Raw genomic sequence first — 55,245 nt, 5'->3', positions numbered from 1 at the left:
CGCTGTCCCAGCCGCCGTTCGGGGCCGCAACGTTGACCGCGTCGTCGGGCTGCGGCTCGGCGCTGAAGGTCTGGATCGCGAGCTTGGCCGCCGCGAGCGATTGCGGGTCGAGCCGCTTGGCGACGTCGTCGCGCTTGGTTGCAGCGTCCGCATCGCCTTGGGCGGCGGCGAGGGTGAACCATTTGTAGGACTCGGCGAGGTTCTGCTCCACGCCGATGCCGCGGGCATAGAGGATGCCGAGGTTGAACTGGCTGTCGGCGACGCCGCGATCGGCGGCCTTCCGGAACCACAGTGCCGCGCTCTTGTAGTTAGCGCCGCGTCCGCCGCCGTCGGCGTCGAGCACCGCGAGATTGTGCATCGCCTTGGCGTTGCCGCGCTCGGCTGCTTGCGTGTAGTAGCGGCGGGCGATATCGGCGTCCTTCTTCACGCCGAGACCCTTCTCGTAGAGTGTCCCGAGGCGGAAGGTCGCGGGCACCACACCGGCCTGCGCCGCGCGGTCGTACCATTTGGCGGCTTCGTCGTAATTCGCGGCCACGCCCTTGCCCTCGGCAAAGCGCACACCGATCTCGTAGGCCGCGGTCGCATCGCCCTTCATCGCGGCGGAGCGCAAGCCGGGGCCACCGATGCCGTCAGGCAGCTTTTCGCTCGGCGGCACCTGGATCGTCGCGAGTTTCGCGCGGCTAGTGCCCGACAGCGCGCCGGTGACGTCGCTGGAGGCCGCAGGCGGGGTTGGCGCCGCGGTTTGCGGGATTTCGACCGAAGCGGTGCCGCTCGGGCTCGTCACGGACCCCGGCGCGGCATTGTTCTGCGACTGCTTTCCGATCGGCGTCGGCGAGGTCATCGAGGGCGTGACCTGCTCTGGCGCGGCGGGCTTGTTCTCAACCGGCGGCGGGGCTCGCGGCGCGGGCTCGCTCGACGTATTCTCCATCGCCTGCGGCGCCGGCGGCGCGCTGCTGCCATCGAGCAGGTTCATCGCCATTTTGAAGGTGCCGAGCACGATCACGACCACGCTCGCGCCAACCAGCAGCGAGCGGATCTTCGAGGTGATGGTCGAGCCACCTTCCTGGCCCTTGTCCTTGGCGCGAGCGATTGCAGCCTTGGCACCACGGGCCGGCTTCTCAGGCGGCTGCGCGGCGGCGGCCTGGGCAGCGCGGCGAGCGGCAGCAATGAAGCTCGACGACGACACCGGCTCCTTGGGCGCTGCCGGGATCTCGCTGATTGCACTTTCGGACGCAGCAATGCGCTCGGACGGCGTGGCGATACGTGCACCCGGCCTTGTGCCCGGCTCGAGCGGATGATCCGGCGGCAGTTCGGGCGCAAGCGCGGCGCGCGTGGACGCCGTATGCGGCTCCAGGATTTCGCTGATCGCGCGTGGCGGAACCGGCGGTGCCATCGGCATCGGCATCGGCGGCGGCGCTGCGGGCGCGGCGGCATGGAATTCGCGCGGCGCGGCGGCGAAGGCGGCTTGCGCCGCCTGCGCGGCGGCCGGATTGGGCAGCTCGGGCTTCGGATCGTATTTCGGGTGCTGCTGTTGCTGCGGCCGCGGCTCGTGCGCCATCGGCGCGGGAGCCATGGGAGCGGCCATCGGCATCGGCATCGGCTGCGGCGCGGGGGCGGGCGGCGCGGTGCGCACATTGCGAAGATCGCCCTCGATCATCGAGAGACGATCGACGACGTGGCCAAGTGCGTTGTGGACGGCCTCCAGCGAATCCTGGGTGGTCCGGTTGGTCTCGGCCTGGCTGAAGCGGATGTCGGAGAGCTCGCGCTTGACGAGATCGACCATGCCGGACTCGGCGGGCGGCGTGGAGTTGCGGCTCTCGGCCAGCGCGGAATAGGTCGCCTGCTGCCGCTCCAGGTGCCGCAGAATGTCGTGCAACCCGTCCTCGACGCGGCTGAAATTGCCGTTGCGCGGATCGGAGGCGGCCTCGAGCCGCTCCAGCAGATACGAGACCCGCTGTTCAAGATGAGCAAAGGTCGAAGCCGAGTCGTTGCCGACCTGCATGCGATCGAAACGGTCGGACAGGGCGCGGATCGCGCTTTCGAGATGCTCGCTGCTTTCGGATGGCTGGGGGCGCTCGCGCGTCTCCAAAGCCGCGGTGAGCGCCGCGATGCGCTGCTCCAGCACCGCAAAACTGTCGCCTTGGCCGGACGCACGGGTAACCTGGTCGACCTTGGACGAGAGCAGCTGCACATCGTCCGAGAGCCGTGCCAGCGCTTCGTTGGAGGCGACGTTGGAGACGATGCCGCGTAGCGCCGAGATCGCGCCCTCGAGCTGGCGGACCGTCGAGGGATCGTCATTGGCGCGCAGGATCAGATCGAGCTTGGCGCCGAGATTGCGGATCGCCTCGTCATAGCCGGTGAGCTGCTCGGCCGGCGTCAGCGTGCGGAGCACCTGCTTGATTTCGGACAGCGCGTGCTCGATGCCGGACAGGACCTGACCGTCGGTGCCGTTGGAGCGGGTCTCGTCGATGCGCCGATGCAGCGAGCGGATCTCGTTCTCGATCGATTCGATCGCGCGGCGCGGCATCGCCTCGGTGATGGCGTTGCGGATCTCCGCAAGCTCGCTGCGGAAGGTGTTGATCGCCTGCTCGGTATTGTCAGGGCGCTGGAGCGATTCGATCTGACTCGTGATCTTGAGCAGATGGCGCTCGAGCGCAGAGAAATCCGGCCCCGGCTGCGGTGGCGGCGGAGCGTAGGCAGGCGCGGGCGGCGCCATCGGAGGCGCGTAAGGAGCTGCGGCAGGCGCGATCGGCGGCGCGGCGCGCGGCGGCATCTGCCTGGGCGTAAAGCCGTCGAGCTCGCTCTGCCGTGCCGTGATCTCGGCGACTGCGACGTCGAACGAAGCGGGGCTCAGGGGTGGTGAGCTGCGATAGACCTGTGCTGCCGCGCGCTCGACCGCATCGGCTTGGCGCTGGCGCGTTTCGACGGGGGCCTGTCGCGGTGCCGGAGCCTGCTGCGGCTTCGAAATTTGCGACAGCCTTGCATCGAGCCGCGAGATCGCGTCGTTGAGCTGGCGCGCAACGCCCTGCTCGCGCGAGACGTCTTGCCGCGGAGTATCTTGTCGCGAAGAATCTTGCCGTGGCGCGGGCTTTGAAATTCGTTCGATCTGCTGGGTGATGGCGTCGAGCCGCTGGTGGATGTCTGCGACTTCGCGGCTTTCCTGGCTCGGCACGTGACTCGGGACGTGACTCGGGACTTGGCTCGGAACGTGCTGGGCTTGGGGACGCTGGTCGTAAAGTCCGCGAAAGTTCGGCGGGGCGGTCTCGCCGAGCGTGGAGTTCAGCCAATCGTTGAGTGACATGCCGGCGCGACGCGCAGCAGCTTCGGCCCGCTCCCGGACGGATGGATCGATGCCGTCAACACTCCACGATACGCGCGAATTCATGACTCTGTCCGGTTCCGACTCCGGCGCCCCACCCGGCGCCTCCAGTCTTCCCTCGCGTGCCGGTTGCAAAGACAATCGGATTTGGCGCGGGTCGTCTGCCTCGAAAACCGACTTTTGTCTGTTACGGTAAATAACGGGTTAAGGAACCCGTTGACGGTGTCTTAAAGTTGGGCGGCGGGGGGAATGGGAGGCGATCGTTGTGGCGCACGTCCGCTCGCCAAAATAACGGTGTCATGCCCCGCGAAGGCGGGGCATCCAGTACTCCGAGGCAGCGCGGCTAGGAGCGAGGCGCCGCGGCGTACTGGATCGCCCGCGTGCGCGGGCGATGACGGCGGCGAGGGTGGCAGCAGCACGCATAACGGTCGGGCTCGTCCCCCTCAGCCCTTGCCCTCGCGCTTGCCTTCCTCAAGCGGCACCACGGTGCCGCTTGCGCTCATCGCCGACAGGGCCTCGAGTGCCTCTTCGCAGAAATCGGCCACCATCTGCTCGTGCCGGGCGCCGAGCTGAAGCAGCAGCAGGTTACCGAGGTCGAGAACGCCCGACGCCGCCCCTTCCGGAAAGCGCTTCTTCAGGATGCGCTCGTAGTTCTCGTGGCGGTCGCGGTGGTGCTCGAGCCGGGCCATCAGGTCGGTGCGCATCGGCTCGAGGCCGATGCTGTCCAGCGCATGCAGCCGCACCAGGAGGTCGTCCTTGATGGAGGGGGGCGTGCTCGGCCGCGCGGCCCAGTGCCGCAGCGCTGTTCGGCCCTCCGGAGTGAGCGTATAGATCAGCTTATTGGGTTTGCCTGACTGCACGACCTCGCGGCCCTGGATGTAGCCGCGGTCGCGCAGCTTGGACAGCTCGCGGTAGATCTGCTGGTGGTCGGCCTTCCAAAAGAAGCCGATCGAGGAATCGAATGTCTTGGCGAGCTCGTAGCCCGTCATCGGACGTTCCGTCAGGCATGCGAGGATTGCGTCGCCCAAGGCCATGACCGGTCCTCCTGTTCTCGACCTTAACCAATTGGCTTGACTTTATGCGCATCGGCGCATATGCGTCAATGTGCATATGAGGTGACTCAAGAACGAGGGCAAACACCGCCCCAAAAACACTAGTAGAATCAACCTTGTCGCTACTGTGCATGGGGTTGTTTTCGCGCTTTTTGTAGAAGCCTTTAGTTCCCCTGGCCTTTAGGGAGGCACCCGAGAATGACCGGCCTCGATTCCTGGTACGGCTACATGAAGTCGCATGACCGGGCAGCGCTCTGGGACCTGCTCCATCCCGACGCCATCTTCGAAAGCCCCGTCGTGCACTCGCCGCAGCGTGGACGCGACATCACCTTCAAATATCTGGCCAGCGCCGAGAAGGTGCTCGGCGGTCCCGGCTTCACCTACGTAGGCGAATGGAAGAGTGAGAGCGGCGCCGTGCTCGAATTCAAGACCATCATCGACGGCATCGAGATCAACGGCGTCGACATCATCAGTTTCGACGGCGACGGACGCATCACGCATTTCAAGGTGATGGTGCGGCCGCTCAAGGCGATCAACATGCTGCATCGCCTGATGGCGGAACAGCTTGCCGCCGCTCAATCCTAAACCAGCATCATCACTTCAAGGCCTGCCGGGAGACCACCATGCCGATCTACAAAGCCCCCGTCGAAGACGTGAACTTCCTGCTCAACGACGTCTTCCAGATCGACCGCTACGACAATCTGGCCGGCTTCTCCGATGCGTCGAGCGACGTGCGCGAAGCCATTCTCGGCGAAGCTGCCAAGCTTGCCGAAGAGGTGCTCCAGCCGCTCAATCGCGTCGGCGATCTCGAAGGCTGCAAGCGCGCCGATGACGGCAGCGTCACCACACCGAAGGGCTTCAAGGACGCGTTCAAGCAGGTCGCCGAAGGCGGCTGGCTCGGCCTGTCGGCACCGACCGAGTATGGCGGCCAAGGCCTGCCGGTGACGCTCTCGCAGGCCGTCAACGAATTCCAGATCTCCGCCAATATGGCGTTTTCGATGTATGGCGGCCTCACCATGGGCGCGACCGCGGCGCTGATCGTCCACGGCACTCCCGAGCAGAAGCAGACCTACGTGCCGAAGATGGTGGCGGGCGAGTGGACCGGCACCATGAACCTGACCGAGCCGCATTGCGGCACCGATCTCGGCATGCTCCGCACCAAGGCGGTGCGGCAGGCCGACGGCAGCTTCAAGATCACGGGCACCAAGATCTTCATCTCGGCCGGCGAGCATGACCTCGCGCCCAACATCATCCACCTCGTGCTGGCCCGCATCGAGGGCGCGCCCGCCGGCATCAAGGGCGTGTCGCTGTTCGTGGTGCCGAAATTCCTCGTCAATGCCGATGGTTCGGTCGGCGCACGCAACGGCGTGGTCTGCGGCTCGATCGAGCACAAGATGGGCATCCACGGCAATTCCACCTGCGTGATGAACTACGACAACGCCACCGGTTGGCTGATCGGCGAAGAGAACAAGGGCATGCAGGGCATGTTCGTGATGATGAACGAAGCCCGCCTCGGCGTCGCCGTGCAGGGTCTCGCGCAGTCGGAAGTGGCGTATCAGAACGCGGTCGCCTATGCCCGGGATCGCATCCAGGGCCGTTCGCTCACCGGCGCCAAGGCGCCGGATAAGCCGGCCGATCCGATCATCGTGCATCCCGACGTGCGCCGCACGCTGCTGTCGATCCGTGCCTTCAACGAGGCCGCCCGCGCCTTCGTGATGTGGACTGCGCTGAAGAGCGACGTCGCCCACCGCTCCGAGGATCCCAAGGATCGCCAGGCCGCCGACGATCACATGGGCCTCATGACGCCCGTGCTGAAAGGCTTTCTCACCGATTACGGCTTCGCCAACGCGGTGCAGGCCCAGCAGATGTATGGCGGCCACGGCTACATCGCCGAGCAGGGCATGGAGCAGTTCGTGCGCGATGCCCGCATCGCCATGATCTACGAAGGCGCCAACGGCATCCAGGCGCTCGACCTCGTCGGCCGCAAGCTGCCCCGCGACGGCGGCCGCGCCATCATGGCGTTCTTCGGCGAGGTCATGGCCTTTGCCAAGGACAACGGCGGCGACGAGGCGATGAAGCCCTACATTACCCCGCTCTCGGCTTCGCTCGGCCATCTCCAGCAGGCCACGACGTGGCTGATGCAGAACGCGATGGCGAAGCCCGACAATGCCGGTGCCGCCGCGACCGATTACCTGAATCTGTTCGGTTTCGTTGCGCTCGGCTACATGTGGGCGAAGATGGCGAAGGTGACGCAAGCCAAGATTGCCGAGAGCGGGACGACGCCTTATCTCTCGACCAAGCTCGTCACCGGCCGCTTCTTCATGGAGCGGATGCTGCCGGAGACCGCCGCCAATCTCGCGCGCATCCAGGCCGGCTGCGCCACCATCATGGAACTGCCGGCGGAAGCGTTCTGAAACCGCTTTCGCTGCGACCCGTCCAAACCAGATCACGACCAGAACATCATCACATCAGGAGGGCGTCATGCCTGAGGCATTCATCTACGACCACGTCCGCACCCCGCGCGGCCGCGGCAAGGCGGACGGCGCGCTGCACGAAGTCACCGCGCTCGCGCTCGCGACCGTGCCGCTCAAGGCGCTCAAGGACCGCAATAACCTGCCGGAAGATTCCGTCGATGACGTCATTCTCGGCGTGGTCGATCCCGTCGGCGAAGCCGGCTCCGACATCGCGCGCTTTGCCGCGCTGAAGGCGGGCCTCGGAGAAGCGGTTCCGGGCGTGCAGATCAGTCGCTTCTGCGCCTCCGGCCTCGATGCCGTGAATTTTGCCGCAGCCCAGGTGATGAGCGGCCAGCACGAGCTCGTGATCGGCGGCGGCGCCGAATCGATGAGCCGCGTCGGCATCGGTGCCTCCGGCGGCGCCTGGCCAATGGACCCGTCGATGGCCGTGCCGGCCTATTTCATGCCGCAAGGTGTCTCGGCCGATCTGATCGCGACCAAATACGGCTTCTCGCGTGACGACGTCGACGCCTATGCGGTGCAGAGCCAGCAGCGGGCGGCGAAGTCCTGGGATGAAGGCCGCTTCGACAAGTCGGTCGTCCCGGTGAAGGACATCAACGGCCTCACCATCCTTGCCAAGGACGAGCACATGCGTCCGTCGACGACGATGCAGTCGCTGGCACAGTTGCAGCCGGCGTTCACGATGATGGCGCAGATGGGCGGCTTCGATGGCGTCGCGGTACAGTCGCATCCGGAAATCGAACGCGTCAATTACGTGCACCACGCCGGCAATTCGTCGGGCATCGTCGACGGTGCCGGCGCGGTTCTGCTCGGCAGCAAGGAAGCCGGCGGCAAGCACGGGCTGAAGCCGCGCGCAAAGATCCGCGCCTTCGCCAATATCGGCTCTGAACCCGCGATGATGCTGACCGGCCCGGTCGACGTCACCGAAAAGCTGTTTGCGCGCTCCGGCATGAAGAAGTCGGACATCGACCTGTTCGAGCTCAACGAGGCCTTCGCCTCCGTCGTGCTGCGCTACATTCAGGCCTTCGACATCGACAATGCCAAGATCAACGTCAATGGCGGCGCGATTGCGCTCGGCCATCCTCTTGGCGCGACCGGTGCGATGATCCTCGGCACCGTGCTCGACGAGCTCGAGCGCACCAACAAATCGACCGCACTGGTGACGCTGTGCATCGGCGGCGGCATGGGCACCGCGACCATCATCGAACGTGTCTAAGGGTAGGGGAGCAACCAGCATGGCTTACAAGAACTTCAAGGTTGAGACCGATTCCGACGGCATCGCGCTGGTCACTTGGGACATCCCGGGCCGTTCGATGAACGTGCTCGACGAGACCTCGACCAGCGAGCTCGATGCGATCGTCAAGGCGACCACGGCCGACGCCGCGGTGAAGGGCGTCGTCATCACCTCTGCCAAGGAAGCGTTCTGCGCGGGTGCCGATCTTTCCATGCTCGAAGGCATGAACCAGGCCTACGCGAAGGTCTTCAAGGAACAGGGCGAGACCGCGGCGAACCAGATGCTGTTCGAGCAGAGCCGGCGCTTCTCGCAGGTGCTGCGCTCGATCGAGACCTCCGGCAAGCCGTGGGCGGCGGCGATCAACGGCCTCGCGCTCGGCGGCGGTTTCGAGATCACGCTATGCTGCCACTATCGCGTGGCGGCGGAAAATCCCAAGACCCGCCTTGGCCTGCCCGAGGTCAAGGTCGGCCTGTTCCCCGGCGCCGGCGGCACGCAGCGCGTGCCGCGCCTGGTGCCGCCGCAGGACGCGATGACGATCCTGCTCAAGGGCGATCCGGTCACGGTCGAGAAAGCCAAGGCGCTGAATCTGATCCACGCCGTCGTTCCCCCCACCGATCTCATCAAGGCGGCAAAGGACTGGATCAAGGGCGGCGGCAAGGCAGTCGCGCCCTGGGACGAGAAGGGCTTCAAGCTGCCCGGCGGCCCGGTGTTCTCCAAGGCCGGCATGATGATGTTCCCGGCCGGCAACGCGATCTATCGCCGCGAGACCTACGACAATTATCCGGCCGCACGCGCGATCATGAGCTGCGTCTATGAGGGCCTGCAGCTGCCGATCGACGCCGCGCTGCGCGTCGAGTCGCGCTATTTCACCTCGGTGCTGCGCTCGAAGGAAGCGGCCGCAATGATCCGCAGCCTGTTCCTGTCGATGCAGGAGCTCAACAAGGGCGCGCGCCGTCCAAAGGATGTGCCGCCGACCAAGGTGAAGAAGATCGCCGTGATCGGCGCCGGCTTCATGGGCGCGAGCGTCGGCTATGTCTCGGCCCGTGCCGGCCTCGACGTCGTCCTGATCGATCGCGACCAGGAGAGCGCCGACAAGGGCAAGGCGCATGCGCAAAAGGTGATCGAGGAGCAGATCAAGAAGGGCCGCGCCAAGCCCGGCGACGCAGAAGCCCTGCTCGCGCGCATCACGCCGACCGCGGACTATGCAGCGCTGAAGGACGTCGATCTCGTCATCGAGGCCGTGTTCGAGGACCGCAAGGTCAAGGCTGATACCTTTGCCAAGGCGCAGGAGCATATGAAGCCGGACGTGATCTTCGCGTCCAACACCTCGACGCTTCCGATCACCTCGCTGGCGGAATCCTTCAAGGACCAGGGCAGGTTCGTCGGCATCCACTTCTTCTCGCCGGTCGAGAAGATGATGCTGGTCGAGATCATTCAGGGCAAGAACACCGGCGATCTCGCGATCGCGACCGCGCTCGACTACGTCCGGCAGATCGGCAAGACGCCGATCGTCGTCAACGACAGCCGCGGCTTCTTCGCCAATCGCTGCGTCGGCCGCTACGTCGCCGAAGGCAACGAGATGTTCCTCGAAGGCGTGCCGCCCGCGATGATCGAGAATTGCGCCAAGATGGCCGGCATGCCGGTCGGCCCGCTCTCGCTATCGGACGAGGTCGCGCTCGACCTCGGGCTCAAGATCATGAAGGCGACGGAAGCCGACCTCGGCCCCAACGCCATCAATCCCGATCAGAAGAAGCTGATGGTGGAAATGGTCGAGAAGCAGGGCCGTCTGGGCCGCAAGAACAGCAAAGGCTTCTACGACTATCCCGAGAAGGGCAAGGGTCAGAAGAGCCTGTGGCCGGGCTTGTCCGCGCTGCAGCCCAAGCAGCTCGACCCTGATACGCTCGACGTCGAGGAGTTGAAGCAGCGCTTCCTTGTGGTGCAGGCGGTGGAAGCCGCGCGCACGGTGGAGGATCACGTCATCACCGATCCGCGCGAAGCAGACGTCGGCTCGATCCTCGGCTTCGGCTTTGCGCCGTTCACCGGTGGCACGCTGTCCTATATCGACTTCATGGGCCCCAAGAAGTTCGTCGAACTTTGCCACAAGCTGGAAGCGAAATACGGCTCGCGCTTCACCCCGCCGAAACTCCTCGAGGAGATGGCCGCGAAGGGAGAAACCTTCTACGGCCGCTTCGCTCCGAAGAAGGCGGCGGCGTGATTCTCTGAACCGTAGCCAGGATGAAAAATACGAAAGGCCGGATTCTCGATCCGGCCTTTCGCATGTGCGCCTCAGGCCGCCTGGATCAGTCCTTCCTTCTTCATCGCTTCCTGCACCTGCGGCCGCGCCGCGACGCGGGTTTTGTAGGCGGCAAGATTCGGCATCGCCGAGAGGTCGAACTTCATCCGGTCGCCCCAGGTCAGTATCGTGAAGAGATAGCCGTCAGCCACCGTGAACTGCTTGCCCATGAGGTAGTCGCGGCCGGCGAGCTGGCTGTCGATGTATTTCAGCTTGCCCATGACTCGGTCCTTGAAGAAGGCCTTGGCCTCGTCGTTCAGCGCCGGCGCGAACATCGGGCCGAAGCTCTTGTGGACCTCCGAGGTGAGGAAGTTCAGCCATTCGAGCAGCTGTAGCGCTCGGAGCTGCCATGGGCCGGCGCCAGCGCCTTGGCTGAGGCCTGATCGGCGATCATCTGGACAATCACCGGGCCTTCGGTCACGATCTCTACGCTATCGAGGCCCAGCGCAGGGACCTGGCCCTTGGGGTTCAGCTTCAGATAATCCTCACCGTTTTCGAGCTTCTTGGCCCGGATATCCACCTTGACCAGTTCATAGGGCAGGCCGGCTTCCAGGAGCGCGATATGGGGGGATAGCGAGCAGGCACCGGGCGAATAGTACAATTTCATGGAATTTCCTCCTCTTGTTGCTTGGTTCAGGCGAAAGAACGACTACATGCATCTGCTTGAAATAGTCAAGATTGATGCAGGTGCATCGAATAGGGTAAGAGACGGGCGACGAGCTTGAGCGGGACCATGAAACGCAAACCATCGACCGAGGCGACTTCCGCCTGGATCCGCTTGATGCGGGTGCAGAGCCGCGTGCTCAATTGTGTCGAGCAGGACCTGAAGAAGGCCGGCTTCCCGCCGCTTGCATGGTATGACGCGCTGCTCGAACTGTCACGGGCGCCTTCGGGCGAACTCCGGCCGGTCGAACTCGAACGGCAGATGCTGATCCCGCAATATTCGACATCGCGGCTGATCGACCGCCTGGTCGACGAAGGCCTTGCCTCGCGGCGTGAATGCAAGATCGACAAGCGCGGCCAGTTCGTGGAGATCACGGAAGCTGGCCGCGAATTGCAGAAGCGGATGTGGGGCGCCTATTCGGCCGCGATCGAGAAATATGTCGGCTCAAAGCTGTCCGATGCAGATGCCGTGAAGCTCAGCGGTCTGCTCGACCGTCTGGGCTGCTCGTGCGGCGAGATGAAACTGCCGCCCATCGTCCACGCCAACGAAACCACGCCGTCGCGATGAGCGCGCGGCACACCAGCTCGTCCGTGCACCCGATGGGTTCGCGGACCATCCCGTCACCCGCGCGCGTTCGGTCGAAGCGCCTTTTGATTAGAGTTTGATATGGCGCGAGACCAGATCGATATGACGCCGTTGCAATCGCGCGACGAGCTCGTCAAGTGGTTCGAGGAAGGCTGCAAGGACCCGTCCGAATTCCGCATGGGCACCGAGCATGAGAAGACGCCGTTCACGCTCGAAGGCCACCGCCCGGTGCCCTACGAAGGCCCGCGCGGTATCGGCGCGCTGCTCGAAGGCATGAAGCTCCTGCTCGGCTGGGAGCCGATCATGGAGAAGGGCAACATCATCGGCCTCTACGACGTCACCGGCGGCGGCGCGATCTCGCTCGAGCCCGGCGGGCAGTTCGAGCTTTCGGGCGCCCCCGTCGAGAACGTGCACCAGACCCAGAGCGAGCTGATGGCGCATCTGGCGCAGGTGCGCGAGATCGCAACGCCGCTCGGCATCGGCTTCCTCGGGCTCGGCATGACCCCGTCCTGGTCGCGCGCCGACATCCCGGTGATGCCCAAGGGCCGCTACAAGATCATGACCAATTACATGCCGAAGGTCGGCCAGTACGGCCTCGACATGATGTACCGGACCTGCACGGTACAGACCAATCTCGACTTCTCCTCCGAAGCCGACATGGTCAAGAAGCTGCGTGTCTCGCTCGCGCTCCAGCCGGTCGCAACCGCCTTGTTCGCCAATTCGCCGTTTACCGAGGGCAAGCCGAACGGCTTCCTCTCCTTCCGGTCCGAGATCTGGCGCGACACCGACAACGCGCGCGCCGGCATGATGCCGTGGGCATTCGAGGACGGCATGGGCTTCGAGCGCTATGTCGACTATGCGCTCGACGTGCCCATGTATTTCGTCAAACGCGACGAGGATTACATCGACGTCTCCGGCTCCTCGTTCCGCGCCTTCTTCGATGCCCGCAACAACAATTTGCCCGGCGAACGTCCGACGCTGTCGGACTGGGCCAACCATCTTTCGACGATTTTCCCGGAGGTGCGGCTCAAGCGCTATCTCGAGATGCGCGGCTCCGATGGTGGACCGTGGGGTCGATTGCCGGCGCTATCGGCGTTCTGGGCCGGGCTGCTCTACGACGATGTGTCGCTGGATGCCGCCTGGGACCTTGTGAAGCACTGGAGCGCGCATGAGCGTCAGGCCCTGCGCGACGACGTGCCGCGCTTCGGCTTCAAGTCGCGGATCAAGGACCGCTATCTGTTCGAGATCGCAAAGGAGTGCCTCGTTCTGGCACATGCCGGCTTGCGCCGGCGCGGCCGGATCGACCAGCTCGGCCGCGACGAGACCAGGCATCTTGAGCCGCTCGATCGCATCATCGATTCCGGCCGCACGCCGGCCGAGGAGATGCTCGACAAGTTCAACGGGCCCTGGAACGGCTCGGTGGAACCGGCCTACGCGGAATACGCGTTCTAGACCCAAGGCCTAACGATCGGGATCCGAGCCGTTCATCGCCCGTACAGGTTTGCGGCGATCAAATGGCCGGCTGAAAAACCCGAGCGTCGTCAATAACTCGAAAGCTGTTCCGATGGGGAAGGGCCGCCTGGCCGTCATGGCACGCGTCCTGGCAAGCATCGTGGCCTGCGCCGCGCTGCTTTCGCTCGCGTTTGCGAGCGGGCCTGCGCGCGCCCAGACGGCGTTCGACCGGCCTGGCGGAGACTATTTCAGCACCCCGGTCACGTCGGGCGATCCCGAGGATTGCGCGCTGCTGTGCGAGCGCGACCGCCGTTGCCGCTCGTGGAGCTTCAGCTATCCGGACGTCGAAGGCGGCTCGGCGGTGTGCTGGCTGAAGAACACGGTGCCTGCGCGCGTGCCGGGAAGCTGCTGCATCTCCGGTGTGCGCGGCGCTGGCGTGATCGAGCCGCGTGTCGAAGGCGTGGAGACCTCGATCGACCGCCCCGGCGGCGATTTGCGCAATTTCGAGATGAAGGACGGCGAAGGCGAAGAAGCCTGCAAGGCCGCCTGCACCGCCGACAACAAATGCCGCGCCTTCACCTATGCGCGCCCCGGCTACACCGGACGCGAAGCGCGCTGCTTCCTGAAAAAGGAAATCAAGCCGCCGCGGCGGAAGGCAGGGTTCACGTCGGGCGTCGTGAGATAGCGGTCTAGCTTGGTCGGGTGCGTTTGTTGAAGGCGTAACCAACCAGAGTTTGCCCGCCTCAGAAGCGAGAGAGCTCGATTAACTTCGCTAATCCGCCCGACTCACTCGCCCTCGCGCGCGTCGTGTCGAGCGCGCGCCGCCTTCGAAGCCAGCGTGCGCCAACGCCGCCGCAGCAGCGGCTCCACGATCGCGCGCTTTGCCTTGGACAGGCGGATCAGCACTATCGGATAATCGGCGTAGTGATCGCTGAAATAGAAGGTTTTCGGCTGGCTCTCGACCAGCATCGCGCGCTCGTCGATCGGGATGTCCGGCATCACCAGGCTGTCGCCATCTTCCTTCAGACGCGCCAGCATCTTCTTCCGCACCTTCAGTGCAGGCGTGCCGTAGGAGGTGCCGTCCTCGACCTCCGGCCACGTCAGTGCGAATTTTCTGACGTCGTCGAAGGTCATGAGATCGGTTCAATGCACGGCGGTGAAAAACCGCGCCATGCGAAATCCGGACAGCCAGGTCCACACCGGCTGGCCGCGGATGCCGAGATCCCAGGATCCGAGCACGGCATCCGCGCGGCCGACCAGATTGTCGATCGGCAACATGCCGACGCCGCCGGAGCGCAACGGCACGCGGCTGTCGGCGGAGTTGTCGCGGTTGTCGCCGAGCACGAAGAGATGGCCTGCAGGCACCGTTACTTCCTGCGTGTTGTCGAGCGGACCGTTGTCGCGCATCTTGAAGATCAGATGCGAGACGCCGTTCGGTAGCGTCTCGACATAGCGATAGGCGGGTTCGCTGCCGCCATTGTCGTCCTCGGCGGCGCCAACGCCGTCCGGCTTCAGCTCGGCGGGGCGGTCGTTGACGAAGAGCTGGCCCTGGCGCAGCTGGATGCGGTCGCCGGGCAGACCCACGACGCGTTTGACCCAGGCCTGCGAGCGGTCGCCGGGCCAGCGGAAGACCACGACGTCGCCCTGCTTCGGCGTCTCCGCGAAGACGCGGCCGCTCTCGGGCAGGTTGATCTGGATCGGCAGCGACGAGGTACCGTAGCCGTAGGGGAATTTCGAGGCGATCAATGCGTCGCCGATCAACAGCGTCGGCTCCATCGAGCCGGACGGCACGTAGAACGGCTCGGCCAGCGCGCCCTTGGCGATGAACACCGCCGCGACGATGCCGGCGAGCTGCATCAGCTGGCCAGCCCAGCCGCTGCTCTTCCGCTTGGTGGTGACAGTTATCTTCTCGACGCTCATCCGCCTGTTCCACCCACCGTAATGCGTTCCATCAACAGCGACGGCTGGCCGACGCCGACCGGCACGCCCTGGCCGTTCTTGCCGCAGGTACCGATGCCGGTATCGAGCGCGAGGTCGTTGCCGATCATGCGGATGCGATGCAGGTCGGTCGGCCCGTTGCCGATCAGCATGGCGCCCTTCAGAGGCGCACCGATCTTGCCGTTCTCGATCTTGTAGGCCTCGGTGCACTGAAACACGTATTTGCCCGAGGTGATGTCGACCTGGCCGCCGCCGAAGTTCGCGGCGAAGACGCCGTTCTTCACCGAGGCGAGGATCTCGGCCGGATCTCGGTCGCCCGCGAGCATGTAGGTGTTGGTCATGCGCGGCATCGGCACATGGGCGTAGCCCTGGCGGCGGCCGTTGCCGGTCGGCTTCATGTTCATCAGGCGCGCATTCTGACGGTCCTGCATGTAGCCGACCAGGACGCCGTCCTCGATCAGCACGGTGCGGTTGGTCGGCGTGCCCTCGTCGTCGATCGACAGCGAACCGCGGCGCGAGGCAATGGTGCCGTCGTCGACTACGGTCACGCCCTTTGCCGCGACCTGCTGGCCCATCAGACCGGCAAATGCCGACGTCTTCTTGCGGTTGAAGTCACCTTCGAGCCCATGGCCGACCGCCTCATGCAGCATTACGCCAGGCCAGCCGGCCCCGAGCACCACGTCCATCTCGCCGGCGGGGGCGGGAATCGATTCCAGATTGACGAGGGCCTCGCGCAGCGCGCCGTCGGCGGCGTCGCGCCAATTCTTGCTTTCGATGAATTCGGCGTAGCCGGCGCGGCCGCCATAGCCCTTGCTGCCGCTCTCCTGGCGGTCGCCCTGACCGGCGACGACGGAGACGTTGACGCGCACGAGCGGGCGGATGTCGCGATAGCTTTCGCCGTCGGGCCGCAGGATCTCGACCACCTGCCAGGTCGCGCCCAGACTGACGCTGACCTGCCGCACCCGCGGATCCTTGTCGCGCAGATAGGCGTCGATCTCGGCGAGCAGTTTGACCTTGGTCTCGAAGCCGGGGGCATCGAGCGGATTGTCGTCGGCGTAGAGCCGTACATTGGTATGCGGCGGAGGCGCCGCGAAGCTGCCGGAATAACCGCCGCGCACGGCCGCGACCGCGTCCGCGGCGCGAATCAGCGCCGGCAGCGACACGTCGGAGGAATGCGCGTAGCCGACCGCGTCGTCCTTGACGGCGCGCAGGCCAAAGCCCTGTGAGGTGTCGTAGGTCGCCTGCTTCAGCCGCCCATTGTCGAACATCAGCGCTTCGGTCTGGCTGTATTCCAGGAACAATTCGCCGTCGTCGGCACCGGCAAGCCCGCGCGCGAGTTCGTTGCGAACCCGGTCGCGATCGAGATTGGCGCGGTCGAGCAGGGAGGTTGTGGCAGGGTTGGTCATGCGTCCGTCCATTATCGGGGGATGTGAGGCAAGATAATGGTTTCCCGGCGGTTCCGCGAGGGGCTTGGCCGTCACATTACGGAAACGATAGGGAAGGGCTGGGAGCAAGGAGCCCTGACGCGGAAGCCGATCGATGCTATGCTAGCTCCATGAATTACCGAGACATCATCTCGATTGAACCTGGCAAGCGTGGCGGGCGGCCCTGCATCCGCCACATGCGGATCGCTGTGGCAGATGTGCTCGGCTGGCTGGCCGCTGGCCAGACCCACGCCCAAATCCTCGACGACTTCCCCGAACTGACCGAGGACGATATCCGCGCTTGCCTGGCCTATGCCGCCGACCGCGAGAGGCGATTGGTAACCGCACCGATATGAGGCTGCTGTTCGATCAGAACCTCAGTTTCATGCTTTGCCCGATGATCGCCGACCTGTTTCCAGACTCCAGTCACGTCAGGTCTCACGGACTATCCGAAGCTGCGGACCGTGCGCTTTGGGAATTTGCGAAGGCAAATGGCTTCGCGATTGTGACTCAGGACGTCGATTTTGCCGAGCTGGCGGCCCTGTTGGGCTCTCCACCCAAAGTGATTTGGCTTCGGGCTGGCAATCAAACGACCGCGACGATTGCGGCTCTGCTTCGCCGGCACGCGCGGACGATTGAATCTTTCGAGAGCGATGACAGCACTGCGTGCCTTGAGATTTATTAAACCGGGAATAGCCTACGGCAGCTTGTCATATCCCTCGCCGAGCCCGTTCAGGCTGAGCGGGAAGCCGATGCCTTGTTCCGGGGTCTCGAAGATGATGAAGGTCGCGGTCTTGGCGGTGCGGAGCTGGCCGAGCAGCTTGTCATCCATGACGACCTCGGCGACGCAGCCATTGGGCAGGCAGCGGACAAAGCCGGCACGGCCGACATCCTGGTTGTCGAGCTTGAGGCCGAGCCCGGAGGGCAGGAGAACGCCGAGGGGGGCGACGACCCGCATCAGGCGGCTCTTCTGGTCGGCCGTCTTGAGAACGATCACGGTCAGGCCGGCGTTGGAGCGGTCTTCGGCCACCACGCTCTGGATCAGGGCACATTGCTCGGACTGGGCGCCCGGCGGGGTGTCGCAGCGGATCTGCCAGTCGCCATGGACGGAGCGCACCGCGCCCTGCGCATGGGCGAGGCCCGGAAGCGCTAGGACGACGAGGGCCGCCAGCAGGGCAGCCAGCATCGTGAGGCCGCCAGCCTGGCTTCTAGCCCGCCTTGCCATGGATCTCGAAAACCCCATCGGGTCGGTCCCTCTGCTCGCCTGGGTCGCTCGCACCCGGCGGACTGATACGGGAATGACGGCGTCTTGAAGGCGATTCGCAAGCAAATTCCACGCCGCCACGGTCGCCGTCGCCCGCACGAATCAGGTTCCGGTGCGGCTGTCCGCCAGTGCCTACCGCGGGCAATTCCGCTGTCAAGGCGCAGCATCCCGGGAAAACGGTATTTTTGTTTGATGTTACTAGGAAATATCTTGCGGGTGATGGCTGACAGGCGAGGCTCAAGACTGCATTGCGATAGATCAAGAATTATGGTTTGAGAGGCTTGATTTCGGCGTTCTAGCGATCTGGCCCCAATTCCTCTTAGAGGTATTCTTGCGCGGCGGTTTGTCAGACGGGGGGATCGAATAAAGCGTTCCCGAAAATAGGGGAATGCACTTGGGGTGATTTCGTTAGGGGAGCGCGAACGGCATGAAGATGTCGATGGGCCCGGTGGGCCGGCACTTGCTGGGATTGGCCGTGGCGGGTCTGACGCTGGCGACGGGCGGTGCGGCATTTGCCGAGCTCGGGCAACCGGCTGCGTGGGAGTGGACGCTTCAGCAGTCCGCTTCCCCGGTGATGGACAACATCGTCTGGTTCCACAATTTCCTGTTCGTGCTGATCACGCTGATCACGCTGTTCGTTCTGGCGCTGCTCGTGATCGTGGTCGTCAAGTTCAACGCGAGGGCCAACCCGGTGCCGTCGCGGACCACGCACAACACGCTGATCGAGGTGGCGTGGACGCTGGTTCCGGTGCTGATTCTGGTCGGAATCTCGGTGCCGTCGTTCCGCCTCCTGTTCCTCGAGCTCGACGTGCCGAAGGCGGATCTGACCATCAAGGCCACCGGCAAGCAGTGGTACTGGTCCTACGCCTACCCGGATAACGGCAAGTTCGAGTTCGACTCGCTGATGGCCCAGGACAAGCAGCCCCGCCTGCTCGGCGTCGACAACGAGATGGTGGTGCCCGTCAACAAGGTGGTCCGGGTTCAGGTGACCGGCGCCGACGTGATTCATGCCTTTGCGCTGCCGGCCTTTGGCGTCAAGATCGACGCCATTCCGGGCCGCCTGAACGAGACCTGGTTCAAGGCCACCACGACCGGGATGTTCTACGGCCAGTGCTCGGAATTGTGCGGCAAGGACCACGCCTTCATGCCGATCGCCATCCGCGTGGTGAACGATCAGGAGTTCGCCTCCTGGGTCGAGACGGCGAAGAAGAAATACGCGAGCGGCGGCACCAGCACCTACGCCTCCACGGCCGGCCCGACGCAGTGAGCGCCGGGCGAAGGGTTCGAGGAAACTGAAAGCGACATAAGGCGGGACCTCCAGAGGTCCGATCGGGACGCAAGGCAGGATTAGAAAATGGCAACGAGCGCAGCGACACACGGCGATCACGCGCAAGACCACGGACATGACGAGCATGCCCATCCGACCGGATGGCGGCGCTACGTCTATTCGACCAACCACAAGGACATCGGCACGATGTACCTGATCTTCGCGGTCATCGCCGGCGTCATCGGCGCCGCGATGTCGATCGCGATCCGTGCCGAGCTGATGTATCCGGGCGTGCAGATCTTCCACGAGACGCACACCTACAATGTGTTCGTGACCTCCCACGGCCTGATCATGATCTTCTTCATGGTCATGCCCGCGATGATCGGCGGCTTCGGCAACTGGTTCGTGCCGCTGATGATCGGCGCGCCCGACATGGCGTTCCCGCGCATGAATAACATCTCGTTCTGGCTGCTGCCGGCCTCCTTCGCGCTGCTGCTGATGTCGACCTTCGTCGAGGGCGAGCCGGGCGCCAACGGTGTCGGTGCCGGCTGGACCATGTACGTGCCGCTGTCGAGCTCGGGCCACCCGGGCCCGGCCGTCGACTTCGCGATCCTGTCGCTGCATCTGGCGGGCGCCTCGTCGATCCTCGGCGCCATCAACTTCATCACCACCATCTTCAACATGCGCGCGCCGGGCATGACCCTGCACAAGATGCCGCTGTTCGTGTGGTCGATCCTGGTGACGGTGTTCCTGCTGCTGTTGTCGCTGCCGGTGCTCGCCGGTGCGATCACGATGCTGCTCACCGACCGCAATTTCGGCACGACGTTCTTCAATCCGGAAGGCGGCGGCGATCCCGTGCTGTTCCAGCATCTGTTCTGGTTCTTCGGTCACCCTGAAGTGTACATCCTGATCCTGCCCGCCTTCGGCATGGTCAGCCAGATCGTCTCGACCTTCTCGCGCAAGCCCGTGTTCGGCTATCTCGGCATGGCCTACGCCATGGTCGCGATCGGCGGCATCGGCTTCGTGGTCTGGGCGCACCATATGTACACGGTCGGCATGTCGTCGGCGACCCAGGCCTATTTCGTCGCCGCCACGATGGTCATCGCGGTCCCGACCGGCGTGAAGATATTCTCATGGATCGCCACGATGTGGGGCGGCTCGATCGAGTTCCGCGCGCCGATGATCTGGGCGGTGGGATTCATCTTCCTGTTCACCGTCGGCGGCGTCACCGGTGTGGTGCTGGCGAATGCCGGCGTCGACCGCGTGCTCCAGGAGACCTACTACGTCGTCGCGCACTTCCACTACGTGCTGTCGCTCGGTGCGGTGTTCGGAATCTTCGCCGGCTGGTACTACTGGTTCCCCAAGATGTCGGGCTACATGTACAATGAAGGGCTTGCCAAGGCGCACTTCTGGGTCACCTTCATCGGCGTGAACCTGGTGTTCTTCCCGCAGCACTTCCTCGGCTTGTCGGGCATGCCGCGCCGCTATGTCGATTATCCCGACGCGTTCGCGGGCTGGAATTTGGTCTCGTCGGTCGGCTCCTACATCTCCGGCTTCGGCGTGCTGATCTTCCTCTACTGCGTGATCGACGCCTTCGCGAAGAAGGTGCCGGCCGGCGACAATCCGTGGGGTGCAGGTGCGACCACGCTGGAATGGACGTTGCCCTCGCCCCCGCCGTTCCACCAGTTCGAAGTGCTGCCCCGCGTGCAGTAAGCCAATGCTCGCGGCGCCCGTGACGGGCGCCGCGGCTCGACAACGAAGCGAGTCAGTCTAGTGTCCGTCCTCGACCACAACGCCATCGACATTAATCCCCGTATCTCCGAAGCGGAGGTTGGCGATTACATCGCGCTCCTGAAGCCGCGGGTGATGTCGCTGGTGATCTTCACCGCGCTGGTCGGAATGGCGTTGGCGCCCGGGCATTTCCACCCGGTGCTGGCCATCACCTCGCTGCTCTGCATCGCCGTCGGCGCCGGCGCGTCCGGCGCGCTCAACATGGCGCTGGAAGGCGACATCGACGCCAAGATGTCGCGCACGGCGAACCGGCCGATTCCGCGCGGGCGCATCACCCGCCCCGAGGCGATGACCTTCGGCATGACGCTCGCCTTCTTCTCGGTGATGACGCTCGGCATCCTCGTCAACTGGATCGCGGGCGCGCTGCTCGCCTTCACCATCTTCTTCTACGTCGTGATCTACACGATCGGCCTGAAGCGCTGGACCGCGCAGAATATCGTGATCGGCGGTGCCGCCGGCGCGCTGCCGCCGGTGGTGGCCTGGGCCGCGGTCACAGGCACGGTCGACGTTGAGCCGCTGCTGCTGTTCGCCATCATCTTCTTCTGGACGCCGCCGCACTTCTGGGCGCTGGCGCTGTTCCGCTCCGACGATTACGCCCGCGCCGGCATTCCGATGCTGCCCAACGTCGCCGGTCCCGACGCGACGCGGCTTCAGATCCTGCTCTACACCATCGTGCTGATCGCGGTCGCAGCTGCGCCCTGGGCGCTCGGCTATTTCGACGCCATCTACGGCATCGTCTCGCTGATCCTCGGCGCTGGCATGCTGGCGTTCGCCGTCAACGTCTATGTCCGCCGCGAGCGCAGCCAATCGCTGCGGGCGACCCGCAAGCTGTTTGCGTTCTCCATCCTTTATCTGTTCGCGCTGTTTGCGACCTTGCTGGCCGAGGTGGTGTTCCGGGCGCTTGCGCCGATGGTAGGGGGCGCATGATCACAGGGATGGCCGACAAACCCGAGATAGATGGAATCGTCCTCACCGAGGCGCAGAAGAAGAGCCGTCGTCAGCGCTCGGTCGCGATCGCACTCGCGCTCGGCGTGCTCGTGGTGCTGTTCTTCGCCGTGACCATGGTCAAGGGGCCGGCCGTGCTCGTCCGGCCGATGTAGGAAACATGGATCAGAAGCCGACCATATCGCAGGATCAGAGCCGGACGGCCACCAAGGCGCATAGGCCTTCCAAGGGGCTTGGCCGCGACGTGGTGGTCGCCTCGATCTGCGGCGGCGTGGTCGCGCTGATGGTCGGCGCCTCCTACGCGGCGGTGCCGTTCTACAACTGGTTCTGCCGCGCCACCGGCTTCAACGGCACGACCCAGGTCGCGACCTCGGCGCCGGCCAGCGGCCCGATCGCACGGAAGATCGCGGTGCGCTTCGATTCCAACGTCGCGCCCGGCCTGCCCTGGAAGTTCGAGCCCGAGCAGAGCGAGATCGAGGTCAATATCGGCCAGGTCGTGACCGTCTTTTATACGGTGACCAACCAGGCCGCGCGGACCACCGCCGGCCAGGCCGCCTACAATGTCGCGCCGCTGACGGTCGGATCCTATTTCCAGAAGATCAACTGCTTCTGCTTCACCGAGCAGACCATGGCGCCCGGCGAGAAGCGCGAGATGCCGGTCGTGTTCTACGTCGATCCGTCGATCGCCGACGACCACGAGAACGACGGGCTGAACACCATCACGCTGTCCTACACGTTCTATCCGGTGAAGGATCCGGTGGTGAAGCCGCTGGCATCTGGTGAGAACGACAAACGCAAGGGAAATCTCTGACCGCCGGGCTCACGTCCGGGGGGTGGAAACAAGGGGATAAGTGCCGGACAGGCACGGGATTGAGGAGCGAGACCGCATATGGCAACGGCGCACACCAAACATCACGACTACCACCTGGTCGATCCCTCGCCATGGCCCGTCGTCGGCTCCATCTCGGCCTTCATCATGGCGGTCGGCGCGATCACCTGGATGCACCACATGTTCTCGGCCGCGCCGATCATCTTCGGTGTCGGCACCGTCGGTGTGCTCTACACCATGGCGAGCTGGTGGGCCGACGTGATCAGGGAAGCCCAGTACAAGGGCGACCACACCCGCGTCGTGCAGCTGCATCACCGCTACGGCATGATCCTGTTCATCGCCTCCGAGGTGATGTTCTTCGTCGCCTGGTTCTGGGCCTATTTCAACGCAGCGCTATTCCCCGCCGACGCCGTCCACGCCACCCGCGATGCGGTGTTCGGCTGTGGTCTCGGGACCGCGGCCGGCGCCTGCGCCGTGCCGGGCACCTGGCCGCCGCACGGCATCGAGACCTTCGATCCCTGGCATCTGCCGCTCCTGAACACGCTGATCCTGCTCACCTCCGGCACCACGGTGACCTGGGCCCACCATGCGCTGCTCGAGAACGATCGCCAGGGCCTGAAGTATGGCCTGATCCTGACCGTCGTGCTCGGCGCGCTCTTCACCTGCGTGCAGGCCTATGAGTACAGCCACGCGGCATTCTCCTTCGGCGGCAACGTCTACGGCGCGACCTTCTTCATGGCGACCGGCTTCCACGGCTTCCATGTGCTGGTCGGCACCATCTTCCTGCTGGTATGCCTGTTCCGCGCCTATGCCGGCCACTTCACGCCGACCCAGCATCTCGGCTTCGAGTTCGCCGCCTGGTACTGGCACTTCGTCGACGTGGTCTGGCTGTTCCTGTTCCTCTGCATCTATGTCTGGGGACACGGCGCCGAGACCATGGCCCACGGCGCGCACTGAGCGGGCTGACTTCGGATCGAGAAAGGGCGGCCCCGGGGCCGCCCTTTTGCTTTTTTGCGCGCAGGGGTTTCGGCAGAAACTGTGATAGACCCTGTCATCATGAACAAAGCCGACGACACGTCCGAGTCGCAAGCCACCGTCCTGCAGAGCGCGCTGCGCGGGCTTGCCTGCAAATGCCCGCGCTGCGGCCAGGGCAAGCTCTATGCGGGCTTCCTGACGCTTGCGCCGTCCTGCGACCGTTGCGGCCTCGACTACGCCTTCATCGATTCCGGTGACGGCCCGGCGATCTTCATCATCATGCTGGCCGGCGCGATCGTGGTCGGCTGCGCGCTCGTCGTCGAGGTCAAGTACCAGCCGCCGTACTGGCTGCACGCGGTGTTGTGGCTGCCGTTGATTCTCGCAACCACCCTGCTGCCGTTGCGCGCCATGAAGTCGCTGCTGATCGCGCTGCAATTCCACCACAAGGCGGCGCCGGGCCGGCTGGTCGACCGCGCGAAATGAACGAGACCGCGCGCAAGCCCCGCGTGGCCGGCTTCGCGCTGTTCACGCTATTCCTGACCGCGGTCTGTGTCGTGCTCGGTGTCTGGCAATTGCAGCGCCGCCTCGCCAAGCACGAGCTGATCGCCGCACTCACCGAGCGTCTCGCGGAGGCACCGGTCGCTCTGCCGCCGCCGGCACGATGGGCCGCGCTAAGCCCCGCGCGCGATGAATTCCGCCGTGTCAGCTTTACCGCGACCTATGCGCCATTGCCCGACGCGATGGTCTATTCCCCCGGATCCGCCGTGCGCAAGGACGCGTCAGGGCCCGGCACCTGGGCGTTCCTGCCGGCACGGCTGCCGAGCGGCGAGACGGTGGTGATCGATGCGGGCTTCGTCGAAAACACCATGCAGGATCGCAGCGTCGAGGATCGCGCGGTCAAGAAGCTCGTCACGGGGCAGGAGGTCTCGTTCACCGGCTATCTGCGCTTCCCCGAAGCCCCTGGCTGGCTGACCCCGGCGGAGAACCGCGACAAGCGGCTGTGGTTCGTGCGCGATCACGTGGCGATCGCGAGCGCGCTGGGCTGGGGCGCGGTTGCGCCGTTCTATGTCGACCTCGAGCAGCCGGCGCCCGAGAACGGCATTCCGCGGCCGGGGCCGCTCGACGTGCATCTCAAGGACGATCACCTGCAATACGCCATCACCTGGTTCACGCTTGCAGGCGCCGTGCTCATCGCCTTCGCCGTGTGGGCAAGAGGGCGGCGGCGGGGCTGAGCTACTTAGATCCCTCCAGGGAACCCGGTATCGCCCGGGGTTTACCATTCAGCGCACATTCACGAGTGTGGTCCTAAGCCGCCATCGTTTTTCCGCGGCAGACAGGATTGCAGCGTGAGCGATTTCGACCAGATGGGAATTGTCGTCGACTGGGTCGATGCCTGCAGGAAGGGCGACCTTGCGACGCTCCTCGATCTCTATGCGGACGACGCCCAGGTCGAATGCACGTGCAACGGCGCGCAGCGCTATCACGGCCGGAGTGAGCTCGAAGAATATTGGCAGCCGCGGCTCAGCGCTTTCTCGTCGGCAGGTTTCGGGCTGGAGGAAATCCATCCTGCGCCCCACGGCGTCGATCTCGAATATTCCGTCGGCGGCGCGCTGCGCATCCGCGCCTCGTTTTGCTTCAGCCTGGACGGCAAGATCCGCACCACGCTGTGCGAGCCGGCGCGACAGAACGCGCAGCTTGGCTGTGCGTGCTAATCGTCGATGAGCGCCTCGCGTGCCGGTGCGGCGGGAAGGCGGCAGCGCACAGAGGTTCTATCGTCCACGCGCAGCAGTGACAGCGATCCGCTGAGTGCGCGCACGCGCTCATGCATGCCGGTCAGGCCGCGGCCGAACACATTGCCTTCGGGAAAGCCGCCGCCGTCGTCGGAAACCTCGATGACGACCGTCTCGCTGGCGAAGGTCGCCTGCACATGGGCATTGCTGGCGCTGGCGTGGCGCAACACGTTGGTCAGCGCCTCCTGAATCACGCGATAGACGGTCTGAGCCAGCGGCCCGTTGATCCCGTTGAGATCCGGATCAACGGTGTCCGTCAGGTTGATGGACGGCGCCTGCTTGCGAAAATTCCGGAGCAGCGTCTGCACACTGGTCTCCAGGCCCAATTCCTCGATGTAGAGCGGTCGCAACCGGTCGAGGATGCGGCGGTTGGTCTGCTGGAGCGCCTCGACCGATTGCAACACATCCTGCGCCGAACTGCCGGGATTTCCCGCCGGGGGCGAGGCGTCGGCCAATGCGATCGTGCCGGCGCGGATGCTGAACAGCAGCGGACCGAGTTCGTCGTGCAGTTCGCGCGCGAGATCGCGCCGCTCGTCGTCCTGGAGCGACACTAGGCGGTGCAGCAGGTCGCGATTGTCCTGGCTCAACTGCGCCAGCGTTTCGGCCAGCGCGTTGGCCTCCTCGCAGCTTTGCCGGATTTCCGGCGGTCCTCCGACCGGGATCGGCGTTGCGTAGTCGCCGCGCCGCATCCGCGTGAGCCCTTCGCCGAGATCTTGCAGCGGGCGCAGGGCCGATCCCGCGAAAACATAGGCAATGGTACCGGTGAGCACCATCAGCGCGGCAACGAGGATGGTCAGCGCGAGAAAGCCGATCCACTTCTCGAACAGATCGGCCGACAGGTCCGGCAGGAAGACGAGATCGCCGACACGCTGGCCGTCGATCGTCACCGGCGCTGTCGCGTCCATGACCGGAACGGTGAGCAGGTCGACAAACCATTGCGGTACGCCATGCGGCTTGCGCAGGCTGCCCCTCGCTGAGGACGCGGGACCCGTCTCCACGGCACGGAATTGGATATCGGAGGAAGTGTCCAGAGAATGGACAAAGGCGTCGAGCGTCTGCCGCGGATTGTTCGAGGTGCGCAGGGTGTTGTTGAGCGCGGCGGCAACGGTCTGGATCAAACGCCGCCCCGGCTCGTTCTCGTCCGCCAATTGGTCGGTCGCGAAGGTTTGGAGCAGCACGCCGCCCATGATCAGCGCGGCGAGGAAGCTGATGCCGAGCGGCAGAAACAGTTGGGTCCTGAACGAGAAGCGTTGCCACATTAGGTCAATTCTAACGCGCATCGGTCCGATTTGCTCTTTCCATTTGTTCCCGTCGGTTTATGAGTCGAAAAACTAGAGAACTGCGATGCAAGATACTGCCAAGCCGGCGACCCGCGTCCTGATTGTCGACGACCACCCCGTGGTGCTGTCGGGTTGCCGCACCCTGTTCGCCTCCGACCATTCGATTCGGATCGACGAGGCGACCGACGCCAAATCCGGGCATCGCGCCTATGTCAGCAAGCGGCCCGACGTCACAGTGATCGACATCAGCCTGCCCGACGTCTCTGGCTTTGAACTAATGCGACGCATTCGCAAGGACGATCCCGACGCCAAGATCATCATGTTCAGCATGAACGACGATCCGGCCTTCGTAGTGCGGGCGGTCGAGCTCGGGGCGCAAGGCTACGTCTCCAAGGGCGACGATCCCCGCATCCTGCTCAAGGCGGTGCGCAAGGTCGTTGCGGGCGACAATTTCATCTCACCGCAGCTCGCCGAAGCCGTGACGTTTTCCGGCGCGGCGATCAAGGCCAATCCCGCCTCGCAGATGACGCCGCGGGAGCTCGAGATTCTCCGCCTGCTGGGGCGAGGCGACAAGATCGTCGAGGTCGCCGAGGCGCTCGGTATCTCCTACAAGACCGTCGCCAACACCACTTCCCTGCTCAAGCAGAAGCTCGGTGCCAAGAACCATTCCGACCTGATCCGGATCGCGGTGGAAATCGGGATGAACTGACGCCCCGGGGCGCCGAACCGGCTGCTCCAGGATGCTGCCGGTCCGGCGGGCGGACCGGTCTCGGCGCAGCCGGGCAATGCATGGAAAGTGCCGACACCATCCGCCGACACAATGGGCCGAGCCGTCGTTCGTTCCCGAACTGTCCGGCCGTTCGGGAATTAATGGCAATGCGTGATGCGAGACTGCTCAAGAGCGTTTGCTAGCGCCGAAACGTGTCGGGAAAAATAGGAACATTTTCTCGCGCATCCAGTTTTGACCTTGACGATCGCGTGACAGGCGATGAAAGCTTGCGCGAACAGTTTTTGCGGGTCGGTGACCCCAACAGGCAAAACCGGTCTGCACACAACGACAGACCTTCCAAGAGAGGGCTGCGGCATTGCCGCAGCCCTTTTCGTTGGCAGCGCATTTCGTTGGCAGTGCTTTTCGTTCAATGGCCCCAGTTGCGAAGCGGTTTCCCGATGCCGCAAAACACTTTATGGTGGCTCAAAGCTTCTGGCTGTTAACAAGTAATTTCGTAAAATCAAAGGCTTGCGGATCGAGCTCAGGCTCGGCCGGCCTTTGGAGGGCAGTTTGACTCGTTATATCTCGACCCGGGGCGAGGCCCCCGAACTCGGCTTCTGCGACGTGATGCTGACCGGGCTCGCCCGCGACGGCGGCCTGTATGTGCCGGCCATCTGGCCGCAACTCTCGACTGACGCCATCGCCGGCTTCTTCGGTCGCCCCTATTGGGAGGTCGCGGTCGAGGTGATCCGCCCCTTCGTCGCCGGCGAGATCTCGGACGCCGAGCTCGGCCGCATGGCGAACGAGGCCTACGCCACCTTCCGCCATCCGGCGGTGGTGCCGCTGCGCCTGATGGCGCCGCATCAGTTCGTGCTGGAGCTGTTCCACGGTCCGACGCTCGCCTTCAAGGACGTGGCGATGCAGCTGATCTCGCGGCTGATGGACCACGTTCTCGCCAAGCGCGGCCAGCGCACCACCATCGTGGTCGCGACCTCGGGCGACACCGGCGGTGCTGCGGTCGACGCGTTCGCAGGGCTCGAAAATGTCGATCTCATCGTGCTGTTCCCGCATGGCCGCATCTCCGAGGTGCAGCGGCGGATGATGACGACGACGGGCGCGGCCAACGTCCATGCGCTCGCCGTCGAGGGCAATTTCGACGATTGCCAGGCCATCGTGAAGGCGATGTTCAACAACCACCGCTTCCGCGATGCGACGTCGCTGTCCGGCGTCAATTCCATCAATTGGGCGCGCATCGTCGCCCAAGTGGTCTACTATTTCACCTCCGCCGTTGCCGCCGGCGCACCCGCGCGCGCGGTGGACTTCGTCGTGCCGACCGGCAATTTCGGCGACATCTTTGCCGGCTATGTCGCCAAGCGCATGGGTCTTCCGGTGCGGACCCTGGGCATCGCCGCCAACGTCAACGACATCCTGGCGCGCACGCTGAAGACCGGGATCTACGAGGTGCGCGAGGTCCACGCAACGGCGTCGCCGTCGATGGACATCCAGATCTCCTCGAATTTCGAGCGGCTGCTGTTCGAGGCTGGCGGGCGCGATGCCGCCGGCGTGCGCCGTCTGATGGATTCGCTGAAGCAGTCGGGGCGCTTCGTGCTGCCCGATGCGACGCTGGCCGCGATCCGCGAGGGATTCGACGCAGGCCGGGCCGACGAGACCGAGACTGCGGCTGCGATCCGCGCCGCCTGGCGCGAGGCGGGCGAGCTGGTCGACCCCCACACCGCGGTCGCGCTTGCGGTCGCCGACCGCGACACCACGGACAGGACGGTTCCCAGCATCGTGCTGTCCACTGCCCATCCGGCCAAATTCCCTGATGCGGTCGAAGCGGCCTGCGGCCAGCGGCCGCAACTGCCGGCCTGGCTCGATGGTCTGATGACCAAATCCGAACACATGAAGGTGATGAAGAACGACCAGGCCGAGGTCGAGCGGTTCGTGCTGTCGGTCAGCCGCGCCGCGAAACAGGGAGTTGCCGGATGAGCGTCGAGATTTCCAAGCTTGCGTCCGGCCTGACTGTCGTCACCGACAAGATGCCCCATCTCGAGACCGCGGCGCTCGGCGTCTGGGCCGGCGTCGGCGGGCGCGACGAGAAGCCCAACGAGCACGGGATCTCGCATCTCCTGGAACATATGGCGTTCAAGGGCACGACGAAGCGCTCCTCGCGCGAGATCGTCGAGGAGATCGAGGCGGTCGGCGGCGACCTCAATGCCGGCACCTCGACCGAGACCACGTCCTATTATGCGCGGGTGCTGAAGGCCGACGTGCCGCTCGCGCTCGACGTGCTCGCCGACATCCTGGCCAACCCGGCCTTCGAGCCCGACGAGCTCGAGCGTGAGAAGAACGTCATCGTGCAGGAGATCGGCGCGGCGCAGGACACGCCTGACGACGTCGTGTTCGAGCATCTCAACGAGCTCTGCTATCCCGACCAGCCGATGGGCCGCTCGCTGCTGGGAACTGCGAAGACCTTGCGTGCCTTCAGCCGCGACTCGCTGCGCGACTATCTGTCGACGCATTACCGCGGGCCCGACATGGTGGTGGCGGCAGCCGGGGCGGTCGATCACAAGCAGGTGGTCGCCGAGGTCGAGCAGCGCTTTGCCAGTTTTGAGGGGACAGCGGGTCCCAAGCCGCAACCCGCGCAGTTCGGCAAGGGCGGCACCAAGGTGGTGCATCGCGAGCTCGAGCAGGCGCATCTGACCCTGGCGCTGGAGGGCGTGCCGCAGACCGATCTGTCGCTGTTCTCGCTCCAGGTCTTCACCAACATCCTCGGCGGCGGGATGTCGTCGCGGCTGTTCCAGGAGGTGCGCGAGAAGCGCGGCCTCTGTTACTCGATCTACTCGTTCCACGCCCCCTATACCGACACCGGCTTCTTCGGCCTCTACACCGGCACCGATCCGGCCGATGCGCCCGAGATGATGGAGGTCGTGGTCGACATCATGAACGATTCGGTCGAGACCCTGACCGAGGTCGAGATCGCGCGGGCCAAGGCGCAGATGAAGGCGGGGCTGCTGATGGCGCTGGAGAGCTGCTCGTCCCGCGCCGAGCAGCTCGCCCGCCACGTGCTGGCCTATGGCCGGCCCCAGACGGCCGAGGAGCTGGTGGCCCGGATCGACGCCGTCAGCGTCGAATCGACCCGTGATGCGGCGCGTGCGCTGCTTTCGCGCAGCCGCCCTGCGGTTGTCGCATTGGGCAGTGGCAGGGGTCTGGACACGGCGGTGTCTTTTGCGGAAGGATTGACCCGGGCACGCGCCAAGGCGCGGCTGCATTAGGAGCCGCGCACGGGTTGAACCGCCCCGGGAAGCATCACCATGGCCCTCTTTCGCCTGCCATCCAGTGGACCCGCCGCTCTCGCGCCGCGCGGCAATGGCCTGTTGCTACGCGCGCCGCAGATGTCGGACTTCCTGCAGTGGGCCCATCTGCGCGAGTCCAGCCGCGATTACCTGACGCCCTGGGAGCCGATCTGGCCGTCGGACGATCTCACCCGCTCCGGCTTCCGCCGTCGCCTGCGCCGCTATTCCGAGGACATCGCCGCGGATCGGTCCTATCCCTTTCTGATCTTCCGGGAGCTCGACGGCGCCATGGTCGGCGGCATCACGCTCGCCAATGTCCGTCGCGGCATCGTCCAGGCGGGCACCATCGGCTATTGGGTCGGGAAGCCTCACGCCCAGCGCGGCTACATGACGGCCGCGCTGCGGGTGCTGCTGCCGACGCTGTTCGGCGAGCTCAATCTGCACCGGGTCGAGGCCGCCTGCATCCCGACCAATGCGCCGTCGATCCGGGTGCTGGAGAAGTGCGGTTTCTCCCGCGAGGGCCTGGCGCGCCGCTATCTCTGCATCAACGGGGTCTGGCAGGACCATTTGCTCTTCGGCCTGCTGCACGAGGATTTCCGCGGCTGAGCCCGTTCATTCATGTGACCAAAGTCTCCTGTGTGCCTGCCTTGGGTTCGCCGGTTTTGACGATATAACGGCGCAACCCGGCCGGTGATCGGCCGTGATGTCGTCATGGAGTATGGGTGTTGATGGTGCAGGAGCTTCGGTCATCGCGGAATGCGTTGCGGCGGGGGGCAGCGGCCGCGCTGGCGTTGTCAGTTGCGCTCGTCTCCGTCTCGCCGGTCGCGGCGCAGTCGCTGACCGATCGATTCAAGGGCCTGTTCGGCGGCAAGTCGGACGAGCCGGCCCAACCCAAGCCGGCGCCTGCACCAGGCCAGCCGGCGGCTGACGACGATCTTGATTGCCCGCAGGTCACGGTGCGTGCCGGAGCCTCCACCTATGCGGTCGGTGCCACCGGCAAGCCGGCCGTCGGCAATGAGATCCGCTTCCAGGCCACCATCACCAAGATGGCGCGCGAATGCGCCCGCAATGGCGGCGATATCACGGCCCGGATCGGCATCCAGGGCCGCGTCATTGCCGGCCCCGCCGGCGCGCCTGCGACCGTCGAGGTGCCCCTGCGCGTCGCCGTGGTGCAGGGCGGCGTCGGCGAGAAGGTGATCGCTTCCAAGGCCTACCGGACCACGGTCGGAATGTCGGAGGGCGGCAGCGTGCCGTTCACCTTCGTGGCCGAGGATCTGGTCTATCCGATGCCGTCGGCCAAGGACGCCGATAGCTACATCTTCTATGTCGGCTTCGATCCGCAGGCGCTGTCACCCGAGCCGAAGTCGCGGGCGAAGAAGAAGTAGGCGAATGATTTGCAAGTGACCGTCATGCCCGGGCTTGTCCCGGGCATCCACGTCCTTCGCTCCGCCTGAATAGAACGTGGATGGCCGGGACAAGCCCGGCCATGACGACGAGAAAGCAAACTTTCAAACAAAAAAGCCGGCGCTGATCGCGCCGGCTTTTTGATGGGTGAAGGCGAGACCCCTCAGTTCAGCTTCTGCCGAACCTCGGTGATGCCCTTGGCGAGCAGATCGTCGGCGACCTGGCCCCTGACTGACTGCGACAGGATCGTGGAGGCGGCCTGGACGGCGGCTTCGGCGGCTGCGGCGCGAACATCGGCGACCGCTTGGGCCTCGGCGAGCGCGATCTTGCCCTCCGCGGTCTTGGTGCGGCGAGCGACGAAATCTTCCACCTTGGCCTTGGCCTCGATTGCGATGCGTTCGGCTTCGCTCTTCGCGTTGGCGATGATGTCGGCGGCCTCGCGTTCGGCCGAGGCGGTGCGCGCCTTGTAGTCGGCGAGCACCTTGGCGGCTTCCTGCTTGAGGCGCGTCGCATCGTCGAGCTCGGCCTTGATGCGATCGGCGCGATGGTCGAGCGCAGTCATGGCCTTCTTGAAGACCCCGAGATAGCCGAACACGACCATCAGGATCACGAAGGCGATGGCGACCCAGGTTTCAGGATCGAAGAACATATCGATTAACCCTTCAAGGACGCATCAACGGCGGCATTGACCAATGCCGCGTCCGGAACCACGCCGGTGAGCTGCTGCACGATGGTGCCTGCCGCATCGGCCGCGATGCCGCGGACGTTGCTCATGGCGGTCGCACGGGTCGAGGCGATGGTCTTCTCCGCCTCGGCGAGCTTGGCCGCCAGTTGCTCTTCCAGCGCCTTGCGCTCGGCGTCCGCCTGCGCATTCGCCTTGTCGCGGGATTCGTTGCCGATGGCCTGCGCACGCGAGCGTGCCGAAGCAAGCTCGCTTTCATAGGCCTTCAGCGCCGCTTCGGACTGGTCCTTCAGCTTCTGCGCTTCGGCGAGGTCGCCCTCGATCTTGTTCTGGCGCGCCTCGATCGCCCCGCCGACGCGCGGCAAAGCGAGCTTGGACACGATCACGTAAAGCGCGACGAAGAAGATCGCGAGCGACACCAGCTGCGAAGCATAGGTGCCGCTCTCGAACGGCGGAAAACCGCCACCGTGACCGCCTTCGGACCCGGTGTGGGCGCCCGCCGCCGGACTTTTCGCCCCGCCATGACTTTCAGCCATGGATTACTCCTGTTGCAGCCATGCGCGTCGCTTCGGTCGAAGCGGCGCGAAAAATCGTTCTCAGAGCGGAACGAACAGCAGCAGCAGCGCGATCAGCAGCGAGAAAATTCCGAGCGCTTCGGTCACGGCGAAGCCGAAGATCAGATTGCCGAACTGGCCCTGAGCGGCCGAGGGGTTGCGAACGGCTGCGGCGAGGTAGTTGCCGAAGATCACGCCGACGCCGACGCCCGCGCCGCCCATGCCGATGCATGCGATGCCCGCGCCGATAAGTTTTGCTGCTGCCGGATCCATTTTAGACTCCTTGGAAGAAAGATTGGGTTTTGGGTGGAAATTCCCCGGACCGCTCAGTGTCCCGGATGAATGGCGTCGTTGAGGTAGATGCAGGTCAGGATCGCAAACACATAGGCTTGCAGGAACGCGACCAGAATCTCGAGAGCGTACAGCGCGACCGTGAGCGCCAGCGGCAGCACGCCGCCGACCCAGCCGAGGGCGCCGAGCGAGAAGCCGAGCATGGCGACGAAACCCGCGAACACCTTCAGCGCGATGTGGCCGGCCAGCATGTTGGCGAACAGACGAACGCTGTGGGAGACCGGCCGCAGGAAGAACGACAGAATCTCGATGAACATCACCAGCGGCAGGATGTAGCCGGGGACGCCGTGGGGCACGAAGATCGAGAAGAATTTCATGCCGTTCTTGGCAACGCCGTAGATCAGCACCGTGAAGAAGACCAGCAGCGCGAGCGCCGCGGTGACGATCAGATGGCTCGAGATCGTGAAGGTGTAGGGGATGATGCCGACCAGGTTCGAAACGCAGATGAACATGAACAGCGAGAAGATCAGCGGGAAGAACTTCATGCCTTCCGCGCCGGCCGTCGAGCGGATCGTCGAGGCCACGAACTCGTAGGAAATCTCGGCGACCGACTGCAGGCGTCCGGGAACCAACTGCGTGCCGCTGGCGAGCATCAGGATCGAGATGATCGCGACCGCCACCAGCATGTAGAGCGACGAATTGGTGAAGGCGATCGTGTGGTTGCCGATATGGCCCAGGGTGAAGAGAGGCTCGATGTTGAACTGGTGGATCGGATCGATTTTCATCAGCGCGGCATCTCTTGGTCTGCCGGGCGATGCCGGCGGGTCTCGGTCTGCCGGTCGGGCCCGGCCCGTACCGGCGCGAGCCGGCACGATCATTCCTCTCCTGGAGTGGATCGCTTAAGAACCACCGCGCCTGTTCTGACCCGCGCCTGCCGTTCTCACCACATTCACCACGCCGGCGACGAAGCCCAGCAGCAGGAACACGATAAATCCGAAAGGCGACGTCGACAGCAAGCGGTCGAAACCCCAGCCAATCCCCGCTCCGACAACGACCCCGGCGACCAACTCGGAGGATAACCGGAAACCAAGCGCCATCGCCGAGGCTCTGGCCGCTCTGTCTTCACCGTCACCTGCGGGTTGCTCGGTCTTGATGTGGCGGCCGCGAAATTCGGACAACCGCTGATCAAGATTTCCGAGCCGTTCGGAAAGCGCAGCTTCCTCGGGCGATCTATCGCGATCTCCATTCTCGCCGTGTCCCGTGCCCTGTGTCATGCAACGAAGACCCGAAACGCCGCGGCTGAATGGAAATTGCGCCCGCCACCCTCAAAAGCCGCGCGGACCATACTGATGGCCCATAATCAAGTCAAGCCAAGTCACGATTGCGTCCATTCCCGTTATGTATCTGATTTATTTGAAAATATCGACGCGAGCGGCAGCGCTGCACACAGCGTGACGCCGCACCGCAGCAGGTCTCCGCTTGATCGGCGGATGCAGTCGCCATTTCACCCGGCTGCCGGGATCAAAGGGGGTGCCGCGATCGTTCATGTCAAAGGCGCGTTTTGGGCGGCGGATCGCCTCGCCGGGGTGTAGAATTTGCGAGAAATGCCACCTTTATGAGCGCCATGTTTGGAAGTCCTACCGGCGCGTCGTGGCGGAGAACGCGATGAGACCAGCGAATTCGTCTACAGCATCATCCACAGCATCATGGCTTGCCGCGGCGGCGTTCGCCGCGGCGCTGGCGGTCAGCGCCGGCGGCCTCGCCGCGCAATCCGCGCCTGACAGCGAAAACGGCCGCTACAGCATGACCCCCATCCCCGAGGGCGTGCTGCGGCTCGACAGCCGCACCGGCACGGTGTCGACCTGCACCCGGAGCGGCGCCGGCTGGGCCTGCTACGCGGTGCCCGATGAACGTACCGCGCTCGACGCCGAGATCGGCAGGCTCCAGGCCGAAGTCGAGACGCTGAAGGGACGACTTGCGGCGGGGCCGACCGTGTCAGGCAAGATCGACGAGGCGCTGCCGAAAACCGATCCGCTCAAGAAGGCGGAGCCGCAAGCACGAGAACCAAAGGCCGCCGAGGGTGATCGCAGGATCGAGATCCCGCTGCCGAGCGACCAGGACGTCGATCGCGTGATGTCGTTCCTGGAAAAGGCCTGGCGTCGGCTGATCGACATGGCGAACCGCGTGCAGAAGGACGTGTCGGGGAAGATTTAGCGCATGGCGAGATGCGGTAGGGTGGGCAAAGGCGCGACGCGCCGTGCCCACCAATCTTCCAACTATACAGGGCGAATGGTGGGCACGCTTCGCTTTGCCCACCCTACGGCAGCTTTCGATCAGGCGAGACTTTCATGACGTCAGGCAAATCCATCACGCGCTCGGCGCCATCGTCAGTGCAGGCCACCACGATCGCATCGTCGCTGCTGACCGTGCAGACGCCGGGCCGCGGCTTCACCGATCTCTCCGGCGAAGCTGCGAAGTTCGTCGCCGAGGCAGGCGCGCGAGACGGCGCGTTGACGTTGTTCGTTCGTCACACCTCGGCATCGCTGACGATTCAGGAGAACGCCGATCCTTCCGTGCTCGTGGATCTCACCACGGCGCTGTCCCGGCTCGCACCGGAGAACGCCGGCTGGACGCATGATGCCGAGGGACCCGACGACATGCCGGCGCACGTCAAGACCATGCTGACCCAGACTTCGCTTCATGTGCCGGTCCTGAGCGGCAAACTCGCGCTCGGCACCTGGCAGGCGATCTACCTGATCGAGCACCGCAAGCGCCCGCACCGGCGCGAAATCGTGCTGCAATTCGTCGGCGGCAATCAGTAGGGCGTTTTCGAGCGGGGTGGATAAAACAAAACCGGCCGCGGAGACCGCGGCCGGTTGGTGTTGATCCGGATCTGCCGTCGATCAGTTCGACTTGATATCGACGTCCTTGGTCTCCGGCAGGAAGAACAAGCCGATCACGACGGTAATCGATGCGAAGATGACCGGATACCAGAGGCCCGCATAGATATCGCCGGTCGAGGCCACGATGGCGAAGGCGGTCGCCGGCAGCAGGCCGCCGAACCAGCCGTTACCGATGTGGTAGGGCAGCGACATCGAGGTGTAGCGGATGCGGGTCGGGAACAGTTCGACCAGCATCGCGGCGATCGGGCCGTAGACCATGGTGACGAAGAGCACCAGGACGAATAGCAGCCCGACAACCGCAGCGACCTGCGGACGGAAGATGTCGAACGGATGCGCCATCTTCACGATGCCTGCATCGCCGGGCTTCGGATAGCCGGCCGCCTGCGCGGCGGCGAGGAGCGCCGGATTGCCGTCCTTGGCGTTGGCGTAGGGAACTTCCTTGCCGTTGACCACCACCTTCACGCCGGAGCCCGCCGCACCCGGCGTGGTCGAGTACTTGACCGACGACTGCGACAGGTAGGCACGCGCGGTGTCGCAAGGCGACGTGAAGACGCGGGTGCCGACCGGGTTGAACAGGTCGCCGCAACCCGCGGGATCCGCCACCACGTCGACCTTGACCGACTCGATCGCCTTTTCCAGCGCCGGGTTGGCGTTGGTGGTGATCATCTTGAAGATCGGGAAGAAGGTCAGCGCCGCGATCAGACAGCCGCCGAGGATGATCGGCTTGCGGCCGATCTTGTCGGACAGCATGCCGAACACGATGAAGAAGCCGGTCCCGAGCAGGAGCGACCAGGCGATCAGCAGGTTGGCGGTGTAGCCGTCGACCTTGAGGATCGATTGCAGGAAGAACAGCGCGTAGAACTGGCCGGTGTACCAGACCACGCCCTGGCCCATCACGCCGCCAAGCAGCGCCAGCAGCACGAGCTTGCCGTTCTGCCAGTTGCCGAAGGCTTCCGTCAGCGGGGCCTTCGAGCTCTTCCCCTCGTCCTTCATCTTCTGGAAGATCGGGGATTCGTTGAGGCGAAGCCGGATCCAGACAGAGACGCCGAGCAGCAGCACCGAGACCAGGAACGGAATGCGCCAGCCCCAGGCTGCGAAGTCGGGTTCGCCGAGCGCGGAGCGCGTGAACAGGATCACCAGCAGCGACAGGAACAGGCCGAGCGTCGCCGTGGTCTGGATGAAGGAGGTGTAGTAGCCGCGCTTGCCGTTCGGGGCATGCTCCGCGACGTAGGTCGCCGCACCGCCATACTCACCGCCGAGCGCCAGGCCCTGGGCGAGACGCAGCGCGATCAGGATGATCGGGGCCGCGATGCCGATGGTCGCAGCGTTGGGCAGCAGGCCGACAATGAAGGTCGACAGACCCATGATCAGGATGGTGACGAGGAAGGTGTATTTGCGACCGACGATGTCGCCGACACGGCCGAACACGATCGCGCCGAACGGGCGCACCAGGAAGCCCGCGGCGAAGGCCAGCAGCGCGAAGATGTCGCGGGTTGCCGGCGGATAGGCCGAGAAGAACTGCGCGCCGATGATGCCGGCCAGCGAACCGTAGAGATAGAAATCGTACCACTCGAAAACGGTACCGAGCGAGGAGGCGAGAATGACGAACCGTTCGTCCTTCGTCATCCCTCCCGCGCCTGCTTGAGACACAGCCATTGTCGACATGTTGAGTCGCTCCCCGAAAAATCGTTTCCTCGCGCCCTGGATGCCCGGCCATGCCGGATCAACCCAAGCCTTACCCCCAAGGTAACATTGGCGTGAAACCCGCCCCAATACGACTTTCGGCCTTTCGCACTGACGCTCGCCTGACGCCGCGGGCGTTCCATTCGGCAACATAGTGCCGGCCTGTGGATTAACCCCGTTGCAGCAAAGGGATAATGTCCACTTGCATGCCACGGCTGGTCGGGAAAGAATTGACCCAAGGGCCTGCGCCGGCTTACTGGCCCGGTGCGATTGCCAGCAAGAGAACGATGAACGCTCCCTCGACCCATCTCGTCATTGCCGATGACCACCCGCTGTTCCGCGACGCGCTGCGGCAGGCGGTGGCGGGCGTCCTGAGCTCGGCCAGGATCGACGAGGCTGGATCGTTCGAGGATCTGACCAAGCTTTTGGAACAGACCTCCGACGTCGACCTGATCCTGCTCGACCTCTCGATGCCCGGGATCTCCGGCTTTTCAGGCCTGATCTATCTGCGCGCGCAATATCCGGCGATCCCGGTGGTGATCGTCTCCGCCTCCGACGACAGCGCCACGATTCGCCGTTCGCTGGATTTCGGCGCTTCCGGTTTCATTCCGAAGCGCTTCGGCGTCGAGACCCTGCGCGACGCCATCCTCAAGGTGATGGAGGGCGAGGTCTGGGTTCCCGCCGACACTGATCTGTCGGCGGTCGCGGACCCCGACATGACGCGCCTGCGCGACCGGCTGGTGACGCTGACGCCGCAGCAGGTCCGGGTTCTGATGATGCTGTCGGAGGGATTGCTCAACAAGCAGATCGCCTACGAGCTCGGCGTCTCCGAGGCCACCATCAAGGCGCATGTCTCGGCGATCCTGCAGAAGCTCGGCGTCGAAAGCCGGACCCAAGCCGTGATCGCCGCCGCAAAGATCGCCGGCGGCCAGTGGAAGCAGGGCACCCCGACGGGGTGAGTCCCTAGCGGGCGAGCTACGCGACCGCGCCTGTGTCGCCCCTCTGTCAATCCGCGCGCGCAAAAATATTCCACTTTACCGAAATTCGGAAATGGCGTATGTGTCGCCTATCCCGGCTCATCCTTGAGGGGCGATCTTGTGGTCGTCACGTTCGCGAGCCGGGCTTGCGGTGGACGCGGCAGCGTTCGGGTGCGAGAGGCGTGGGCAGGGCGGATTGCTCTCCGTGAGCCCAAGGCTTCGTTCCGACGAGCGGCGCTGCTAGGCTTCGTCTCGTCTGTAAGTTTCCGGCTCCGTCGACAGGGCTGGGAAAACTGCGGCGAAATGGCGGGCCGTGCGTACGGCAAAACCGTGTGGTCCTGGCCGTCGTTGCTACGGTCAAGCTCTTGCGGATGCGGCATCTGCGTCAACCGGCGCGGTGCCGGTGAATTTCGCGAGGACGAGGGAGGCCAGCAGGAACTCGGCTCCCGGGAGAGCACGGCATAAGCCGTCCAACCATCGCGCAGGGAAGGCCGAGTGATTGGCTACACCTGTATGCTGCTGTGCGGTTTTCCTGCGTGTGCTTTTCGCGCAGCGGACCGCGGGTGCCAGCCGGCACCCGGCCTTCCCTGCGCCCTCTTGGATAAGAGGGTGGAATGACGAAGCAAAGCTCGGGCGAAATCAGCCGCGAGGATGCGAAGGTGTGTCCGCAATTCAAAATGCGAGGAACAGTGGCGCTATCGCCTCATACTCCGTCATTGCGAGCGCAGCGAAGCAATCCAGTCTGCCGCCGCGGAGGGATTCTGGATTGCTTCGCTACGCTCGCAATGACGATGTGGAGAGAACGTGCGCCACACTCCGTTCTCGTGTCCCGGCGATCGGGCCGCAGATGCTGGAACCGGAACCTCACAACTTCTCACAACTCCAAACGGGTGTCTCGCGGTCGCCGCTGCTAGTCAGTGCATGGCCGATCAACAAGGGAGCAGCACCATGACACAGAGCATTGACCAGCACCGCCGCCAGTTCTTTGGCGTCGCCGCAGGAACTGTCGCCGCCGGCCTCGGCGTGATCGGCCTCGCCCGCGCCGAATCGGAAGCGCCGCGCTATTCCGCAACGAACGCCTCATTCGGCGCGATCAAGCAGATCGATGCCGGCGTCCTCAACGTCGGCTACGCGGAAGCCGGTCCTGCGAACGGTCCCGTAGCGATCCTGCTGCACGGCTGGCCCTACGACATTCACGCCTTCGTCGACGTCGCGCCGATCCTGGCGAAGGCCGGCTATCGCGTCATCATCCCCTACCTGCGTGGCTACGGCTCGACGCACTTCCTCTCCGACGAAACGCCGCGCAACGGCGAGCCGGCAGCAATGGCCGCCGACATCATCGCGCTGATGGACAAGCTCGACATCAAGAAGGCGGTCGTCGCCGGTTTCGATTGGGGCGCGCGCACCGCCGACATCATCGCTGCGCTGTGGCCGGAGCGCTGCCGCGCGCTGGTGTCGGTCAGCGGCTATCTGATATCCAGTCAGGCCGCGGGCAATGCACCGCTGCCGCCGTCGGCCGAGCTGCTCTGGTGGTACCAGTTCTATTTCTCGACCGAGCGCGGCCGCGCCGGATACGAGAAGTACACGCATGATTTCGCAAAACTGATCTGGAAGCTGGCCTCGCCGCAGTGGAAGTTCGACGACGCCACCTTCGACCGCAGCGCGGCGGCGCTGGACAACAAGGATCACGTCGCGATCACCATTCACAATTACCGCTGGCGGCTCGGGCTTGCCCAGGGCGAAGTGAAGTACGAACATCTCGAAAAGAAGCTCGCCGCGGGTCCGGTCATCGACGTGCCGACCATCACGATGGAAGGCGACGCCAACGGCGCCCCGCATCCCGACCCGAGCGCCTATGCCAAAAAGTTCTCGGGCCGCTACGAGTTTCGCCTGATTACCGGTGGCATCGGCCACAATCTGCCGCAGGAAGCACCACAAGCCTTTGCCAAGGCCGTCATCGACGCCGACGGCGGCGCCTGACCCGCTACTCCGCCGCCACCATCTGCTGCGTGCGCCACTGGCCGAGCAGGGCGCGGAGCGAAGCCGGCTTGACCGGCTTGTTGAGCACCGCGACCTTTTCGTCGCGCGCAGCCATTTGCACGGCGGGGCTGCGGTCGGCAGTGATCAGGATCGCGGGGATGCCGTCACCGAAGCGGCGGCGGATGTCGCGGATCGCGGCGATGCCGTTGCCGCGGTCGAGATGGTAGTCGACCAGCAGGCCGGTCACGCGGCGGCCGGCAGTTTCGATCGCGGCGATCGCGCCCTCGGGATCGGCTACCGCGATCACTTCGGCGTCCCACGCCTTCAGCAGCGTGCGCATGCCGTCGAGGATCGCGGCATCGTTCTCGATGCAGACGATCAGGGTCCCCGAGATCGAGGTGCGTGCGAGCGGCGTCGCACTGGTCACGGCCGCGGTGTGGGTGATCGCCTTGGCCGTCGGCACCGTCACGGAAAACACCGAGCCGCCGCCGACATTGGAATCGATGGCGATGCCGTGCTTGAGCACGCGCGCCAGCCGCTCGACGATCGACAGGCCAAGGCCGAGGCCGCGGGCGATCCGCGCGCCCTGCTCAAGGCGGTGGAATTCCTTGAAGATCTCGCCGCGCTTGACCGTCGGGATGCCGACGCCGGTGTCGTAGACGCAGATCTTGAGCGAGGCGCCGCGGCGGCGGCAACCGACCAGCACGCGTCCGCGCGGGGTATACTTGATCGCGTTGGAGATCAGGTTCTGCAGCAGCCGCCGCAGCAGGAGACGATCCGATTCGACGGGCAGCGAGCACGGCACGAAGACGAGCGCCAGATTCTTGGCGCGTGCGATCGGCGCGAACTCGATCTCCAGCGAGCGCATCAGATCGGCCATCTTGAAGCTCGAGATCGAGGTCGTCATCGCGCCGGCGTCGAGCCTGGAGATGTCGAGCAGCGCGCCGAGGATCTCCTCGATCGCCTGAAGCGATTCGTCGATGTTCTCGACCAGTCGCGTCTCCTCGCCGCTGTGCTGGCGCTCGACCAGGCTCGTGACATAGAGCCGCGCCGCGTTCAGCGGCTGGAGAATGTCGTGGCTGGCGGCGGCGAGAAAGCGCGTCTTGGAGATGCTGGCGTCTTCGGCCGCGCTCTTGGCCAGTGCCAGCTCGGAATTCAGCCGGGTCAGCTCCTCGGTGCGGTCGCGCACCCGTTTTTCCAGCGTCGCATTGGCGCGCTCCAGCGCTTCGGCCGCCTCGAAACTGGGCGTGACGTCGGTGAAGGTGATGACGAATCCGCCGCCGGGCATGCGGTTAGTCAAGATCTCGATCACCATGTGGCGGTCGGGCAGGCGCTCGAGATAAGGCTCGCCGTCGGTGGTGTAAGCCACCAGCCGGCGCTCCAGCATGGCCTCGCGCTCGGTCGGATCGGCCGGCTCGCTCACGCCCATGAATTCCAGGATTTCACGCAGCGGCGTGCCGAACTGGATGAAATGCGGGGGAACGTTGAGGAGATCGCCGAACTGCCGGTTGGAGCAGATCAGTTGCAGATCGGCATCGAACACCGCGATGCCCTGGCGCACATGGTTGAGCGCGGTCTGGAGAATCTCGCGGTTGAAATGCAGCGCCGCATGGGAATCGTCGAGCAGCTTGAGCGCAGCCTTCGCCGATACCGTTCGTTTGCGCAGCAGCAGCGACATCACGAGACGCGAAGAGGCCGCACCGATCGAGGAGGCGATCAGGTGCTCGGCGTGCTGCAGCAGCTCGAAATCGGCGGGCGCCCCGGACTCCAGCCGCACATTGCGCCGCGCGGAGAATGCCTCGAACGAATGTCGCGCGCGGTCAGGCCCGAGATATTGCGCCACCGTGGTCTGGATGTCCTGCACCGTGACGGTGGTGCGCCAGCGGCGGAAGTTCGGGGAGATCGGCGCCAGCGTGTTGGGGACGAACAGATCGGCCTGCACCAGCTCGATCGACGACGGCCGGCGCGCCAGCGACAGCAGCACGTAGGTGAGAATGTTGAGCGACAGCGACCAGACGACCCCGTGCATCAGCGGCGGCAAATCGGCGCCGAACAGCGCCTGCGGCCGCAGCGCCTCGATTCCGAACGGGCCGTGCTGGAGCAGCAGGATGCCCGCCGTCGAAGTGTCCATGAAGCTCGGGATGAACAACGTGTAGAGCCACACCGCGAACCCGACCAGCATGCCGCCGATCGCGCCGCGCGCGGTCGCGCGCCGCCACAGCAGTCCACCGAAGAAGCTTGGTGCAAGCTGGGCGATGGCGGCAAAAGAGAGCAGGCCGATCGCCGCGAGCTGGGTGTTGCCGAGCGCGCGGTAGTAGAAATAGGCCATCACCATGATGGCGAAGATCGCGAGCCGGCGCGAGCGCAACAGGAAGTCGCTGAAATCGGCGCCGCCGGTTCGCCCTTCGGGCCGTCGTTGCAGCACCAGGGGCACCACGAGATCGTTCGAGACCATGATGGAGAGCGCGACGCATTCGACGATCACCATCGCGGTCGCCGCCGACAGGCCACCGACGAAGACGGCGACGCTGAGCAGATCCGCGCCGCCCTCCATCGGCAGCGCCAGCACGTACATATCCGGCTCGGCGGCGCCGAACGGGAAGCTGACGAGGCCGGCGAGCGCGATCGGGATCACGAACAGATTGATGGCGACGAGATAGAGCGGGAACAGCCAGCGCGCGCGGCCGACCTCGGCGTCCGAGGAATTCTCCACCACGCTGACGTGGAACTGGCGCGGCAGCAGCATGATCGCGCACAGCGACAGCAGCGTCATGGTCAGGAAGTTACCGATCGAGGGCGAATAGTTGATGGCGCGGACCGCCTCCGGTGTCTTCATCGCGCGCTCGATCAGCTCGTGCGGCGAGAACATCCAGAACGTGACGAAGATGCCCGCGGCGAGGAAGGCGACCAGCTTGATGATGGATTCGGTCGCGACCGCCAGCATCAGGCCGTGCTGGTGTTCGGTGGCGTCCGTCTGCCGCGTGCCGAACAGCACCGCGAAGGCCGCCATCGCCAGTGTCACCATTAGCGCCACGTCGCCGACGATCGGGATGTGGGAGAAGGCCTGGTCTTCGCTCAGGATGGTTTCGAGCGAGGAGGCGACCGCCTTGAGCTGGAGCGCGATGTAGGGCACCGAGCCGATGATCGCGATCAGCGCGACGGTTGCCGCCACCGCCTGGCTCTTGCCGTAGCGCGCGCCGATGAAGTCGGCGATCGAGGTGATGTTGTGGGCCTTGGCGAGCTGGATCACGCGGCGGAGAACGCCGGCCCCTAACCCGATCATCAGGATCGGGCCGACATAGATCGCGAGGAAGTCGGTGGAGGTGCGAGTGGCGAAGCCGACCGAGCCGAAGAAGGTCCAGGAAGTGCAGTAGATCGCCAGAGACAGCGGATAGATCAGCCCCGAGGCGCGGCCGCGCCCAGCCGGCGAGCGGCGGTCGCCATGGCTCGCCACCAGGAACAGAAAGCCGATATAGCCGAAGGCGGCGGCGATCACGCCCCAATCGTGCAGCATGCGAGCGTGCTTCTCCCGGGGCGCGCGCTGGCCGCGCCCGATCTCATTTTCCCTGTAAATCTAGCGCGTTGGACCGTCGCAGGCGACAGCGAAATGCCGTCCGGGTGCGGGAACTGGGGTTGTCGTTAAGGTGCAAACCCCAACGTCGTCCTGGCTCCCGTGCGCAATTGCGCACTAGGCCAGGAGGACCCGGAGCTACTCCGCCGCCAGCGACTTCTCGCGGAGCGGCAGACCGAGGCGGTCCCACACTTGCAGCAGGGCTTCGGCGAGCTGATCGATCAGGCCGTCGTCGTGATAGGGCGAGGGGGTGATGCGCAGGCGTTCGGAGCCCTTGGCGACCGTCGGATAGTTGATCGGCTGGATGTAGATGCCGTGCTGTTCGAGCAGGAGGTCGGAGGCCTGCTTGCACTTTTCGGCATCGCCGATGAACAACGGGACGATGTGGGTGTCGCTCGACATCACCGGCAGGCCGGCGGCGTTGAGGATCGCCTTGACCCGGGCGGCGCGGTCCTGGTGACGCTCACGCTCCCAGCTCGAGGTCTTCAGATGCTTGATGGCGGCGGTCGCGGCCGAGCAGATCGCCGGCGGCAGCGCGGTGGTGAAGATGAAGCCCGGCGCATAGGAGCGCACGGCGTCGATGATCTGGCCGTTGGCGGCGATGTAGCCGCCGAGGCAGCCGAACGCCTTGGCGAGCGTGCCTTCGAGAATGTCGATGCGATGCATCACGCCATCGCGCTCGGCGATGCCGCCGCCGCGCGGGCCGTACATGCCGACGGCGTGGACCTCGTCGACATAGGTCATCGCGCCGTACTTCTCGGCGAGGTCGCAGATCTTGGCGAGCGGGGCGATGTCGCCGTCCATCGAATAAAGGCTCTCGCAGGCGATCAGCTTGGGCCGGCTCGGGCCCGCAGCCTTCAACAGCGCTTCGAGATCGGCGAGGTCGTTGTGGCGGAACACGACCCGCTCGCAGCCGGACTGGCGGATGCCCTCGATCATCGAATTGTGGTTGAGCTCGTCGGACAGGATCAGGCAGTTCGGAATGAGTTTCGCGATGGTCGCGATGCCGGTCTGGTTCGAGACGTAACCGGACGTGAAGAGCAGCGAGGCTTCTTTGCCGTGGAGATCGGCGAGCTCGGCCTCGAGCTGTACGAGCGGATGATGCGTGCCGGCGATGTTGCGGGTGCCGCCGGCGCCGGTGCCGACGCGGGTCGCGGTCTCGACCATGGCGCCCACCACCTTCGGGTGCTGGCCCATGCCGAGATAATCGTTGGAGCACCAGATCACGACGTCGCGCTTGCCCTTGGGCGAGTGCCAGAGCGCATGCGGGAACCGGCCGGCAATGCGCTCGAGATCGGCGAACACGCGGTAGCGCCGCTCGGTGTGGAGACGATCAAGGGCGGAATTGAAGAACTGGGTGTAATCCATCGTCAAACCTGCAGCGGAACCGACCAAAGACCCGCATATCCTTAGAGCTATTCCAGCTCCAATGTCTATGCGCTATCCCACATTTGGACCTGCGGGGCATTTGGGCAAAATGCCCTATCGTGCGATTTGAAACTTGATCCGGATCAAGTTCGCGCGAGATGCGATGTTGCTCTGCACCATTGCGCCCGGGCTATCTGCGCGCCCCGATCGCCTGATGTGCGTGCGCGGCGGACTTGCGCACATGTCCGTCGTCATCGTTCAGCAGCGGGGTCAGCGCGGGTAGGACGTCCGGATCGCCGAAAGTCTCGGCGATCTCGCAGGCCCACAATCGATGCCGGGGAAACTCATCCCTGGAAAAAGCATCGAACAGCAGCCGCCAATTGCCCGCGGCGGCGCCTCGCCGCAAGGTCCGCGAGGGTTCCTTCCGAACTCCGATTTCCGGATCGCGCCTGTAGAGATCAAAGATCGAATGGAAATCCGCCTCATGCCAGATCTCCGCGAGAGCGCGAAGCGCGCACTCCCGCGTCGATGCTTCGGGCGCCCTCAGAAGGGGCAGCACGAGATCGTGAGCTTCGGCAAGCTTCCATTGCTCGACGATGCCGCAGGCGGTGTGCCTGACGTAATCTGACGTGTCGGAAAAGGCAGCGGCAATAATCGTGCGGAGTTCATGCCCCCGCTTGTGGTGTCCGATGACCTCGATTGCGGTTCGCCGCACAAAGGCATCGCTCGCCGTTGACAGTGTCCGAAGCTCGCCCAGCGCTTCGTCGTCGTCCCGTGCTAGCAGGTTGCGGATGGCCTCATGGGTCATCGGCGGCGCCTGAAACTCAGGTCGTCCTGAACTGCAACACGCCGTCTTTCATCTCCGCCGTCAGCCGGCCCTCGACGATCATGTAGTTGACGTGAGCGACCAGTTCGCCGGCGGCGAAACCCATCTGATGTTCGTCCAGCACGTGCTTGTTGAACACGACGGGCACCAATGCGCGCGAGGTCTGCGGTACCTCGCGGCAGGCTTCCGCGATCAGGCGGCAGCGCTCCTCGTGGTGATCGGCGAGCTGCTTGATGCGGGTCTTCAGCCCGTAGAACGGCACGCCGTGGCCCGGCAGTACCAGCACGTCATAGGGGAGAGTCGTGGTGAGGCTGGCGAGCGAGGCCAGATATTCGCCGAGCGAGTTCTGGTCGGGTTCGACCGCCCACACGCTGACGTTCGGCGAGATCTTGCTCAGTACCTGGTCGGCCGAGAGGAACAGCTTGTCGTCGGCGCAATACAGCATCACCTGGTCGAGCGCGTGACCGCCGCCGGTGATCACCTTGAAGCGGCGCGTGCCAATCACGACGTCCTCGCCATGCGAGATGCGGCGGTAGGACGGCGGCAGCACCGAGACGCGCTTGAGATAGTCCTGGCCGCGGCCGAGCAGTTTTTCGGTGAGCGACTCGTCCATGCCGTGGCGGCGGAAGAACAGCCGCTGCGCCTCCTGCCGCTCCTCGGTGCCGCGGTTCTGGTGATAGACCGATTGCAGATATTCGACCTGCGACATCACCAGCGGGCAGTTGAACCGCTCGACGATCCACCCGGCCAGACCGACATGATCGGGATGGGAATGGGTCACGATCAGGCGCGTGATGTTGACACCCTTCAGCGGCCCGTCGAACAGCTTCGTCCAGGCTTCGATCGTCTCCTCATTGCCGAAGCCGGCATCGATCATGGCATAGCCGTCGCCGTCGGCGAGCAGATAGATGTTCACATGGTTGAGGCGGAACGGCAGCTTCAGCCGCGCCCACAACACGCCGGGCTTTACCTCGACGACCTCTTCGGGGCCGGGATGCTGTTCCCAGGGATAGCGCAGGGCGTCGGCGGAGGACTGCACGGTGTCGGTCTTTGCGTTCATGCTACCGGCTTAAACCCACCTCTCCCGCCGCGCCAGCCGAAAAAGAACGCTGGCGCGGCCCGCATGGCGGTCATTCCGGGTTACGGAACGGCGCCTACGCCGCCCGCATGTTGTTGAGGAATGCGTCGATCTCTCCGCGCAGCATGTCGGCCTCGCGGCGGAGCGCGTCGGAGGCGCCGAGCACTTCGTTCGCCGCTGCGCCGGCTTCCGCCGAAGCCGTGGAGACGCCGACGATGTTGCTGGAGACCTCGCTGGTGCCGCCGGCTGCATGCTGGATGTTGCGGGCGATCTCGCGTGTCGCCGCGCCCTGTTCCTCGACCGCGGCGGCGATCGTCGTGGTGACGTCGTTGATCTCGCCGATGATCCGGCCGATGCCCTGGATGGCGCCGACCGCCGAAGTCGTCACTGACTGCATGCTGGCGATCTGGCTGCGGATCTCCTCCGTCGCTTTGGCGGTCTGGCTCGCGAGGCTCTTCACCTCGGAGGCGACCACCGCGAAGCCGCGGCCGGCTTCGCCCGCGCGCGCCGCCTCGATGGTGGCGTTGAGCGCCAGCAGATTGGTTTGCGAGGCAATGGTCTGGATCAGGTCGACCACCACGCTGATGCGGCTCGCGCTGTCGGCGAGGCTCTGCACCGTAGCGTCGGTCGCGCCGGCTTCGTCGACCGCCTTCCTGGCGATCGCGGCCGAGGTGACGACCTGCTTGCTGATCTCCTCGATCGAGGACGAGAGCTGCTCGGTGCCTGACGATACGGTCTGCACGTTGACCGAGGTCTCTTCGGCTGCGGATGCAACTGCGTTCACCAGCGCATTGGACTGGTCTGCCGTGTTCGACATGCTCTGCGCGGTCGATTGCATCGAATTGGCTGACTGCGCGAGATTGTCGAGTGCGGAGCGGACCGCGCCCTCGAAGTCTGCAATCTTCGCCTCCATCTGCGCCGCACGCTCGGCCTTGGCAACGCGATCCCTGTCCTGCTCGCTCGCAAGCGCCCGGGCTTCGATCATGCTGTCGCGGAACACCGTCAGCGTTTCCTTCATCGCGCCGATCTCGTCGTTCTGCCGGGAGCGGACGATCTCGGTGTCGAGGTCGCCTGCCGAGAGCAACTGCATGGCGCGTTGAAGCTCGCGAATGCGACGCAGGATGTTGCGGCCGACATAGAGCCAGACGAACAGCGCCGAGCCGACCAGCATCAGTGCGCCGAGCGCCAGCATCGCGGTGGTCGCGAGCGAGATCTCATGCCGCGCCTGGAAGGTCGACGCGTTGGTCTCCTTCTGCACACCCTCGACCAGCTGCTGCACGCTGATGCCGAGGCCGACATTGAGCTTGCGGGTCTCGTCCAGGATGGTCTGGCCGTAGTCGATGGCGTCGAGCTCCTTCTGGCGGATCTTGAACACGCCCGTCTTGCCCTCACCGAAGGCGAACAGCTTTTGCACGGTGTCGCGCACCGCTTGCATCGAGGCCATGTTCGGCAGGTCCTCGAGGTTAGACTTGACGCGGTCGCGCGTCGCCTTGAACTCCTTCTCGATCGCCTCCAGCGTATCGCTGTTGTTGGCCGACAGCGCCGCCATCATGTCGGCGGCCATCAGATTGCCGTTGGCGGAGATGGTCGCGACCTGTGAGACGGTGCGGGCGGCTTCGGTGGCATCGTCGGCGGAAACTTCCGCCGCGCCGAGGATCGCGTTCAGGCGCGTTTGCGCATCCAGCATGGCAGGACCGGCCGCACCGACGAAGGTGAGCTGCGCCTTGCGGAGTGCTTCATATTGCTTGTCATGCAGCGCGCCGGTATCGAGCCGTTCGCGCGCGGCCGACACCAGGCTCTGGGTCGCCTCGTCGATGCTCTTGGCGGTGTCGCGCAACGCGGTTGCGATCTGCTTGTCGGCGCCGTGCTCGATGATCTCGCCGAGCTTGGCCATGGCGAGCTGCTGGATCTCCTGCACCTTCTTGGTGCGTTCGTTCAGCGCCTCATCGGACGGCGACGCCAGGAGGCCCGGCCCCTGTGCCGCGAGCGTTGCGCTTTGCGATGCGAGTTGAAGGCTGGCGGAAAGGCGCGGGATGTCGCGGCCGCTCAGGTCCATCATGGTGCTGCCGAGATGGTTGAAGACGAAGCCGGCGCCGGCTGCAATCACGAGGCCCATGCCCGCGATCACCGCGAAGGCCGTGAACAGGCTGCCGCGCACGCCCCATGTCGGCATTTTGAAACGAGGCCGGATACGACCAAGCAGACGGCCAAGGCCCAGACGGATCGCCATCGAAATTCCCCCACGCGTGATCTTTATGCTTTCGCCGCGCAGTATCCTCGGGCCAGGTTAAAAAATCGCAAGTTGCTCAATCGGTTGAGCGCGTTCCGCACAGCGAAAAAAGAAGGGCCGGCAACGATGCCGGCCCTTCCATCACGATAAGGTCTTGGTAACCGTTCAGTAGCGCGCGACCGCCGAGTTGGCCCAGTTGAAGCGGTAGTTGACGCCCGCCTTGATGGTGTGGTCGTCGGTGGTGAAGTTGCCGGTTCCCGCCAGCGGGCCCGCGGTGAAGTGCGCGTCGCCGAAATTGTAGTACTGGTACTCGGCCTTGGCCGACCAGTTCGGCGCGAACATGTATTCGAGGCCGGCACCGACGGTGTAGCCGTTGCGGTGGTCACCGCTGATGATGAAGCCGGTCGGCACGCCGCCGACGGTCACCCTCTCGTTGTTGTCCGAATAGGCGTAGCCGCCCTTCACGTAGAGCAGGCCCGGACCCCAGGTGTAGCCGACGCGGCCGGTGATCGAGCCGAGACCACGCTGGTCGTTAGTGTAGGCGACGCCGCCCGGGAACACCGCGCCGACGCTGCCGGAGAGCCAGGAATACTGGCCTTCGACACCGACGACGAAGTTCGGGTTGAACTGCCAGTCCGCACCGGCCTGCAGGCCGCCGAGGAAACGGCCGTTGCCGTTATTGCCGGTGGAGAGGCCGCTGAAATTGTTGTCGCTGGAGAACGCGCCGCCGACATGGCCGCCGATATAGAAGCCGGTCCAGTTGTAGATCGGCGCGGCATAGGCGGGCGCGGGCGTCTTGTAGTAGTTGCGGTTACCGAGATCGGCACCGACTGCCGGCGCGGCAGCGCCCACCACGAGCAGCGCGACGGTCGCAAACAGAATCTTCTTCATCGTCCAAACTCCAGCACTTAGGTCCCCGGCAGGCGCGCTTTCCGCGCCGTCGTTGGTTTTGCAGATAGCTCGCTTTTGACGAAAATGCTGTCACATCCGTGGCACAGCGGCAGCCAACCTAACTTATTGGGCTGTAAATGATTTTCGTGCTTAATGTCGGCTTAAGAAGTGGTGAAGGAAGACTTAACTCGGCGCTATCAGGGTAACTTGCGCGAGCATCCCATTAACCAAGACGGCGCCGCGCCTCATCGCGCATCTGTTCGCGGAATGCAGCGCGCTTCGCGGGCCGGTCTTCCTCGCGAACGTCATGACGATCGAAGACGTCGAACTTCTCCAGGATCGGATAGCGCTCGCTCGCCATCGCGAGCACGCGCAGCACCTTGGTCGCGGACGGTGTCGGGCCGCTCACTTCCCAGCGCCGGATGGTGTCGGCGCCGCCCTTCTCCGGCAATCCGCAAAGCCGGGCCATGTCGGCCGCGGTGAGCTTGCGGTCGAGGACATCCGAGAGATCGTTGCGGAGTTGCTTCAGTTCGGGACCGGTCATGTCGCCTCAATACGCGAAGTCGATGAGGTGAATGCATTAGAGCTGATTCGGGTCCATCCGAAGGCGAGGCACGCGTAGCGGGCGGGCGTGCTAGTCTCGCGCCCGCCGGGCTCAGCCAGGAAAGGATAACCGCATGCCGGTGTTCAAGCTGCCTCTGTCGGGGGACGTCGTGCAATCCATCAACCCGATCACGTCGTTCTTCAGTCCGGCCGGCGGCCAGTTCGGTCTCGTGAACATCACGGTGGGCCAATCCTCGGCGCCCGACGTCGAGAAGGACCTGCTGTCGGATGTCGGCAGTTACGGCAAGCAGATCGGCCAGGTCGCGGATGCGCTGCTCGTGGTCATTGAGCATCTGGAAGCGCTCGGTGACAGCGCACTCGGCGACGACAAGGCCATCGCGGCTTTCAAGGAGCTGATGCACTCGGTCGCGACCGTCAAGGAGCGCCACAACCGCAAAGCCTGTCGTCCGCGGCGGCGCTGATCATGCCGTGCGACCGCTCCGCGGCACCTTCGCCCGCGCACGGAGTTATGAACGGGTGCCTATGGAAATCCGCCGTTGAATGAACAGATGCCAAGCGGGCCGCAGAATGAAGGGATCTGTCATGAGCATCAAATCCGCCGTTGCCGCCCTGGTCACCATCGGGCTGCTTGCCGCGCCGTTCGCGGCTGAAGCCAAAAAGCACCGGTCAAACCGATCTTACAGCACCGGCGTGGTGGCTCCGAGCTATGGAAGCGCAGGATCATTGGCAGCGCAGCCCAGAGCCTACGGGTCGTCTGGACAGTCGGTCGGGACGGTCACGGCGCCATCGATAGGCGCGTATAATTGGCCGTCGGTCGGCGTGACCAACGCAGTCCCGACCTGGAGCAACACCAACCCGCCCGTCAGGTAGGCGCGCCTGTACCGCGTGCCAATGCTGTGCCGGTCGCAAGACCGGAGAGAAGATAGAGCGCGACCAGCAATGGTCATGGTGGTGACCAGGCATTTCGGATCGTTCAGGGACAGCGCGCGCGATCCTAAATTCCCCGGCCGGCCTGTTGGCCGATCACGCAGCGCCATCCGGCGAGGCGCTCGGCTGGATGCTGGTTCATCCATTCGGCGAGCTGCGGCGCACCCACCAGGCACGATTGCATCGAGACGTCGGCGAAGTCGGATGTGGTGACGGTTTGCTCATGACAGTTCGCTGGAGAGGCGAGGTTGCAGAGCACGGCGATGATCTTGATCACGCGAGGTTGCCTCCGTCGCTGCGATGCGCAGAGGCTCCGCCCGATCGTTCGCTCACCGGATCAGCCGGCGGGAAGATGCTGTCGTAGATCGCGCGCGCTTCCTGGATGAGGCGAATGCGCTCGCGCTCGGATTTCGAGACAAACTGAATAATCTGGCCCATGTCGGCTCCAATAGATCCTCGGTCCATCATCACATGATGGGAATCATTCCATGCGGATGTGGGGTGCCGGCTTCGGCTTTGCAGCCCCGCGGGCGGTCACGAGGGATAAAAAGCCCGTGAGTATTCCGTTCCTGAGGTGGAGCGCGATACCTTCAGCGATACGCCGGCTTACGGCGCATCCGGTGGTCGGCCAGACCCGCTTCGCAGCATCGTGATGAAGTGTTGAGCCCGGCGGCGTGATGGCATTGCGGCACATTTTCTCACGCATCGAGTTGTAAGGTCACTCAGTGCACGGGCGCCTGACAAGCGGCATTGCGATTGAAGGACCGCGCCCGAAAGGATCAGCCATGACAACAACGAAACGCTCCACTGCCGCACTTATCGCTCTCGGATTGGCCGCAGCGCCACTCGCTGTAAACGCTCAAACGTCGGGGACAAAGACACCAAGCGGCACGAGCGGACGCTCTGGAGCACCGGTACAGCAAGGGACTATTGGAAGTTCCGGGCAGACTGTCGGGACCGTGACAGCGCCGTCGGTCGGGACCTCCAACCAGCCCTCCGTCGGCGTAACAAACTCAGTCCCCACCTGGAACAACACGAATCCTCGGACGAAGTAGAAACCGCGACCGGCTGACTTACGCCGCCGGCGCGCGCTCTCTCTGCCCAGGCACCGCCGCGAGAAGCTCGCGTGTATAGGCATGCTCGGGCGCGGCGAACAGCTGCGCGGTGGGCTTCAGCTCGACGATGGCGCCGCGCTGCATCACGGCGATGCGGTCGCAGATTTGCGCCGCAACCCGCAGATCGTGGGTGATGAACAGCATCGAGAGGCCGAGACGAGCCTTGAGGTCTTCGAGCAACCTCAGGACCTGCGCCTGCACGGAGACGTCGAGCGCGGAGACAGCCTCGTCCGCGACGATGATCTCGGGCTCGAGCGCGAGCGCGCGCGCAATGCCGATGCGCTGGCGCTGGCCACCGGAGAATTCATGCGGATAGCGCTCGAGCGCGCCGGCATCGAGCCCGACCATCTTGAGGAGATCGCGAGCGCGGTCCAACGCGACTTTCGGATCGGTGCCGGCCGCGATCGGGCCGTCGGCGATGATATGACCGACCTTGCGACGCGGATTGAGCGAAGCGAACGGATCCTGGAAGATCATCTGGATGCGGTGGCGCTCAGCGCGCAGTGCCTTGCCCGCGAGCTTTGTGAGATCGGTCTCGCCGATCCGCACGGTGCCGCGGTCGGCCTCGATCAGCCGCATCACCAGCCGGGCCACCGACGATTTGCCGGAACCGGATTCGCCAACCAGGCCGAGCGTCTCGCCCTTGAGAATCGTGAAGTTGACTTCGCGCGCGGCATCGACGCGGCGGTCCTCGCGAAACCAGCCGCCCGAGGTGACGTAGGTCTTGTCCAGTCCGATCACCTCGACCGCCTTGGCCTGGTCGTCGAGGGGGCTGCGGGCGGGCGGATCCATCGAGGGCACGGCGGCGAGCAGCGCCTTCGTGTAGTCGTGCTGCGGCGCGTTGAAGACGGCCGAGGCGGCGCCTTCCTCGACCACCTTGCCATGGCGCAACACCACGACCTGGTCAGCGATGTCGGCGACCACGCCGAAATCATGGGTGATGAACATCACCGCCATGTTTCGATTGCGCTGGAGGTTGCGGATCAGTTTCAGGATCTGCGCCTGCGTGGTGACGTCGAGCGCGGTGGTCGGCTCGTCCGCGACCAGCACCGCCGGTTCGAGCGCAAGCGCCATCGCGATCATGGCGCGCTGGCGCTGGCCGCCGGAGAGCTGGTGCGGATAGGCGCGCACGATGCGCTCGGGGTCGGGGAGGCCGACCTCGCGCGCCAGCGACAGCGCCTTGTGGCGCCGCTCCTTCGGCGTGAGCAGGCCGTGCGCCTCGAACATCTCCGCCATCTGATCGCCGATCCGCATCAACGGATTGAGCGCGGTCATCGGCTCCTGAAAGATCATCGCGAACCGGCGGCCGCGCAGATCGCGCCAGCCGTCGTCGTCTAGTTTGAGCAGGTCGCGGCCTTCGAACTGGATCTCGCCGGAGGTGACGGTGACCGTGTCAGGCAACAGGCCCATCAGCGCGTGCGCGCACATCGATTTGCCGGAGCCGGATTCGCCGACGACGCAGACAATCTTCCCGGGCCGCAAATCGAGCGAGACGCCGTCGACCGCGTACGGCCGTTCCGCGCCCTTGGGCAATGCGATCCGCAGATTCTTGATGGAGACGGCGGGCGGTGCGTTCATGATCAGCGGCCCTCCCGCGACAGGCGCGGATTGAGCGCGTCG

Annotated in this window: 55 protein-coding genes and 1 pseudogene (2 of these 56 running past the window's edge); 31 read left to right on the top strand and 25 right to left on the bottom strand. The window is 64.7% G+C overall.

What is annotated here, in order from left to right:
• Both ABIB66_RS24840 and ABIB66_RS24835 read right to left on the bottom strand, forming a co-directional pair.
• Positions 1–3,385, bottom strand: the 5' portion of a protein-coding gene (locus ABIB66_RS24840; protein ID WP_354255974.1) for a hypothetical protein. The gene continues 71 nt to the left of window position 1, outside the view; the window shows 3,385 of its 3,456 coding nt (coding positions 1–3,385); it begins with the start codon at positions 3,383–3,385; its stop codon lies beyond the left edge, outside the window.
• Between the two features lie 377 nt (positions 3,386–3,762).
• The gene (locus ABIB66_RS24835) at positions 3,763–4,353 is read right to left on the bottom strand and encodes a PadR family transcriptional regulator (protein WP_354207586.1); all 591 of its coding nucleotides are present in this window, start codon (positions 4,351–4,353) and stop codon (positions 3,763–3,765) included.
• Positions 4,354–4,569: 216 nt separating this feature from the next.
• On the opposite strand from ABIB66_RS24835, the gene ABIB66_RS24830 reads away from it, so the two are divergent.
• From ABIB66_RS24830 to ABIB66_RS24815, 4 genes are all read left to right on the top strand, one after another.
• Positions 4,570–4,956, top strand: a complete 387-nt coding sequence (locus tag ABIB66_RS24830; protein ID WP_354063570.1) for a nuclear transport factor 2 family protein — start codon at positions 4,570–4,572, stop codon at positions 4,954–4,956.
• 38 nt (positions 4,957–4,994) lie between these two features.
• A complete protein-coding gene (locus ABIB66_RS24825) occupies positions 4,995–6,785 on the top strand; it encodes an acyl-CoA dehydrogenase C-terminal domain-containing protein (protein WP_354207588.1) in 1,791 nt (596 codons plus the stop codon).
• 67 nt (positions 6,786–6,852) lie between these two features.
• Positions 6,853–8,061: an acetyl-CoA C-acetyltransferase gene (locus ABIB66_RS24820; RefSeq protein ID WP_354207590.1), complete on the top strand. Its 1,209-nt coding sequence runs from the start codon at positions 6,853–6,855 to the stop codon at positions 8,059–8,061.
• 19 nt (positions 8,062–8,080) lie between these two features.
• Positions 8,081–10,294 carry an FAD-dependent oxidoreductase gene (locus ABIB66_RS24815; RefSeq protein WP_354207592.1) on the top strand — a complete coding sequence of 738 codons (2,214 nt, stop codon included), beginning with the start codon at positions 8,081–8,083 and terminating at the stop codon, positions 10,292–10,294.
• A gap of 71 nt (positions 10,295–10,365) precedes the next feature.
• On the opposite strand, the pseudogene gstA reads toward ABIB66_RS24815, so the two are convergent.
• Positions 10,366–10,979: pseudogene (gene gstA / locus ABIB66_RS24810) on the bottom strand (glutathione transferase GstA).
• Positions 10,980–11,105: 126 nt separating this feature from the next.
• On the opposite strand from gstA, the gene ABIB66_RS24805 reads away from it, so the two are divergent.
• The 3 genes from ABIB66_RS24805 (at position 11,106) to ABIB66_RS24795 (ending at position 13,758) form a co-directional block, all read left to right on the top strand.
• Complete coding sequence (locus ABIB66_RS24805) at positions 11,106–11,603, top strand: MarR family winged helix-turn-helix transcriptional regulator (RefSeq protein WP_027515263.1); 498 nt, start codon at positions 11,106–11,108, stop codon at positions 11,601–11,603.
• A 99-nt stretch (positions 11,604–11,702) separates the two neighbouring features.
• Positions 11,703–13,073, top strand: coding sequence for a glutamate--cysteine ligase (locus ABIB66_RS24800; protein ID WP_354207594.1), 1,371 nt, complete (start codon positions 11,703–11,705; stop codon positions 13,071–13,073).
• A gap of 112 nt (positions 13,074–13,185) precedes the next feature.
• The gene (locus tag ABIB66_RS24795; RefSeq protein WP_275174525.1) at positions 13,186–13,758 is read left to right on the top strand and encodes a PAN domain-containing protein; all 573 of its coding nucleotides are present in this window, start codon (positions 13,186–13,188) and stop codon (positions 13,756–13,758) included.
• A gap of 101 nt (positions 13,759–13,859) precedes the next feature.
• On the opposite strand, the gene ABIB66_RS24790 is transcribed toward ABIB66_RS24795, so the two are convergent.
• Genes ABIB66_RS24790 through tldD form a run of 3 tightly spaced genes read right to left on the bottom strand, consistent with a single transcriptional unit; the run spans position 13,860 to position 16,417 of the window.
• Positions 13,860–14,207, bottom strand: coding sequence for an MmcQ/YjbR family DNA-binding protein (locus tag ABIB66_RS24790; RefSeq protein ID WP_354207597.1), 348 nt, complete (start codon positions 14,205–14,207; stop codon positions 13,860–13,862).
• 9 nt (positions 14,208–14,216) lie between these two features.
• Positions 14,217–14,993 (bottom strand): signal peptidase I, encoded by a 777-nt coding sequence (gene lepB / locus ABIB66_RS24785; protein WP_354063590.1) that lies wholly within the window; start codon positions 14,991–14,993, stop codon positions 14,217–14,219.
• Positions 14,990–16,417 carry a metalloprotease TldD gene (gene tldD, locus ABIB66_RS24780; protein ID WP_354207599.1) on the bottom strand — a complete coding sequence of 476 codons (1,428 nt, stop codon included), beginning with the start codon at positions 16,415–16,417 and terminating at the stop codon, positions 14,990–14,992. The genes lepB and tldD overlap by 4 nt, the downstream gene beginning before the upstream one ends.
• Positions 16,418–16,566: 149 nt before the next feature.
• Here tldD and ABIB66_RS24775 point away from each other — a divergent pair, with 149 nt between their 5' ends.
• Entirely contained in the window at positions 16,567–16,791 is a 225-nt protein-coding gene (locus tag ABIB66_RS24775) for a DUF433 domain-containing protein (RefSeq protein WP_007599426.1), read from the top strand.
• On the top strand, positions 16,788–17,120 hold the full coding sequence (locus ABIB66_RS24770; protein WP_354207601.1) for a DUF5615 family PIN-like protein: 333 nt from the start codon (positions 16,788–16,790) through the stop codon (positions 17,118–17,120). Before ABIB66_RS24775 ends, ABIB66_RS24770 begins: the two co-directional genes overlap by 4 nt.
• 12 nt (positions 17,121–17,132) lie before the next feature.
• Here the strand turns inward: ABIB66_RS24770 and ABIB66_RS24765 are convergent, their stop codons facing one another.
• Positions 17,133–17,678 (bottom strand): invasion associated locus B family protein, encoded by a 546-nt coding sequence (locus ABIB66_RS24765; protein ID WP_354255969.1) that lies wholly within the window; start codon positions 17,676–17,678, stop codon positions 17,133–17,135.
• 448 nt (positions 17,679–18,126) lie between these two features.
• On the opposite strand from ABIB66_RS24765, the gene coxB reads away from it, so the two are divergent.
• The 9 genes from coxB to ABIB66_RS24720 all read left to right on the top strand — a co-directional run bounded on the left by coxB (position 18,127) and on the right by ABIB66_RS24720 (position 25,218).
• Positions 18,127–18,966, top strand: coding sequence for a cytochrome c oxidase subunit II (gene coxB / locus ABIB66_RS24760; RefSeq protein ID WP_275174519.1), 840 nt, complete (start codon positions 18,127–18,129; stop codon positions 18,964–18,966).
• Between the two features lie 87 nt (positions 18,967–19,053).
• Positions 19,054–20,679, top strand: a complete 1,626-nt coding sequence (gene ctaD, locus ABIB66_RS24755) for a cytochrome c oxidase subunit I (protein WP_354063595.1) — start codon at positions 19,054–19,056, stop codon at positions 20,677–20,679.
• A 60-nt stretch (positions 20,680–20,739) separates the two neighbouring features.
• Positions 20,740–21,684 carry a heme o synthase gene (locus ABIB66_RS24750; RefSeq protein ID WP_275174517.1) on the top strand — a complete coding sequence of 315 codons (945 nt, stop codon included), beginning with the start codon at positions 20,740–20,742 and terminating at the stop codon, positions 21,682–21,684.
• Positions 21,681–21,857, top strand: a complete 177-nt coding sequence (locus tag ABIB66_RS24745; protein WP_275174516.1) for a cytochrome c oxidase system small membrane protein — start codon at positions 21,681–21,683, stop codon at positions 21,855–21,857. Before ABIB66_RS24750 ends, ABIB66_RS24745 begins: the two co-directional genes overlap by 4 nt.
• Positions 21,858–21,862: 5 nt before the next feature.
• Positions 21,863–22,513, top strand: coding sequence for a cytochrome c oxidase assembly protein (locus ABIB66_RS24740; protein ID WP_354207605.1), 651 nt, complete (start codon positions 21,863–21,865; stop codon positions 22,511–22,513).
• Between the two features lie 78 nt (positions 22,514–22,591).
• The gene (locus ABIB66_RS24735; RefSeq protein ID WP_275174514.1) at positions 22,592–23,488 is read left to right on the top strand and encodes a cytochrome c oxidase subunit 3; all 897 of its coding nucleotides are present in this window, start codon (positions 22,592–22,594) and stop codon (positions 23,486–23,488) included.
• A gap of 99 nt (positions 23,489–23,587) precedes the next feature.
• A complete protein-coding gene (locus ABIB66_RS24730; RefSeq protein WP_354207608.1) occupies positions 23,588–23,989 on the top strand; it encodes a DUF983 domain-containing protein in 402 nt (133 codons plus the stop codon).
• The gene (locus tag ABIB66_RS24725; protein WP_354207610.1) at positions 23,986–24,738 is read left to right on the top strand and encodes an SURF1 family protein; all 753 of its coding nucleotides are present in this window, start codon (positions 23,986–23,988) and stop codon (positions 24,736–24,738) included. The genes ABIB66_RS24730 and ABIB66_RS24725 overlap by 4 nt, the downstream gene beginning before the upstream one ends.
• 114 nt (positions 24,739–24,852) lie before the next feature.
• A complete protein-coding gene (locus ABIB66_RS24720) occupies positions 24,853–25,218 on the top strand; it encodes a nuclear transport factor 2 family protein (protein WP_354207612.1) in 366 nt (121 codons plus the stop codon).
• Here ABIB66_RS24720 and ABIB66_RS24715 read toward each other — a convergent pair.
• Positions 25,215–26,555 (bottom strand): histidine kinase, encoded by a 1,341-nt coding sequence (locus ABIB66_RS24715; protein WP_354207614.1) that lies wholly within the window; start codon positions 26,553–26,555, stop codon positions 25,215–25,217. The two genes, ABIB66_RS24720 and ABIB66_RS24715, sit on opposite strands and share 4 nt — an antisense overlap.
• An 85-nt stretch (positions 26,556–26,640) precedes the next feature.
• Between ABIB66_RS24715 and ABIB66_RS24710 the strand changes: the two genes are divergently transcribed.
• The 5 genes from ABIB66_RS24710 to ABIB66_RS24690 all read left to right on the top strand — a co-directional run bounded on the left by ABIB66_RS24710 (position 26,641) and on the right by ABIB66_RS24690 (position 31,966).
• Positions 26,641–27,285: a response regulator transcription factor gene (locus ABIB66_RS24710; RefSeq protein ID WP_008541266.1), complete on the top strand. Its 645-nt coding sequence runs from the start codon at positions 26,641–26,643 to the stop codon at positions 27,283–27,285.
• Between the two features lie 570 nt (positions 27,286–27,855).
• On the top strand, positions 27,856–29,274 hold the full coding sequence (thrC, locus tag ABIB66_RS24705) for a threonine synthase (RefSeq protein ID WP_354255966.1): 1,419 nt from the start codon (positions 27,856–27,858) through the stop codon (positions 29,272–29,274).
• Entirely contained in the window at positions 29,271–30,560 is a 1,290-nt protein-coding gene (locus ABIB66_RS24700) for a M16 family metallopeptidase (RefSeq protein WP_007599446.1), read from the top strand. Before thrC ends, ABIB66_RS24700 begins: the two co-directional genes overlap by 4 nt.
• 39 nt (positions 30,561–30,599) lie before the next feature.
• Positions 30,600–31,187: a GNAT family N-acetyltransferase gene (locus ABIB66_RS24695; RefSeq protein WP_007599447.1), complete on the top strand. Its 588-nt coding sequence runs from the start codon at positions 30,600–30,602 to the stop codon at positions 31,185–31,187.
• A gap of 122 nt (positions 31,188–31,309) precedes the next feature.
• Positions 31,310–31,966, top strand: coding sequence for a hypothetical protein (locus tag ABIB66_RS24690; RefSeq protein ID WP_354207930.1), 657 nt, complete (start codon positions 31,310–31,312; stop codon positions 31,964–31,966).
• Between the two features lie 182 nt (positions 31,967–32,148).
• Here the strand turns inward: ABIB66_RS24690 and ABIB66_RS24685 are convergent, their stop codons facing one another.
• From ABIB66_RS24685 to ABIB66_RS24665, 5 genes are all read right to left on the bottom strand, one after another.
• Complete coding sequence (locus ABIB66_RS24685) at positions 32,149–32,634, bottom strand: F0F1 ATP synthase subunit B family protein (protein ID WP_027570043.1); 486 nt, start codon at positions 32,632–32,634, stop codon at positions 32,149–32,151.
• A gap of 5 nt (positions 32,635–32,639) precedes the next feature.
• Positions 32,640–33,203 (bottom strand): F0F1 ATP synthase subunit B family protein, encoded by a 564-nt coding sequence (locus tag ABIB66_RS24680; RefSeq protein WP_275174508.1) that lies wholly within the window; start codon positions 33,201–33,203, stop codon positions 32,640–32,642.
• Between the two features lie 60 nt (positions 33,204–33,263).
• Complete coding sequence (locus tag ABIB66_RS24675; protein WP_007599451.1) at positions 33,264–33,494, bottom strand: F0F1 ATP synthase subunit C; 231 nt, start codon at positions 33,492–33,494, stop codon at positions 33,264–33,266.
• 53 nt (positions 33,495–33,547) lie between these two features.
• The gene (locus ABIB66_RS24670) at positions 33,548–34,297 is read right to left on the bottom strand and encodes a F0F1 ATP synthase subunit A (protein WP_354207619.1); all 750 of its coding nucleotides are present in this window, start codon (positions 34,295–34,297) and stop codon (positions 33,548–33,550) included.
• A 114-nt stretch (positions 34,298–34,411) separates the two neighbouring features.
• Entirely contained in the window at positions 34,412–34,786 is a 375-nt protein-coding gene (locus ABIB66_RS24665) for an AtpZ/AtpI family protein (RefSeq protein ID WP_211395574.1), read from the bottom strand.
• Between the two features lie 75 nt (positions 34,787–34,861).
• Here ABIB66_RS24665 and ABIB66_RS24660 point away from each other — a divergent pair, with 75 nt between their 5' ends.
• The 3 genes from ABIB66_RS24660 to ABIB66_RS24650 all read left to right on the top strand — a co-directional run bounded on the left by ABIB66_RS24660 (position 34,862) and on the right by ABIB66_RS24650 (position 36,334).
• Positions 34,862–35,104, top strand: a complete 243-nt coding sequence (locus ABIB66_RS24660; RefSeq protein WP_275174506.1) for a hypothetical protein — start codon at positions 34,862–34,864, stop codon at positions 35,102–35,104.
• 73 nt (positions 35,105–35,177) lie between these two features.
• Complete coding sequence (locus ABIB66_RS24655) at positions 35,178–35,726, top strand: hypothetical protein (protein ID WP_354255963.1); 549 nt, start codon at positions 35,178–35,180, stop codon at positions 35,724–35,726.
• A gap of 134 nt (positions 35,727–35,860) precedes the next feature.
• Positions 35,861–36,334 carry a secondary thiamine-phosphate synthase enzyme YjbQ gene (locus tag ABIB66_RS24650; RefSeq protein ID WP_354207624.1) on the top strand — a complete coding sequence of 158 codons (474 nt, stop codon included), beginning with the start codon at positions 35,861–35,863 and terminating at the stop codon, positions 36,332–36,334.
• A gap of 81 nt (positions 36,335–36,415) precedes the next feature.
• Here ABIB66_RS24650 and ABIB66_RS24645 read toward each other — a convergent pair whose 3' ends face one another.
• Positions 36,416–38,041, bottom strand: a complete 1,626-nt coding sequence (locus ABIB66_RS24645) for an MFS transporter (protein WP_275174503.1) — start codon at positions 38,039–38,041, stop codon at positions 36,416–36,418.
• 344 nt (positions 38,042–38,385) lie between these two features.
• Between ABIB66_RS24645 and ABIB66_RS24640 the strand changes: the two genes are divergently transcribed.
• Positions 38,386–39,057 carry a response regulator gene (locus ABIB66_RS24640; RefSeq protein WP_275174502.1) on the top strand — a complete coding sequence of 224 codons (672 nt, stop codon included), beginning with the start codon at positions 38,386–38,388 and terminating at the stop codon, positions 39,055–39,057.
• A 966-nt stretch (positions 39,058–40,023) separates the two neighbouring features.
• Positions 40,024–41,055: an alpha/beta fold hydrolase gene (locus tag ABIB66_RS24635; protein ID WP_275174501.1), complete on the top strand. Its 1,032-nt coding sequence runs from the start codon at positions 40,024–40,026 to the stop codon at positions 41,053–41,055.
• Between the two features lie 4 nt (positions 41,056–41,059).
• Here the strand turns inward: ABIB66_RS24635 and ABIB66_RS24630 are convergent, their stop codons facing one another.
• The 7 genes from ABIB66_RS24630 to ABIB66_RS24600 form a co-directional block, all read right to left on the bottom strand.
• Positions 41,060–44,569: a PAS domain-containing hybrid sensor histidine kinase/response regulator gene (locus ABIB66_RS24630; protein WP_354207627.1), complete on the bottom strand. Its 3,510-nt coding sequence runs from the start codon at positions 44,567–44,569 to the stop codon at positions 41,060–41,062.
• Positions 44,570–44,764: 195 nt separating this feature from the next.
• Positions 44,765–45,994 (bottom strand): 5-aminolevulinate synthase, encoded by a 1,230-nt coding sequence (gene hemA / locus ABIB66_RS24625; protein WP_354207629.1) that lies wholly within the window; start codon positions 45,992–45,994, stop codon positions 44,765–44,767.
• Between the two features lie 190 nt (positions 45,995–46,184).
• A complete protein-coding gene (locus ABIB66_RS24620; RefSeq protein WP_354255960.1) occupies positions 46,185–46,802 on the bottom strand; it encodes a HEAT repeat domain-containing protein in 618 nt (205 codons plus the stop codon).
• Positions 46,803–46,818: 16 nt separating this feature from the next.
• Positions 46,819–47,880, bottom strand: a complete 1,062-nt coding sequence (locus ABIB66_RS24615; RefSeq protein ID WP_354207633.1) for an MBL fold metallo-hydrolase — start codon at positions 47,878–47,880, stop codon at positions 46,819–46,821.
• Positions 47,881–47,974: 94 nt separating this feature from the next.
• On the bottom strand, positions 47,975–50,128 hold the full coding sequence (locus tag ABIB66_RS24610; RefSeq protein ID WP_354255956.1) for a methyl-accepting chemotaxis protein: 2,154 nt from the start codon (positions 50,126–50,128) through the stop codon (positions 47,975–47,977).
• A 165-nt stretch (positions 50,129–50,293) separates the two neighbouring features.
• Positions 50,294–51,019 (bottom strand): outer membrane protein, encoded by a 726-nt coding sequence (locus ABIB66_RS24605; RefSeq protein WP_354207637.1) that lies wholly within the window; start codon positions 51,017–51,019, stop codon positions 50,294–50,296.
• Between the two features lie 223 nt (positions 51,020–51,242).
• Positions 51,243–51,563 (bottom strand): hypothetical protein, encoded by a 321-nt coding sequence (locus ABIB66_RS24600; RefSeq protein ID WP_275170721.1) that lies wholly within the window; start codon positions 51,561–51,563, stop codon positions 51,243–51,245.
• A gap of 133 nt (positions 51,564–51,696) precedes the next feature.
• Here ABIB66_RS24600 and ABIB66_RS24595 point away from each other — a divergent pair, with 133 nt between their 5' ends.
• Positions 51,697–52,044, top strand: coding sequence for a hypothetical protein (locus ABIB66_RS24595; protein ID WP_354063639.1), 348 nt, complete (start codon positions 51,697–51,699; stop codon positions 52,042–52,044).
• A 121-nt stretch (positions 52,045–52,165) separates the two neighbouring features.
• Positions 52,166–52,453, top strand: coding sequence for a hypothetical protein (locus ABIB66_RS24590; protein ID WP_275170725.1), 288 nt, complete (start codon positions 52,166–52,168; stop codon positions 52,451–52,453).
• A 124-nt stretch (positions 52,454–52,577) separates the two neighbouring features.
• Here the strand turns inward: ABIB66_RS24590 and ABIB66_RS24585 are convergent, their stop codons facing one another.
• A complete protein-coding gene (locus ABIB66_RS24585) occupies positions 52,578–52,787 on the bottom strand; it encodes a hypothetical protein (RefSeq protein ID WP_354207640.1) in 210 nt (69 codons plus the stop codon).
• Positions 52,784–52,948, bottom strand: coding sequence for a hypothetical protein (locus tag ABIB66_RS24580; protein ID WP_275170726.1), 165 nt, complete (start codon positions 52,946–52,948; stop codon positions 52,784–52,786). Before ABIB66_RS24580 ends, ABIB66_RS24585 begins: the two co-directional genes overlap by 4 nt.
• A 347-nt stretch (positions 52,949–53,295) precedes the next feature.
• Here ABIB66_RS24580 and ABIB66_RS24575 point away from each other — a divergent pair, with 347 nt between their 5' ends.
• Positions 53,296–53,565, top strand: a complete 270-nt coding sequence (locus ABIB66_RS24575) for a hypothetical protein (RefSeq protein ID WP_354063643.1) — start codon at positions 53,296–53,298, stop codon at positions 53,563–53,565.
• Positions 53,566–53,583: 18 nt separating this feature from the next.
• Here the strand turns inward: ABIB66_RS24575 and ABIB66_RS24570 are convergent, their stop codons facing one another.
• Positions 53,584–55,203 carry an ABC transporter ATP-binding protein gene (locus ABIB66_RS24570; RefSeq protein WP_354207643.1) on the bottom strand — a complete coding sequence of 540 codons (1,620 nt, stop codon included), beginning with the start codon at positions 55,201–55,203 and terminating at the stop codon, positions 53,584–53,586.
• Positions 55,204–55,205: 2 nt separating this feature from the next.
• Positions 55,206–55,245, bottom strand: the 3' end of a protein-coding gene (locus tag ABIB66_RS24565; RefSeq protein ID WP_018458168.1) for an ABC transporter permease. It continues 800 nt past the right edge of the window; only the last 40 of its 840 coding nucleotides appear in the window; the start codon falls outside the window, past its right edge; its stop codon occupies positions 55,206–55,208.

Origin of the sequence: Bradyrhizobium sp. F1.13.3 (genome assembly GCF_040548265.1) — a bacterium.
Lineage (GTDB): Bacteria > Pseudomonadota > Alphaproteobacteria > Rhizobiales > Xanthobacteraceae > Bradyrhizobium.
This window is presented reverse-complemented; position numbering and strand designations above follow the sequence as displayed.

Coding starts and splice junctions, on each gene's coding strand:
- ABIB66_RS24825 (WP_354207588.1), top strand. CDS start 4,995: ATGCCGATCTACAAAGCCCCCGTCGAAGACGTGAACTTCCTGCTCAAC.
- ABIB66_RS24820 (WP_354207590.1), top strand. CDS start 6,853: ATGCCTGAGGCATTCATCTACGACCACGTCCGCACCCCGCGCGGCCGC.
- ABIB66_RS24570 (WP_354207643.1), bottom strand. CDS start 55,203: ATGAACGCACCGCCCGCCGTCTCCATCAAGAATCTGCGGATCGCATTG.
- ABIB66_RS24655 (WP_354255963.1), top strand. CDS start 35,178: ATGAGACCAGCGAATTCGTCTACAGCATCATCCACAGCATCATGGCTT.
- ABIB66_RS24695 (WP_007599447.1), top strand. CDS start 30,600: ATGGCCCTCTTTCGCCTGCCATCCAGTGGACCCGCCGCTCTCGCGCCG.
- ABIB66_RS24690 (WP_354207930.1), top strand. CDS start 31,310: ATGGTGCAGGAGCTTCGGTCATCGCGGAATGCGTTGCGGCGGGGGGCA.
- ABIB66_RS24610 (WP_354255956.1), bottom strand. CDS start 50,128: ATGGCGATCCGTCTGGGCCTTGGCCGTCTGCTTGGTCGTATCCGGCCT.
- ABIB66_RS24685 (WP_027570043.1), bottom strand. CDS start 32,634: ATGTTCTTCGATCCTGAAACCTGGGTCGCCATCGCCTTCGTGATCCTG.
- ABIB66_RS24590 (WP_275170725.1), top strand. CDS start 52,166: ATGAGCATCAAATCCGCCGTTGCCGCCCTGGTCACCATCGGGCTGCTT.
- ABIB66_RS24630 (WP_354207627.1), bottom strand. CDS start 44,569: ATGCTGCACGATTGGGGCGTGATCGCCGCCGCCTTCGGCTATATCGGC.
- ABIB66_RS24605 (WP_354207637.1), bottom strand. CDS start 51,019: ATGAAGAAGATTCTGTTTGCGACCGTCGCGCTGCTCGTGGTGGGCGCT.
- ABIB66_RS24700 (WP_007599446.1), top strand. CDS start 29,271: ATGAGCGTCGAGATTTCCAAGCTTGCGTCCGGCCTGACTGTCGTCACC.
- ABIB66_RS24740 (WP_354207605.1), top strand. CDS start 21,863: ATGGATCAGAAGCCGACCATATCGCAGGATCAGAGCCGGACGGCCACC.
- ABIB66_RS24800 (WP_354207594.1), top strand. CDS start 11,703: ATGGCGCGAGACCAGATCGATATGACGCCGTTGCAATCGCGCGACGAG.
- ABIB66_RS24640 (WP_275174502.1), top strand. CDS start 38,386: ATGAACGCTCCCTCGACCCATCTCGTCATTGCCGATGACCACCCGCTG.
- ABIB66_RS24725 (WP_354207610.1), top strand. CDS start 23,986: ATGAACGAGACCGCGCGCAAGCCCCGCGTGGCCGGCTTCGCGCTGTTC.
- ABIB66_RS24575 (WP_354063643.1), top strand. CDS start 53,296: ATGACAACAACGAAACGCTCCACTGCCGCACTTATCGCTCTCGGATTG.
- ABIB66_RS24650 (WP_354207624.1), top strand. CDS start 35,861: ATGACGTCAGGCAAATCCATCACGCGCTCGGCGCCATCGTCAGTGCAG.
- ABIB66_RS24710 (WP_008541266.1), top strand. CDS start 26,641: ATGCAAGATACTGCCAAGCCGGCGACCCGCGTCCTGATTGTCGACGAC.
- ABIB66_RS24815 (WP_354207592.1), top strand. CDS start 8,081: ATGGCTTACAAGAACTTCAAGGTTGAGACCGATTCCGACGGCATCGCG.
- ABIB66_RS24805 (WP_027515263.1), top strand. CDS start 11,106: ATGAAACGCAAACCATCGACCGAGGCGACTTCCGCCTGGATCCGCTTG.
- ABIB66_RS24770 (WP_354207601.1), top strand. CDS start 16,788: ATGAGGCTGCTGTTCGATCAGAACCTCAGTTTCATGCTTTGCCCGATG.
- ABIB66_RS24595 (WP_354063639.1), top strand. CDS start 51,697: ATGCCGGTGTTCAAGCTGCCTCTGTCGGGGGACGTCGTGCAATCCATC.
- ABIB66_RS24790 (WP_354207597.1), bottom strand. CDS start 14,207: ATGACCTTCGACGACGTCAGAAAATTCGCACTGACGTGGCCGGAGGTC.
- ABIB66_RS24635 (WP_275174501.1), top strand. CDS start 40,024: ATGACACAGAGCATTGACCAGCACCGCCGCCAGTTCTTTGGCGTCGCC.
- coxB (WP_275174519.1), top strand. CDS start 18,127: ATGAAGATGTCGATGGGCCCGGTGGGCCGGCACTTGCTGGGATTGGCC.
- lepB (WP_354063590.1), bottom strand. CDS start 14,993: ATGAGCGTCGAGAAGATAACTGTCACCACCAAGCGGAAGAGCAGCGGC.
- ABIB66_RS24665 (WP_211395574.1), bottom strand. CDS start 34,786: ATGACACAGGGCACGGGACACGGCGAGAATGGAGATCGCGATAGATCG.
- ABIB66_RS24830 (WP_354063570.1), top strand. CDS start 4,570: ATGACCGGCCTCGATTCCTGGTACGGCTACATGAAGTCGCATGACCGG.
- tldD (WP_354207599.1), bottom strand. CDS start 16,417: ATGACCAACCCTGCCACAACCTCCCTGCTCGACCGCGCCAATCTCGAT.
- ABIB66_RS24775 (WP_007599426.1), top strand. CDS start 16,567: ATGAATTACCGAGACATCATCTCGATTGAACCTGGCAAGCGTGGCGGG.
- ABIB66_RS24620 (WP_354255960.1), bottom strand. CDS start 46,802: ATGACCCATGAGGCCATCCGCAACCTGCTAGCACGGGACGACGACGAA.
- ABIB66_RS24600 (WP_275170721.1), bottom strand. CDS start 51,563: ATGACCGGTCCCGAACTGAAGCAACTCCGCAACGATCTCTCGGATGTC.
- ABIB66_RS24765 (WP_354255969.1), bottom strand. CDS start 17,678: ATGGGGTTTTCGAGATCCATGGCAAGGCGGGCTAGAAGCCAGGCTGGC.
- hemA (WP_354207629.1), bottom strand. CDS start 45,994: ATGGATTACACCCAGTTCTTCAATTCCGCCCTTGATCGTCTCCACACC.
- ABIB66_RS24745 (WP_275174516.1), top strand. CDS start 21,681: ATGATCACAGGGATGGCCGACAAACCCGAGATAGATGGAATCGTCCTC.
- ABIB66_RS24615 (WP_354207633.1), bottom strand. CDS start 47,880: ATGAACGCAAAGACCGACACCGTGCAGTCCTCCGCCGACGCCCTGCGC.
- ABIB66_RS24715 (WP_354207614.1), bottom strand. CDS start 26,555: ATGTGGCAACGCTTCTCGTTCAGGACCCAACTGTTTCTGCCGCTCGGC.
- ABIB66_RS24670 (WP_354207619.1), bottom strand. CDS start 34,297: ATGAAAATCGATCCGATCCACCAGTTCAACATCGAGCCTCTCTTCACC.
- ABIB66_RS24835 (WP_354207586.1), bottom strand. CDS start 4,353: ATGGCCTTGGGCGACGCAATCCTCGCATGCCTGACGGAACGTCCGATG.
- ctaD (WP_354063595.1), top strand. CDS start 19,054: ATGGCAACGAGCGCAGCGACACACGGCGATCACGCGCAAGACCACGGA.
- ABIB66_RS24660 (WP_275174506.1), top strand. CDS start 34,862: ATGGCCCATAATCAAGTCAAGCCAAGTCACGATTGCGTCCATTCCCGT.
- ABIB66_RS24680 (WP_275174508.1), bottom strand. CDS start 33,203: ATGGCTGAAAGTCATGGCGGGGCGAAAAGTCCGGCGGCGGGCGCCCAC.
- ABIB66_RS24645 (WP_275174503.1), bottom strand. CDS start 38,041: ATGACGAAGGACGAACGGTTCGTCATTCTCGCCTCCTCGCTCGGTACC.
- ABIB66_RS24675 (WP_007599451.1), bottom strand. CDS start 33,494: ATGGATCCGGCAGCAGCAAAACTTATCGGCGCGGGCATCGCATGCATC.
- ABIB66_RS24735 (WP_275174514.1), top strand. CDS start 22,592: ATGGCAACGGCGCACACCAAACATCACGACTACCACCTGGTCGATCCC.
- ABIB66_RS24580 (WP_275170726.1), bottom strand. CDS start 52,948: ATGGGCCAGATTATTCAGTTTGTCTCGAAATCCGAGCGCGAGCGCATT.
- ABIB66_RS24730 (WP_354207608.1), top strand. CDS start 23,588: ATGAACAAAGCCGACGACACGTCCGAGTCGCAAGCCACCGTCCTGCAG.
- ABIB66_RS24795 (WP_275174525.1), top strand. CDS start 13,186: ATGGGGAAGGGCCGCCTGGCCGTCATGGCACGCGTCCTGGCAAGCATC.